At 64.1% G+C, this 44,438-nt stretch carries 47 protein-coding genes and 2 pseudogenes; 8 read left to right on the top strand and 41 right to left on the bottom strand.

Going from position 1 to position 44,438, the window contains the following annotated elements; all coding sequences use genetic code 11:
* Positions 1-69: 69 nt before the first annotated feature.
* The 19 genes and pseudogenes from M1617_05625 to M1617_05535 form a co-directional block, all read right to left on the bottom strand.
* A complete protein-coding gene (locus M1617_05625; GenBank protein MCL5887760.1) occupies positions 70-351 on the bottom strand; it encodes a type II toxin-antitoxin system RelE/ParE family toxin in 282 nt (93 codons plus the stop codon).
* Positions 352-405: 54 nt separating this feature from the next.
* Entirely contained in the window at positions 406-1,617 is a 1,212-nt protein-coding gene (locus M1617_05620; GenBank protein ID MCL5887759.1) for an anthranilate synthase component I family protein, read from the bottom strand.
* Positions 1,610-2,284, bottom strand: coding sequence for an aminotransferase class IV (locus M1617_05615; protein ID MCL5887758.1), 675 nt, complete (start codon positions 2,282-2,284; stop codon positions 1,610-1,612). The genes M1617_05620 and M1617_05615 overlap by 8 nt, the downstream gene beginning before the upstream one ends.
* 45 nt (positions 2,285-2,329) lie before the next feature.
* Positions 2,330-3,889, bottom strand: a complete 1,560-nt coding sequence (gene purH, locus M1617_05610) for a bifunctional phosphoribosylaminoimidazolecarboxamide formyltransferase/IMP cyclohydrolase (GenBank protein MCL5887757.1) — start codon at positions 3,887-3,889, stop codon at positions 2,330-2,332.
* Between the two features lie 42 nt (positions 3,890-3,931).
* On the bottom strand, positions 3,932-5,104 hold the full coding sequence (locus tag M1617_05605) for a branched-chain amino acid ABC transporter substrate-binding protein (GenBank protein MCL5887756.1): 1,173 nt from the start codon (positions 5,102-5,104) through the stop codon (positions 3,932-3,934).
* A 74-nt stretch (positions 5,105-5,178) separates the two neighbouring features.
* Positions 5,179-5,817: a phosphoribosylglycinamide formyltransferase gene (purN, locus tag M1617_05600; protein ID MCL5887755.1), complete on the bottom strand. Its 639-nt coding sequence runs from the start codon at positions 5,815-5,817 to the stop codon at positions 5,179-5,181.
* Positions 5,810-6,874, bottom strand: a complete 1,065-nt coding sequence (gene purM / locus M1617_05595) for a phosphoribosylformylglycinamidine cyclo-ligase (GenBank protein ID MCL5887754.1) — start codon at positions 6,872-6,874, stop codon at positions 5,810-5,812. Before purM ends, purN begins: the two co-directional genes overlap by 8 nt.
* A gap of 64 nt (positions 6,875-6,938) precedes the next feature.
* Positions 6,939-7,379, bottom strand: coding sequence for a hypothetical protein (locus M1617_05590; protein MCL5887753.1), 441 nt, complete (start codon positions 7,377-7,379; stop codon positions 6,939-6,941).
* A 5-nt stretch (positions 7,380-7,384) separates the two neighbouring features.
* Positions 7,385-8,065: pseudogene (locus M1617_05585) on the bottom strand (amidophosphoribosyltransferase).
* Between the two features lie 215 nt (positions 8,066-8,280).
* Entirely contained in the window at positions 8,281-9,735 is a 1,455-nt protein-coding gene (gene purF, locus M1617_05580) for an amidophosphoribosyltransferase (GenBank protein MCL5887752.1), read from the bottom strand.
* Positions 9,732-12,002 (bottom strand): phosphoribosylformylglycinamidine synthase subunit PurL, encoded by a 2,271-nt coding sequence (gene purL / locus M1617_05575; protein ID MCL5887751.1) that lies wholly within the window; start codon positions 12,000-12,002, stop codon positions 9,732-9,734. Before purL ends, purF begins: the two co-directional genes overlap by 4 nt.
* 42 nt (positions 12,003-12,044) lie before the next feature.
* Complete coding sequence (purQ, locus tag M1617_05570; GenBank protein MCL5887750.1) at positions 12,045-12,755, bottom strand: phosphoribosylformylglycinamidine synthase subunit PurQ; 711 nt, start codon at positions 12,753-12,755, stop codon at positions 12,045-12,047.
* A 2-nt stretch (positions 12,756-12,757) separates the two neighbouring features.
* On the bottom strand, positions 12,758-12,991 hold the full coding sequence (gene purS / locus M1617_05565) for a phosphoribosylformylglycinamidine synthase subunit PurS (GenBank protein ID MCL5887749.1): 234 nt from the start codon (positions 12,989-12,991) through the stop codon (positions 12,758-12,760).
* A 2-nt stretch (positions 12,992-12,993) separates the two neighbouring features.
* Positions 12,994-13,416 carry a hypothetical protein gene (locus M1617_05560; protein ID MCL5887748.1) on the bottom strand — a complete coding sequence of 141 codons (423 nt, stop codon included), beginning with the start codon at positions 13,414-13,416 and terminating at the stop codon, positions 12,994-12,996.
* Between the two features lie 3 nt (positions 13,417-13,419).
* Complete coding sequence (locus M1617_05555) at positions 13,420-14,292, bottom strand: phosphoribosylaminoimidazolesuccinocarboxamide synthase (GenBank protein MCL5887747.1); 873 nt, start codon at positions 14,290-14,292, stop codon at positions 13,420-13,422.
* Positions 14,293-14,314: 22 nt separating this feature from the next.
* Positions 14,315-14,524 (bottom strand): hypothetical protein, encoded by a 210-nt coding sequence (locus M1617_05550; protein ID MCL5887746.1) that lies wholly within the window; start codon positions 14,522-14,524, stop codon positions 14,315-14,317.
* 24 nt (positions 14,525-14,548) lie between these two features.
* The gene (locus M1617_05545) at positions 14,549-15,961 is read right to left on the bottom strand and encodes a HAMP domain-containing histidine kinase (protein MCL5887745.1); all 1,413 of its coding nucleotides are present in this window, start codon (positions 15,959-15,961) and stop codon (positions 14,549-14,551) included.
* A gap of 3 nt (positions 15,962-15,964) precedes the next feature.
* Positions 15,965-16,675, bottom strand: coding sequence for a response regulator transcription factor (locus tag M1617_05540; protein MCL5887744.1), 711 nt, complete (start codon positions 16,673-16,675; stop codon positions 15,965-15,967).
* Between the two features lie 201 nt (positions 16,676-16,876).
* Positions 16,877-17,449, bottom strand: a complete 573-nt coding sequence (locus tag M1617_05535; protein ID MCL5887743.1) for a rubrerythrin family protein — start codon at positions 17,447-17,449, stop codon at positions 16,877-16,879.
* 165 nt (positions 17,450-17,614) lie between these two features.
* On the opposite strand from M1617_05535, the gene M1617_05530 reads away from it, so the two are divergent.
* On the top strand, positions 17,615-18,136 hold the full coding sequence (locus M1617_05530) for a transcriptional regulator (GenBank protein MCL5887742.1): 522 nt from the start codon (positions 17,615-17,617) through the stop codon (positions 18,134-18,136).
* Positions 18,137-18,183: 47 nt separating this feature from the next.
* On the opposite strand, the gene cobA is transcribed toward M1617_05530, so the two are convergent.
* From cobA to M1617_05440, 18 genes and pseudogenes are all read right to left on the bottom strand, one after another.
* A complete protein-coding gene (cobA, locus tag M1617_05525) occupies positions 18,184-19,410 on the bottom strand; it encodes a uroporphyrinogen-III C-methyltransferase (GenBank protein ID MCL5887741.1) in 1,227 nt (408 codons plus the stop codon).
* A 40-nt stretch (positions 19,411-19,450) separates the two neighbouring features.
* Positions 19,451-20,263 carry a HesA/MoeB/ThiF family protein gene (locus tag M1617_05520; protein ID MCL5887740.1) on the bottom strand — a complete coding sequence of 271 codons (813 nt, stop codon included), beginning with the start codon at positions 20,261-20,263 and terminating at the stop codon, positions 19,451-19,453.
* Between the two features lie 43 nt (positions 20,264-20,306).
* Positions 20,307-21,191: a cysteine synthase A gene (gene cysK / locus M1617_05515; protein MCL5887739.1), complete on the bottom strand. Its 885-nt coding sequence runs from the start codon at positions 21,189-21,191 to the stop codon at positions 20,307-20,309.
* Between the two features lie 26 nt (positions 21,192-21,217).
* Positions 21,218-21,430 carry a sulfur carrier protein ThiS gene (gene thiS, locus M1617_05510; protein MCL5887738.1) on the bottom strand — a complete coding sequence of 71 codons (213 nt, stop codon included), beginning with the start codon at positions 21,428-21,430 and terminating at the stop codon, positions 21,218-21,220.
* Between the two features lie 5 nt (positions 21,431-21,435).
* The gene (locus tag M1617_05505; protein MCL5887737.1) at positions 21,436-21,870 is read right to left on the bottom strand and encodes a M67 family metallopeptidase; all 435 of its coding nucleotides are present in this window, start codon (positions 21,868-21,870) and stop codon (positions 21,436-21,438) included.
* The gene (locus tag M1617_05500) at positions 21,867-22,097 is read right to left on the bottom strand and encodes a sulfurtransferase TusA family protein (protein MCL5887736.1); all 231 of its coding nucleotides are present in this window, start codon (positions 22,095-22,097) and stop codon (positions 21,867-21,869) included. Before M1617_05500 ends, M1617_05505 begins: the two co-directional genes overlap by 4 nt.
* A complete protein-coding gene (locus M1617_05495) occupies positions 22,094-22,954 on the bottom strand; it encodes a 4Fe-4S binding protein (protein MCL5887735.1) in 861 nt (286 codons plus the stop codon). Before M1617_05495 ends, M1617_05500 begins: the two co-directional genes overlap by 4 nt.
* Positions 22,955-22,979: 25 nt before the next feature.
* On the bottom strand, positions 22,980-24,035 hold the full coding sequence (locus tag M1617_05490; protein MCL5887734.1) for a sulfate/molybdate ABC transporter ATP-binding protein: 1,056 nt from the start codon (positions 24,033-24,035) through the stop codon (positions 22,980-22,982).
* Between the two features lie 3 nt (positions 24,036-24,038).
* Positions 24,039-24,902: a sulfate ABC transporter permease subunit gene (locus M1617_05485; GenBank protein MCL5887733.1), complete on the bottom strand. Its 864-nt coding sequence runs from the start codon at positions 24,900-24,902 to the stop codon at positions 24,039-24,041.
* Positions 24,895-25,824: a sulfate ABC transporter permease subunit CysT gene (cysT, locus tag M1617_05480; GenBank protein MCL5887732.1), complete on the bottom strand. Its 930-nt coding sequence runs from the start codon at positions 25,822-25,824 to the stop codon at positions 24,895-24,897. The genes M1617_05485 and cysT overlap by 8 nt, the downstream gene beginning before the upstream one ends.
* A 2-nt stretch (positions 25,825-25,826) precedes the next feature.
* Positions 25,827-26,885 (bottom strand): sulfate ABC transporter substrate-binding protein, encoded by a 1,059-nt coding sequence (locus tag M1617_05475; protein ID MCL5887731.1) that lies wholly within the window; start codon positions 26,883-26,885, stop codon positions 25,827-25,829.
* 129 nt (positions 26,886-27,014) lie between these two features.
* Positions 27,015-28,832 (bottom strand): GTP-binding protein, encoded by a 1,818-nt coding sequence (locus tag M1617_05470; GenBank protein ID MCL5887730.1) that lies wholly within the window; start codon positions 28,830-28,832, stop codon positions 27,015-27,017.
* Positions 28,832-29,716 (bottom strand): sulfate adenylyltransferase subunit CysD, encoded by an 885-nt coding sequence (cysD, locus tag M1617_05465; GenBank protein ID MCL5887729.1) that lies wholly within the window; start codon positions 29,714-29,716, stop codon positions 28,832-28,834. The genes M1617_05470 and cysD overlap by 1 nt, the downstream gene beginning before the upstream one ends.
* Positions 29,713-30,456: a phosphoadenylyl-sulfate reductase gene (locus tag M1617_05460; GenBank protein MCL5887728.1), complete on the bottom strand. Its 744-nt coding sequence runs from the start codon at positions 30,454-30,456 to the stop codon at positions 29,713-29,715. The genes cysD and M1617_05460 overlap by 4 nt, the downstream gene beginning before the upstream one ends.
* A gap of 114 nt (positions 30,457-30,570) precedes the next feature.
* Positions 30,571-31,359: an imidazole glycerol phosphate synthase subunit HisF gene (hisF, locus tag M1617_05455; protein ID MCL5887727.1), complete on the bottom strand. Its 789-nt coding sequence runs from the start codon at positions 31,357-31,359 to the stop codon at positions 30,571-30,573.
* Between the two features lie 33 nt (positions 31,360-31,392).
* Entirely contained in the window at positions 31,393-32,736 is a 1,344-nt protein-coding gene (gene purB, locus M1617_05450; GenBank protein MCL5887726.1) for an adenylosuccinate lyase, read from the bottom strand.
* A gap of 234 nt (positions 32,737-32,970) precedes the next feature.
* Positions 32,971-33,489, bottom strand: a pseudogene (locus M1617_05445) (lyase family protein).
* 97 nt (positions 33,490-33,586) lie between these two features.
* The gene (locus tag M1617_05440; GenBank protein ID MCL5887725.1) at positions 33,587-34,627 is read right to left on the bottom strand and encodes an energy-coupling factor ABC transporter permease; all 1,041 of its coding nucleotides are present in this window, start codon (positions 34,625-34,627) and stop codon (positions 33,587-33,589) included.
* Positions 34,628-34,785: 158 nt separating this feature from the next.
* Here M1617_05440 and nikR point away from each other — a divergent pair, with 158 nt between their 5' ends.
* From nikR to M1617_05425, 3 genes are read left to right on the top strand one after another with little or no spacing between them, the layout of a single operon-like run.
* A complete protein-coding gene (gene nikR / locus M1617_05435) occupies positions 34,786-35,205 on the top strand; it encodes a nickel-responsive transcriptional regulator NikR (protein MCL5887724.1) in 420 nt (139 codons plus the stop codon).
* 16 nt (positions 35,206-35,221) lie between these two features.
* Complete coding sequence (gene cbiQ / locus M1617_05430; GenBank protein ID MCL5887723.1) at positions 35,222-36,034, top strand: cobalt ECF transporter T component CbiQ; 813 nt, start codon at positions 35,222-35,224, stop codon at positions 36,032-36,034.
* Entirely contained in the window at positions 36,031-36,783 is a 753-nt protein-coding gene (locus tag M1617_05425) for an energy-coupling factor ABC transporter ATP-binding protein (protein ID MCL5887722.1), read from the top strand. Before cbiQ ends, M1617_05425 begins: the two co-directional genes overlap by 4 nt.
* A gap of 11 nt (positions 36,784-36,794) precedes the next feature.
* Here M1617_05425 and M1617_05420 read toward each other — a convergent pair whose 3' ends face one another.
* The 3 genes from M1617_05420 to M1617_05410 form a co-directional block, all read right to left on the bottom strand.
* Complete coding sequence (locus tag M1617_05420; protein MCL5887721.1) at positions 36,795-37,799, bottom strand: 4Fe-4S binding protein; 1,005 nt, start codon at positions 37,797-37,799, stop codon at positions 36,795-36,797.
* A gap of 251 nt (positions 37,800-38,050) precedes the next feature.
* A complete protein-coding gene (locus tag M1617_05415) occupies positions 38,051-38,788 on the bottom strand; it encodes a hypothetical protein (GenBank protein ID MCL5887720.1) in 738 nt (245 codons plus the stop codon).
* Positions 38,789-38,927: 139 nt separating this feature from the next.
* Positions 38,928-39,683 (bottom strand): hypothetical protein, encoded by a 756-nt coding sequence (locus M1617_05410; protein ID MCL5887719.1) that lies wholly within the window; start codon positions 39,681-39,683, stop codon positions 38,928-38,930.
* 296 nt (positions 39,684-39,979) lie between these two features.
* On the opposite strand from M1617_05410, the gene M1617_05405 reads away from it, so the two are divergent.
* The 4 genes from M1617_05405 to M1617_05390 all read left to right on the top strand — a co-directional run bounded on the left by M1617_05405 (position 39,980) and on the right by M1617_05390 (position 42,895).
* Positions 39,980-40,963 carry a 4Fe-4S dicluster domain-containing protein gene (locus M1617_05405; GenBank protein MCL5887718.1) on the top strand — a complete coding sequence of 328 codons (984 nt, stop codon included), beginning with the start codon at positions 39,980-39,982 and terminating at the stop codon, positions 40,961-40,963.
* Positions 40,960-41,682 (top strand): cytochrome b/b6 domain-containing protein, encoded by a 723-nt coding sequence (locus tag M1617_05400; GenBank protein ID MCL5887717.1) that lies wholly within the window; start codon positions 40,960-40,962, stop codon positions 41,680-41,682. The genes M1617_05405 and M1617_05400 overlap by 4 nt, the downstream gene beginning before the upstream one ends.
* A 158-nt stretch (positions 41,683-41,840) precedes the next feature.
* The gene (locus M1617_05395; protein MCL5887716.1) at positions 41,841-42,377 is read left to right on the top strand and encodes a DUF6036 family nucleotidyltransferase; all 537 of its coding nucleotides are present in this window, start codon (positions 41,841-41,843) and stop codon (positions 42,375-42,377) included.
* The gene (locus M1617_05390) at positions 42,365-42,895 is read left to right on the top strand and encodes a transcriptional regulator (GenBank protein MCL5887715.1); all 531 of its coding nucleotides are present in this window, start codon (positions 42,365-42,367) and stop codon (positions 42,893-42,895) included. The genes M1617_05395 and M1617_05390 overlap by 13 nt, the downstream gene beginning before the upstream one ends.
* Before the next feature lie 77 nt (positions 42,896-42,972).
* On the opposite strand, the gene gdhA is transcribed toward M1617_05390, so the two are convergent.
* Positions 42,973-44,334: an NADP-specific glutamate dehydrogenase gene (gdhA, locus tag M1617_05385; protein ID MCL5887714.1), complete on the bottom strand. Its 1,362-nt coding sequence runs from the start codon at positions 44,332-44,334 to the stop codon at positions 42,973-42,975.
* Positions 44,335-44,438 lie beyond the last annotated feature (104 nt).

Genomic DNA, 44,438 nt, shown 5'->3' with positions numbered 1-44,438 from the left:
ATCTCTCCAGGGTGGACCGGCCGTATCGTGCGCTCTATGTTGTTGGGGATGGCCATGCTGCACCTCATCTCAGTGGTAGTCGCAGATCTCGACATCGTAGGCGTCTCCGTCTTGAAACACGAAGCAGATGCGCCACTGATCATTGATGGAGATCGAGTATTGTCCCTTGCGGTCGCCATCGAGGCTGTGAAGCCTATTGCTCGGTGGCTCCATCAGGTCCTCTAGCCGCGCCGCCAAGTCCAGGTACTCCAGCTTACGGCGCGCCCGCTTCATCACATCCGGGGGGAACCGCTTCGCTGTACCAGTGGTATATATCTGCTGCGTGCGCTTATCGCCGAAAGTCCGTATCATCTGATGATTGTAACTCGTCACGTGACACACGTCAACGCCGCTACTCCCGAGGGTTCAGCCGCCCAGGACGGGTCGCGCCTTCAGTAGGGCTTCGAGCCATTCGGCTTCGGGGTCCGAATCGATCGTGATCCCGCCGCCGGTCCCCCAGCGCGCGGTCGTGCCGTCGAGTTCGAGCGTGCGGATCAACACCGAGGAGTCCATCCGCCCAGGCATCGCCACAACCAGTGCGCCGGTATACGCGCCGCGGGGCGTGACCTCCAGCTCGCGTATCAGCCGCATCGCTGCGATCTTCGGCGCGCCGGTCACCGATCCGCACGGGAAGGCAGCCTCCAGCAGCTCGGCGATTGTGGCGTCAGGCCGAAGTCGCCCGCGCACGCCGCTCACGAGTTGATGGCAGTACGGCGTCGCGAACACCTCGAAGAGTGGCTCGACGATGACGCTGCCGGTCTCGCACACCCGGCCCAGGTCGTTGCGCTCCAAATCGACGATCATCAGGTGCTCGGCGCGCTCCTTGGCGCTGGCGGCAAGCTCGGCGGCGAGTCGCGCGTCGGTGACGGGGTCGGCACCGCGCGGCCGCGTGCCCTTGATCGGCTGGATCTCGGCGTGGCGCACGCCACCGGTCCGCGGGCTCTCGGCGGTCACGGCGAGGAATCGCTCGGGCGAGACGGAGACGATCGCGCTCTCCTCAGCAGCCCACATCGCCGACATCGGCCCTGCCGAGGAGCCCAGTAGCGCCTCGAAAGCCGCCGCGACGTCCGTTCGCAGAGTGCCCTGGAGGCGCATCGTGAGGTTGAGGACGTAGACGTCGCCGTCGCGGATCGCCGAGCGGACCGCTTCGACCCGCGCGAGGTAGTCGGCCTTCGCAAGGTCGAAGCGCGCGTCCGCGAGCAGCGGGGTCTCGGGGGCGGGGCTCGCGGCGGGCACCGGCGGCTCGCCGAGGTCGTCCGCGCGCAGGTCGCCGGGCTCACCCCACGGCTCCCAGCCGCCATCGGTCCGCATGAGCCCCCCGCGGTAGAGACGGATCCGGCACCCGGTGCCGTCGTAGGGCACGATTGCGGCCGCTAGCAGGGGCTCCTCGGCGTTCATGACGGCCTCTAGTGCGGAAGCGGCCTCCCGTAGGTCAGCGCCGTGCGTGTCGGCGACCGGATCCGCGCACACGAGCGACATCCCACCGAACCACCCGCTCGCACCCGACGGCTCCAGCACCAGCGGCTTGCGCGCAAGCCCGATCGCTCGCGCGATGGCGGCTGGCGAGCGCTCAGCCATCCCTGGCGCCATCCCCCGCACCGGCGAAAAGCCGAGCGAAGCGCGCCGCCAGCGCCTCTGCCGCAGGGCCGCCTCGGCCACGCACGGCGATCGCGCCTGCGACCGCGGTCGTGAGCACGACCTCGTCGGCGGCGTCGACATCGGCGGCCGTCAGCGGCGCCTCTTCGGCGGAGAAGCCCAGCTCAGGAGCGGCATCGAAGACCACCCGCCGAGACACTCCGGCCAGCGCGGGCGGGCTTGCGGGCGTGAGCAGCCTATCGCCGAAGCGCACCCACAAGGTCGCGTGCGAGGTGTCGAAGACGAGTCCCGCCGCCGAGACGAGCACGGCGACGTCGGCCCCTTGGGTGCGCGCCTGTTCGACCGCGCGGTCCCAGAAGGAGCGATCCTCGGGCTTCGCGCCGCCAGGAGGCAGAACCGGCTCGGGCGTCACCACGAAGGCGATGCTCGGCCCGCCGGGCACGTCGATCATCGACGCTGCCGAGGAGACCTCTGCACGCGCCCGGCCGTCCACCGCGACGTGCAGCGTCATGCGACCGTAGGGTTCGGGCCACTCCTCGGCGGCTCGCATGGCCTCGCGGCGCGCAGCGGCGACCATCGCGGCATCACAGCCGCCTGCGGCCAGGCGCGCCAGGTGCAGCTCGAGCAGCGGTATGAGCCCGCCCTGCACCCGGATGGTCTCTCGCAGCGCCTGCGACAGCATCCCCGCCTCCCGCTAGTGCCTGAAGTGGCGATGCCCGGTAAACACCATCGCCACACCGAGCTCGTCGGCTTTCGCGATGACCTCGTCATCGCGCATCGAGCCGCCGGGCTGGATCAGCGCGACGATGCCCGCAGCCGCGCACACCTCGAGCGTGTCGGCAAAGGGCAGGAACGCGTCGCTGGCGGCCACGGCTCCGCGGGCCTTCTCGGCAGCTTGCTCGACCGCGATGCGCGCCGAGTTCACGCGATTCATCTGCCCGGCACCCACCCCCACGGTCGCGAGATCAGCCGCGATCACCATCGCGTTGGACTTCACACTCTTGGCTACCTTCCATGCGAACAGCATCTGCTCCATTTGCTCGGCGGTCGGCTTGGCCTTGGTGGGCACCGTGAACGCCGAGGGGTCCTCGGCAACGCGGTCGCTCGTCTGCACTAGCATCCCGCCCTCGACCGCGCGCGACTCGTATCGGCCGCCGCCTGTGCGCACCCCGCCGGTGGCGAGCACGCGCACGTTGGGCTTGGAGGCGAGCAGCTCCAGCGCGTCATCGGCGAAGGAAGGCGCGATCATGACCTCCACGAACTGCCCGTTCGCCAAAATCGCCTCGATAACCGCCGAGGAGACCTCGCGGTTGAAGGCCATCACGCCACCGAAGGCGCTCACGGGGTCGACCTCGTGCGCCTTGCGGTACGCGGCAACCAGGTCATCTGCGACCGAGATGCCGCACGGGTTCGTGTGCTTGACGATGACGCACGCAGGCGCGTCGAACTCGCGCACGGCGCTCCAGGCGGCGTCGGTGTCGAGGATGTTGTTGTACGAGAGCTCCTTGCCCTGGAGCTGCGAAGCGCGCGCCAGGGTGTGCTCGGCGGCATCGAGGAAGCGGTAGAACGCCGCTTCCTGGTGAGGATTCTCGCCGTATCGCAGGTCCTGAATCTTCTCGAGGCGGAAGCGGGCCTCCTCGGGGAAGCGCGTCTGCCCGTAGCCTGAAAGGTGCATCCAGATCGCGCTGTCGTAAGCGCTCGTGGTGCGGAAGACCTCGAGGGCGAGTGCGCGCCTGGTGGGCAGCGTGGTCGCGCCGGAGTTCTCGCGCATCTCGGCGAGGATGGCGGAGTAGCTGGCCGGGTCGGTCACCACCGCGACGCTTTCGAAGTTCTTCGCGGCGCTGCGCAGCATCGAAGGACCGCCGATGTCGATGTTCTCGATTGCGTCTTCCTCGGACACGCCCGGGTGCGCCACCGTCTGCTCGAAGGCGTAGAGGTTGACGACGACCATATCGATCATGCCGATGCCGTGTTCCTCGGCGGCTGCCATGTGCGCGGGCACGTCCCGGCGCGCGAGCAACCCTCCGTGGACGCGCGGGTGCAGCGTCTTGACGCGGCCGTCCATCATCTCCGGAAAGCCGGTGAGGTCGTCGATGGGTCTGACCGCGATGCCTGCCTCGGCAAGCACGGTCGCCGTGCCGCCTGTCGAGACGATCTCGACTCCGAACTCCTCCGCCAACGCCCTACAGAACTCCACAACGCCCGTCTTGTCAGTCACCGACACCAGGGCACGCTTCACCTCGACCTTGTCCATCTACTCCCTTTCGAACTCATCCCGCCAGCTGGTGCTGCCGAGCTACTTGACTATCTGCTGCCACTCGCCGTTCACAACGCGATACGCCGAGATGACCTGGTTGGTTGTGTCGCCGTTCTCATCGAACTCGGTCACGCCGGTGACACCGTCGAAGGAGCCCCCACGGATCGCTCTTGCGATTGCCTCGCGATCGAGCCCGGCCTCAAGCACGGCCTCGACGAAGATCCATGCCTGGTCGTATGCGTAGCTGTCGAAGGCTTCCGGCGCCCTGCCGAACTCGGCCTCATAAGCTGCCTGGAAGTCCATGCCGCGAGGCTGCTGCTCTAGTGGCAGGCCCAGGCTGGTCGCCACATCCCCTTCGGCATTGGCAGCACCGGCCACAGCGATGTACTCAGCCGAGTAGATCATGTCGCCGCCGATCAGTGGTGCGGTAAGTCCGGCCTCGGACATCTGCTTGGAGATCAAGCCGCCTTCTGTGTGGGCACCTGCGTAGTAGACAGCCTCAGGTGCCAGTCCTCTGATCCGAGTCACCAACGCCGAGAAGTCCACCGTCTTGGGCTGGATCTGCTCGCGCAGGATCACGGTGCCACCCGCCTCTTCGAACGCCCGGATGAACTCGGTTGCCAGGCCAACGCCGTACTGCGTGGAATCGTCGAGGACCACGACCCTGTCGAAACCGAGCTCCTCGAGCACCAGGGTCGCCGCGTAGGCACCTTGCACGTCATCCTTTGCGACGATACGGTTGACCACGGTGTGACCGGCAGCTGTCAGCGCCGGGTTCGACGAGACAGTGATCATCGCCATGCGGGCCTGCTCGTATATCGGAGCGGCCGGGATCGAGCAACCGGAGTTGAAGTGGCCGATGACGCCTAGGACCGAGGTGTCGGACGCGAGGATGTTGGCCACATTGACGGCCTGCTTCGGGTCGCCCTGGTCGTCCTCGGCACGGATCACGAACTCAAGACCTGCCTCCCGCACCTCGGGCGAAGCGTTCGCTTCCTTGAAGGCGAGCTCGACTGCCCGTAGCATCCCCTGGCCGAAGACTGCGTTGTCACCGGTCAACGGGGCTGCGAATCCGATCCTTACTTGCGTGGGCTCTTCCTCAGTGGGACCCGGCCCAGCAGGCTGTTCTTGCTGACAGCCTGGCAGAACGGCCAGTGCCCCGATCAGCATCGCGGCAAAAGCCACCTTTGAAATCCTGTCGAAACTCTTCACTCTTGACCCCTTTCTCAACACGTGCGCTCGAAGGGTGATCCCTTCTTGCCGCACGTTTGCCCACTGTCATGTTATCAAACTCGGTTGGGGAGAATCACCGTCTTCCTGCCCTCGATGACGACGCGCCCCTCTACCAGGAGCTGGAGTGCTTCGGGATATAGCGTGTGCTCGACTTCGTGGACCCGGGCCTCAAGCGACTCAAGGGTGTCGTCGGGTTCGATGACGACCGTCCTTTGCGCGATGATCGGGCCCTCGTCGAAGTTCTCATTGGCGAGGTGGATCGTCACACCGGTCACCTTGACCCCGTGCTCGAACGCGTCCTCGATTCCAGACGCTCCCGGGAATGACGGCAGCAGCGAAGGGTGGATGTTGACCACGCGGTTCTCGAACCAATCGAGGACTTCCGATCCTAGCAGGCGCATGTAGCCGGCCATCACCACGATGTCGACCCCATGGGCGCAAAGCTCGTCCTTGATCGCCATGTTGTATTCGCTGAAGGTGGCGTATGCACTCTTGTCGATCCAAACTGCCGAGATGCTCGCACGCCGCGCACGCTCGAGCCCGTACGCGTCTGCGTTGTTGCTGATGACCACTGCTACCTGGGCGTCGAGCGTACCGGCCCGGGTCGCATCGATGATTGCCTGCAGGTTGGTTCCCGAGCCCGAGACCAGCACTCCGAGCCTCGTGACCCGCTGTTCGCTTTCCTCACTCATAGACGACCCTCCCGGTTCCCTCGGCGATCTCGCCAATCTCGAAGACGGTCTCGCCAGCCTCGCGCAGCGCGACAGCGATGTCGGCAGCCCGGCGTTTGTCGGCGATGATAGCCAGGCCGATGCCCATGTTGAAGGTGCGGCACATCTCGGCTGGTCCGAGTGCGGCTTCCTCGGCGATCAGATCGAAGATCCGCGGCGTCTTCCAAGCGGCCAGCGAGACGTGCGCATCGCAGTCGGCGGGTAGTGCGCGGTCGAGGTTCTCGGTGATTCCGCCGCCGGTGATGTGCGCGATCGAGCGAATCGCTCCGTGCGGTGCGGCCTCGAGTGCCCGGCGCACGGCGGGGACGTATATCCGCGTGGGTTCGAGCAGCACCTCTCCCAGGGTCCGCCCGCCAAAGTCGACGCGCGGGATGGCAAGCGCCTCCTCCCGGCCTTCGACGAGCACGCGCCGCACGAGCGAGAAGCCGTTGGAGTGCAGGCCGCTGGATGCGAGTCCTAGGATCACGTCGCCCGGGCGCACCGACGCGGTGTCGAGCATCCTATCGCGCTCGACCACGCCGACGCAGAAGCCCGAAAGGTCGTAGTCGTCGTCGGCCATCACGCCGGGGTGCTCGGCCATCTCGCCGCCGATCAGCGAGCACCCGGCCTGTCGGCAGCCATCGGCGATCCCGCCGACGATCTGCTCGACGGTCGCAGAGTCGAGCTTGCCGATCGCGATGTAGTCGAGGAAGAACAGTGGTTCCGCGCCGGAAACCGCGATGTCGTTCGCGCACATCGCCACAAGATCGATGCCGATGGTGTCGTGCTTGCCGAGCGCCTGGGCCACCCGGATCTTCGTGCCGACGCCGTCCGTGGCGCTCACGAGGACCGGATCGCGCATGTCGCGCAGTCCCGCCGCCGAGAAAAGCCCGCCGAAGCCACCGATATCGCCAATCACCTCGGGCCGGTATGTCGAGCGCACCGCGTCGCGGATCGCGTCGACCGCCCGCGCGCCGGCCTGCGTGTCGACTCCGGCATCGCTGTAAGTGACGGGTTTCCTGTCGCTTCGATCGCTCATCGGCTCACTGCCTCTTTCGCCCCTCGTGTTTCGGTGCGGACCCATGTTGTGCGTGCGTCGTATTCTACCCCACGGCGGTAAGCATCGACAGCGTGATGCTCGCGGAACCCGCGATCCAGCCCGCCGAGGCCCAACCTGTGCCGTGGATGACCCTTCGGCCGACGAAAACGCCGGCTGCAGCAGGAGCCAGATAGCCCAGCGCAAGGCTTCCCACACCCCAGATCGCAAGCGTGAGCAGGTGCGCCCATTCGGCGAAAAGCGGCACGGTCGAAGCTGCCGATGCGGCGATGGCGTCTTGCACCTGCGCGACCACCGCGAGTCCGTCGCCTGCGAGCCAGCCTGCGGCCAGGACGACCGCGAACCACACAGCGCGCGAGCGGGGGGCCCAGCGTTTACCTCCGTAGAGTGCAGCCGCGAGCGTTGCAGCCACAAGAGATGCCAGCGGGTTGAAGGTCAGAGCCAAAGGCGCACCTTCGAGGATCGCCGCTATCGCCTCTTGCAGCACGGATCTCAGCCGCAGGATTCGAGCGCGAGTTTTCCTCGGCGGACGGCGTCGGGAATCCCAACCGGGTAATCGCCGTTGAGGCAGGCCAGGCAGAAGCGATCGGCCGGAGCGCCGGTGGAAGCGACCATCGCTTCGAGGGAGAGGTACGCGAGCGAATCCGCGCCGATGTACTCGCGGATCGCCTCGATGTCGTGTTCGGAGGCGATGAGCTGCCCTTGGGTGTCAGTGTCGATGCCGTAGAAGCAGGGCCAGCGTACCGGCGGCGAGGTGATGCGCATGTGGACCTCGGCGGCGCCGGAGTCGCGAAGGAGCTGCACGAGCTTGCGGCTGGTGTTGCCGCGGACGATCGAGTCGTCGGTCACGATGAGACGCTTGCCTTCGATGACGTGGCGCAGAGGATTGAGCTTCAGGCGGATGCCCTGCTGCCGCAGCTCCTGCGAAGGCGAGATGAACGTCCGGCCGACGTAGCGGTTCTTCACGAGCCCTTCGCCGAAGGGGATCCCGCTTCCGAGCGCGTACCCGACGGCTGCCGGCACGCCGGAATCCGGCACGCCGATGACCAGGTCGGCGGCGGCGGGGGCCTCGGCGGCGAGCAACTCGCCCATGCGATGGCGGGCCTCGTAAAGAGTGCAGTCGTACATGACGCTGTCAGGGCGCGCGAAGTAGATGAACTCGAACATGCACAGGCTCACCTGCGCGACCACCGCGAGTCCGTCGCCTGCGAGCCAGCCTGCGGCCAGGACGACCGCGAACCACACAGCGCGCGAGCGGGGGGCCCAGCGTTTACCTCCGTAGAGTGCAGCCGCGAGCGTTGCAGCCACAAGAGATGCCAGCGGGTTGAAGGTCAGAGCCAAAGGCGCACCTTCGAGGATCGCCGCTATCGCCTCTTGCAGCACGGATCTCAGCCGCAGGATTCGAGCGCGAGTTTTCCTCGGCGGACGGCGTCGGGAATCCCAACCGGGTAATCGCCGTTGAGGCAGGCCAGGCAGAAGCGATCGGCCGGAGCGCCGGTGGAAGCGACCATCGCTTCGAGGGAGAGGTACGCGAGCGAATCCGCGCCGATGTACTCGCGGATCGCCTCGATGTCGTGTTCGGAGGCGATGAGCTGCCCTTGGGTGTCAGTGTCGATGCCGTAGAAGCAGGGCCAGCGTACCGGCGGCGAGGTGATGCGCATGTGGACCTCGGCGGCGCCGGAGTCGCGAAGGAGCTGCACGAGCTTGCGGCTGGTGTTGCCGCGGACGATCGAGTCGTCGGTCACGATGAGACGCTTGCCTTCGATGACGTGGCGCAGAGGATTGAGCTTCAGGCGGATGCCCTGCTGCCGCAGCTCCTGCGAAGGCGAGATGAACGTCCGGCCGACGTAGCGGTTCTTCACGAGCCCTTCGCCGAAGGGGATCCCGCTTCCGAGCGCGTACCCGACGGCTGCCGGCACGCCGGAATCCGGCACGCCGATGACCAGGTCGGCGGCGGCGGGGGCCTCGGCGGCGAGCAACTCGCCCATGCGATGGCGGGCCTCGTAAAGAGTGCAGTCGTACATGACGCTGTCAGGGCGCGCGAAGTAGATGAACTCGAACATGCACAGGCTGGGCTTCTCGGCAGGTACGGCCTGCTCGGATTCGAGGCCGGCCGCCGAGATCTTGATGACCTCGCCGGGTGCCACGTCGCGCTCGTACGTCGCGCCGATGATGTCCAGCCCGCAAGTCTCGCTGGCGACGCACCAGCCCTTGCCGTCGATGCGGCCCAGCGCCAGCGGCCTGATTCCGTACGGGTCGCGGAAGGCGTAGATCGCGTCCTCGGTCGCCAGCACGACCGCGTAGGCCCCGCGGATGAGCGACATCGTCTCGCGGATACCCTCGCGAATATGGCTGTGTATCTGCGTGTACTGACCGACCAGCGTCGCGATGACCTCGGAGTCGGTGGTCGAGCGGAAGCGGATGCGCTCAGGGCGCAGCAGGTCGCGGACCTCGGTGGTGTTCACGAGGTTGCCGTTGTGGGCAAGCGCGATGACCTGATTGCCTATCGCCGAGAGGTGCGGCTGCGCATTGTCCCAGGCGTCAGAGGCGCCGGTGGTCGAATAGCGCGTGTGGCCGATGGCCAGGTCGCCGGTCAGCGAGTCGAGGTCCGATGCCTTGAAGACGCTGGAGACAAGCCCCAGGTCCTTGATTACCGTGACCGTCTCGCCGTCACCCACAGCGATGCCTGCGCTCTCCTGCCCTCGGTGCTGCAACGCATGCAAGCCGAAGTAGGCGGCTCTGGCGACATCCTGTCCGGGCGCGTAGATCGCGATGACCCCGCAGGCTTCCTCCATGCGGTCGGGACGCTCGGGGGTCTCAGGGCTCTCGAGGTACTCGGTCATCTCGCGCCCTCGCCGCGCACCAGCGCCTCGAGCGTGGGCCCGTGCGCCGCGTGCATCTCGGCTAGCGACGCACTCGCAAGCGGGCCGTGCGGCCCTGCAATCTCGAGACGCTCCCCGCCGACCTCGCCGAGAACCGCGTAGGGAACCTCGCGCTCGAGCAGCAGTTCGATGAAGGCGCCCGAGTCCTCCTCGGCGACGCTGACGACGATGCGGCTTTGCGACTCGCTGAAGAGCGCGGCGACCGGGGCGAGCTCGTCGGGCAGGTGGATGTCGGCACCGATGTCGCCGGCCATGCAGCTCTCGGCGAGTGCGACGGCCAGGCCGCCCTCGGAGCAGTCGTGCGCCGAGCGCAGCAACCCGGTGCGGATCGCGTCGCGGACGGCGGCCTGCACGGCGACCTCGAGCTCGATGTCGAGCGATGGCGGCGAGCCTGCGACCGTGTCGAACTCGACCTTCAGGTACTCGGAGCCGCCAAGTTCAGGCAGCGTCTCGCCGACGAGTACGACCACGTCGCCGGCCTGCTTGAAGCCTGCGGTGCAGCGTGCGGACACGTCGTCGAGCAGCCCGACCACGCCGACGGTAGGCGTCGGATAGATCGGCTGGCCGAAGGATTCGTTGTAAAGGCTCACATTCCCGCTGATGACGGGGACGTTCCAGGCTTTGGCGGCATCGGACAGCCCTCGGATGGCCTCGAAGAAGGTCCAGTAGACCTCGGGCTTCTCAGGCGAGCCGAAGTTCAGGCAGTCTGTCAGCGCGGCCGACTCTGCGCCGACGCACGAGACGTTGCGGGTAGCCTCCGCCAGCGCGATCTGCGCACCGCGATACGGGTCGAGGTAGACGTAGCGGCCGTTGCAGTCGCTCGATGCGGCGATGCCGCGCTCGGTCATCTCGCCTCGGCCGGTGTCGCCGATTCTGATCACTGCGGCATCTCCGCCGGGAAGTACCACGGTGTTGAGCATCACCTGATGGTCGTACTGCTCCCAGATCCAGCGCCGCGAGCAGATATTGGGGCTCGCGAGCAGGCGCAGCAGCGTCTCGCTGAGCATCTGCGGGTCGGTGGCGTGATCCAACTCGCCGAGCGGGTCGAACGCCTGCAGCTCGTCGAGGTACGCCGGGCGGCGCTTCTCGGGCGAGTAGATGGGTGCGTCATGGGCGAGCGTGGCTGCGGGCATGTCGGCGACGATCTCGCCTGCTTCCCGCACGATGAAGCGGCCGGTGTCCGTCACCTCGCCGATCACGGTCGCGAGCAGGCCCCAGCGGTTGCAGACCGCGCGCGCCTCCTCGGCAAGCTCGGGCGTGACGACGGCGAGCATGCGCTCCTGCGATTCGGAGACCATGACCTCGAACGGCTTCATGTTCTTCTCGCGAAGCGGCACGTGCGTGACCTCGATGTCGAGTCCGACCCCACCGCGCGATGCCATCTCGCTCGCGCTGGAGGTCAGGCCGGCCGCGCCCAGGTCGCCCAGCGCGACCAGCAGCCCGCGGTCGAGCAGCTCCAGGCACGCCTCGATCAGCAGCTTCTCCTCGAAGGGGTCGCCCACCTGCACGCTGGGGCGCTTGTCCTCGGCTTTCTCGTCGAACTCCTGGCTGGCGAGCACGCTTGCCCCGCCGATGCCGTCGCGTCCCGTGGTCGAGCCGATCAGCAGCACCAGGTTGCCGGGCCCCGCCGCCACCGCGCGTGTGAGTTGTTCTTCGCGCATGAGTCCGATCGCCATCGCGTTGATCAGGCAGTTCCCATCGTAGGCTTCCTCGAAGTAGACCTCGCCGCCGACGGTCGGCACGCCGAGGCAGTTGCCGTAGCCGCCGATCCCAGCGACCGCGCCCTCGAAGAGGTAGCGCTGCCTGGGCTTATCGAGCGTTCCGAAGCGCAGCGAGTCGAGGATCGCGATCGGGCGGGCGCCCATCGTGAAGATGTCGCGGATGATGCCGCCCACGCCGGTGGCCGCACCCTGGTACGGCTCGATCGCGCTCGGGTGGTTGTGCGACTCCATCTTGAAGGCGACCGCCCAGCCGTCCCCGACGCTGATGACGCCGGCGTTCTCGCCGGGGCCCTGCAACACGTGCGGCCCCTCGGAGGAGAACATCCTAAGCGCCGTGCGCGAGTGCTTGTAGCTACAATGCTCCGACCACATCAGCGAGTACATGTATAGCTCGGTGATGGTCGGCGTCCGCCCTAGGATCTCGACGATCCGCTCGAACTCGGCGGGTTTGAGGCCCAGCTCCTCGGCTAGTTTGGGGGCCAGTTCGGCGGAAAGGTCATCGCGCATGGAATCTCGCTCCTCGCATCGAATGGATGTCGGTGCAGGGTGTCACTGGACGACCGACCCCGGGATTCCGGCTACGCGCCGCACGATCGCCGAGAAGACCGTCGCGCCATCGATGCCGCCGGACACCGGGTCGACCGCGCGCTCCGGATGCGGCATCAGCCCAAAGACGTTACCGGCCTCGTTGCAGATGCCCGCGATGTCCTCAAGCGCACCGTTAGGCGCCGAGCCTTCCGGCCTGCGGGAGCCGTCGGCGTCGCAGTAGCGGAGCACGATCTGCCCCTTGTCCTTCATACGCGCAAGTGTCTGCGGGTCGCAGATGTAGTTGCCCTCGTTGTGGTTCACCGGGATGCGGAGCACCGTGCCCGGATTGACGTCGAGCCAGTGGCACACGCTTTCCTCGGCGATCAAGTGCGTGGGCTTGCAGACGAACTTGAGGCCGACGTTGCGCAGTAGCGCGCCGGGCAGAAGGTGCGCCTCGGTCAGAATCTGGAATCCGTTGCAGATGCCGATGACCGGGTTACCGGAATCGGCGAAGCGCACGACCTCGTTCATGATCGGGCTGAACCTGGCCACGGCCCCGCAGCGCAGGTAGTCGCCGTATGAGAAGCCTCCCGGCAGCACCACCGCGTCGAATCCGGACAGGTCGGTATCCTGATGCCACACGTACTCTGCATCGCAGCCCAGCAGACGCACCGCATGCACCACGTCCTGCTCACAGTTGGAGCCGGGGAAGACGACGACGCCGAAGCGCATCTTCACGCCCCCTCGGCAGTCTCGATGCGGAAGTCCTCGATCACGGGATTGGCCAGGAGCTTCTCGCACATCTCGCGAACGGCCTCGGGTCCCGCTTCGGTCTCAAGCTGGATGTACTTGCCGATGCGGACTTCCTCGACCGGGTAGCCCAGGTTCTCAAGCGCCCCCTTAGCAGTCGCTCCCGGAGGGTCGAATATGCCCTCGCGATAGGTGACGAAGATCTCGTAGTGCGCCATGCTCACCCCTTGCTCTTCGAGGATTTATCCGCCGCTTTCTGTTCGGCCAGCCACTTCTTACGCATCTTGCGGATCTTGGTGAGATCCACGAAGAACGCGCCGAACAGACAGACGTATGCTACCACCAAAGCGATCGTTCCCCACGGAGCCATCTCGCGCAGCAGGAAGGCACCTCCCGAGGAGATCATCGCGGAAATCAGCAGGATGATCCACACCTTGCGCCACAGCTTGAACTCCGGCGTATCCGGGTTCCACCGCATCTTCGCACGAGCCTTGCGCCCCTTGCGACCCAGGCGTCGGCGCTCGGCTTCCTCGGCGGATTGGCCGACTCCCCGCTTGGGCTTGGCGCTGGCCGCACTTCGGCGGCTCACACCTGTCTCGGCACCTTTCTGGTACCGCGGGTTCGATGCACTTCTTCGGGCCATCGGCTATCCGTCTCCTTCGGGGACGAAACTTCGTCCCGTGATTGCCTCGTACGCTTGTATATACTTGCGCGAGGTGGCCTCCACCACATCGACTGGAAGCGATGGCGGTGCGCCAACCTTGTCCCAGTCGCTGGCTTCAAGCCAGTCCCGTACGAACTGCTTGTCGAAACTCGCCTGCGCTTGACCTGGTGCGTAAAGATCCGCGGGCCAGAATCGGCTGGAGTCCGGTGTCAGGGCTTCATCGACCAGAATCACCCGCCCGTCGACAGTGCCGAATTCGAACTTGGTGTCGGCGATGATGACTCCGCGAGAACAAGCATGTTCGTGTGCCGTCGAATAAATGTCAAGGGACAGGCTACGTATCGTCTCGGCATGTTGCTGGCCTATGGTCTGAACCACCTGCTCAAAGTCGATGTATTCGTCGTGCCCGCCGTCGAAAGCCTTGGTGCTCGGCGTGAAGATCGGCGCTTCGAGCCGCTGCGACTCAACGAGTCCCTCGGGCAGGGGCACCCCGCAGATCGCCCCCATGCGCAAGTACTCCTTCCAGCCCGAACCGGTGATGTAGCCACGAACGATGCACTCCACCGGGAAGACCTCGGCTTTGCGGACGATCATCGAACGCCCACGCAGGTAATCGCGATGCGGTGCGAAGCGCTCTGGGAGCTTGGATACGTCGGTCGAGATCAGGTGCGTCTCCACGATGTCCTGGAGCAACTCGAACCAATGGAGGGTGAGCTTGGTCAGGACCTCACCCTTGAACGGAATGGCCTCCGGCAGCACCACATCGAAAGCGCTGATCCGGTCACTCGCCACCAATAGCAACCGGTCACCCAGGTCATATATATCCCGCACCTTGCCTTGGAAATCTGGCCGCATCTCTGTTTGCACGGTGCGTACTCTACCCCATCAAGACATAAGCGCCGAGGACACCATGACCGATGGCTCCTGCCAGTAGCAGGTAACCGCCAATCCTATGCACTTTCATGTGCGTAGCGCCCTTGAACTTGATCTTTCTCTTGCCGACGAGAATCTGGAAGAGCACCAGTACGAACAGGCCGATTCCACCTACAACCGACGCCATGCCCAACAACCGGAAATCAAGCTCCACTGTTCGCCCTCCCTTAGGTTCGAATCACTTGATGAGCGGGATCTCGATTCTAAAGACCGTCCCGCCACCTTCACGCCTGATAGCGCACACCCTGCCTCCGTGACGCTTCACAATCTCCTTCACGATCGCAAGCCCTATGCCGAGCCCACCGCTCTCGCGGTCTCGAGCTTCATCGGCGCGCCAGAACCTAGAGAATACCTTGTTGATGTCCTTCTCGGCGATACCGATGCCGGTATCCGCTACCTCGATCACTGCGCTTCCGCCTTCTCGGCGTACCGCCACGTTCACCTGTCCGCCATCAGGGGAGTAACGGATCGCATTGGAGAGCAGGTTGCTCACCGCTTGCGTCAGACGATCGCTGTCCGCCTGCACGAAAACTCCGGTCTCGACTTGCTCGGCAAGTCCGATTCCTGCCGCCTCGAACAGGAACCTGTGGAAGTCCACAGCGGCACCTACCGGCCCGGCGGCGTCGATGCGCTCGAACCTGAGGGCTACGCTGCCACGCTCTAGCTTAGTCAGCTCAAGGATGCCGTCGGTCAGTCGGGAGAGTCTCACAGTCTCGTTACGCACGATCTGCAGGTGCTCCTCGTCAGCTGGGTAGATTCCATCCTGCATGGCCTCGACGGTCGCCTGTATCGCCTGCAGTGGCGTTCTCAACTCGTGGGCCACGTCGGCCGTGAGTCGGCGTTCGAGGTTGCGGTCCGCTTCAATCGCATCAGCCATCTCATCGAGGGTCTTGCCCAGCGCTCCAATCGCATCATCGCCGGTGAAGCCCGTCCTGGCACTTTGGTTGCCCGCGCGAAGAGCCTCGGCGGTCTCGGTGATCTTGTCGATGGGACGAAGGAAGGTGATCGCAAAGCCAGCCCCTGCTATCGAGGCAGCTATCACGGCGATCACTGCAGCCAGACCCAGCGCTTCGAAGCTTGATTCCCGAAAGCGGATGTCCACATCGGCGAAACGCCCTTCCTCCACCAGTGGCCATACCCGCACAACGCCGATAGGGACTCCATCGACGACAATAGGCGCTAGATGAACCTGCCCTTCAGGCCCTGCGACTCCTGAAGGTGGGCCGGCCACGTGATTCGCCTGTCCAGTTGCGAAAGAGTCGTCATACAAGACACGGCCGCCCGACTCCATCACCTGCAATCCCAATCCGGACATGATTCCGTAGCGCGGTAGGCCCAGGAACACATGTTGATTCCACTCTCCATGGGCCTGGACATTGATGGCCACCAGCGAAGCTGCTCCTTTGGCGGTGCTTCGAAGGCGCTCGTTGACATACTCGTCGAACTGCTCGGCCCAGGTGACGAAGAGGATGCTCGACGCCAAAGCCATGGTGAAAGCCGCCACTGCGGCTGCGGCCAGAGCGAAGCGTAGGCTCAACTTGGATTGCTTAACCCGCATCCCCCCGAAGAGTCGTGAAGCCCGATCACTCATGGACTACTCCTCGGTTTGCGGGGGGTCGAATCTATAGCCGACCCCATGTACTGTATATATGTAGCTCGGATTCTTGGGGTCGTCGTTGAGCTTCGAGCGAAGGTTCTTCACGTGACTGTCCACCGCACGTTCGTACCGGTCGAAATCCCAGCCGAGCACCTTCTCCACCAATTCGAGACGGGTGTAGACCTTGCCCGGATACCTCGCTAGCGTAATCAGCAGCTTGAACTCGGTTGCCGTCAGGTCGACATCCACCCCATCGATGGCGGCCTTGTGTCCTGCGACATCGATCGATAGCGAGCCGAACACCATGGAGTCTCTCTGTGGGGCCTCACTGACTCGTGCCCGCCGAAGGAGTGCTCTGACCCTGGCCACGAGCTCCCTTGGAGAGAACGGCTTCACTAGGTAGTCGTCTGCGCCCATCGCAAGTCCGGTGACCCGGTCCTCTTCGTCGCCTTTGGCGGTGAGCATGATGATTGGCACGTCGGACACGTCCCGGATGGCACGGCAGACATCTTCACCGCTGACCTTGGGAAGCATCAAGTCCAGCACGACGAGATCGAAGCTGCGCTTCCTGACTGCAGCGATGGCCTTCTCGCCATCCGCTACAGGGGTGACCCAGTGGCCGTCCTTTTCGAGATAGGCCGTGACCGTCTCGCGGATGACCTTCTCGTCTTCGACCACGAGAATGCGTCGGCTCACACTCATCAACATCTCCGATCGGTACTCGACACCGTTGACTCTTCAGGTTCGATTTGGAACATCGGAACCCATAGATTCTAACTCCTGTTGCAATTGTAGGCGCAAAATCCACAGATAACACACGCCCCGGCGATGTCATCGGGGTGACTGGCCGGGGCGTGTGCGCGTTCTATCCTTTATGTCCGCAGCGACAGTGCCGAGCGGTGGTAGCGCCTAGTAGTTCTCGGCGAGTACCTCGAAGTGCTTCTGAGCGTGCGCACACGCAGGGCATAGCTCGGGAGCGGATGCACCCTCGACCACGTACCCGCAGTTGCGACAGTGCCACGTGAGTGGAGCAGGCTTGGTGAACGCTGCGCCGCTGTTCACGTTGTCCAGCAGCTTGCGGTAGCGGGCCTCGTGGAACGCTTCGACCTTCGCAATCTCGCGGAACGACTTGGCGACCTCGGGAAAGCCCTCTTCGTCGGCGATGTCCGCGAAGTCAGGGTAGAGGGTGCCCCACTCCATGAGCTCGCCGTCGGCGGCGTGAAGGAGGTTCTCGGCGGTGGTGCTGAGTGTGCCGGCCGGGTACGATGCGGTGATCTCTACCTCGCCGCCTTCGAGATACTTGTAGAAGATCTTGGCGTGCTCACGCTCGTTGTCAGCGGTCTCGACGAAGAATGCGGCGATTTGCTCGAATCCTTCCTTCTTCGCGATCGACGCGTAGTAGGTGTAGCGGTTGCGCGCTTGCGATTCCCCTGCGAACGCCTTGAGCAGATTCTGCTCGGTACGGGTTCCCTTGATACTCATATTCACGACCTCTCTTTCGAATCGGGGGCAGGACACGGAGACTGTAGCATATAGGGATGACACGAGAGCAATAGCGATGCCAGCACACGCTATGGCGATTGGACTGCACTCGATCGCCGATTGCGGTATCGTAGGTGCGCACATCCACTTCGAAGCGGAGGCTGTATGCGGGAGAACGTCGTGTTGACGATAACCGGGCCGGACCGGGTAGGGCTGGTCGAAGAGGTCACCGGACGCTTGCTCGGACTTGGCTGCAATGTCGAGGCCAGCCACATGGCGCGCCTAGGTGGCGAGTTCGCGATGCTCATGCTCGTGAGTATACCCGCCGAACAAGCCGAGGATCTGCGGGTCGCCAACGACCGGCTAGCCGCAGAGGGCTTCCAGGTCACGATGACGATGACCACACCTCCAGGTGTCGTACCAGCCACCTCGGCGTTTCAGGTCACGGTCGAAGGTGCCGACCATGAAGGGATCGTGCACGACATCGCGGCTGGGCTCGCACTCCACGGCATCAACATCGAGACGATGGACACGTTCGTGACCCCTGCGGCCGTCAGCGGCGTCCCGCTGTTCACGATGATCGCCACGGTCACGGCTCCCGCCGGGCTCGCCGAGTCCTCTTGGACCGATGCGCTCCACGATGCGGCTGCCGAGGCCAACGTCAGCGTGACTGTGTCCCGAGCGTGACCCCTTAGAGGACCGGGATGCCTGGCGAAAGAGGCACCATACCACGACTAAGCGCGCCTGTTGACCGCCTCACCGATCACAAGCAGTACGGGGCTGACGAGCCCCGCCTGTTCGACCGCCGCGGGCAGTTTCCCGACAGGTGCCTCCACCAGACGTTGTTGCGGTGTGCAGCCCCGCGATATCGCGACAGCGGGGGTTGTGGGTGCCATACCGCCCGATATCAGCTCCTGTGCGATGTCATGCAGCCGCGCCAACCCCATGAAGACGCAGATCGTTCCGCCGGTAGCCCCGAGTGCGCGCCAATCAACCTCGCGCGAACCTGCGGCCGCACGATGCCCCGTGACGAAAGTGACCGAAGGGGCCGTACCCCGTGCTGTGATAGGGATGCCCGCACATGCGGGCACCGCTGTCCCCGCCGTCACGCCGGGCACTACCTCTACGTCGATTCCGGCCGCGCCGAGGGCTTCTACCTCCTCGCTTCCTCGACCGAAGACGAAAGGGTCGCCGCCCTTGAGCCGCACGATGCGGCGGGCGGGATCCTCGATCGCGAGTCGAACGAGCAGTGCGTCGATCCCTGCTTGCGAGAAGTGATGCGAACCCGCGCGCTTGCCGACGTAGACTAGATCGGCTGTCTCTGGGGCTTCGGCGAGCAGGCGGGGGTCGACAAGGTGGTCGTGCACCACGACATCGGCGGCGCGCAGCAGCTCAAGTCCCCGTGCAGTGACGAGTCCGGGATCGCCAGGACCGGCACCGACGAGAGCGACACGAGGGCCGGGAGCGCCAAAGCCGGGTCTGCGGCGGCGAGAGCTTGCCGCACTCACGCGCTCGACACTCTCGCCGGTGAGGGCCGCGGCGAGTTCATCGCGGATGCGCGAGGATTCGGCTGGCGCGGCACCGAGCGTGGTGACCGCGAGCCGCACAGGACCGAGCCTCGCCTCGGCACCGAAGACGACGTCGCCGGAGTTGTGGTGGTCCGCTGCGTTAACGAGCGCCCCGGCTTGACGAGCGGCCTCTCGCACGCGTTCGTTGACTGCGGCGTTATCGGTAGCCGTGACTACGAGGAACCCGCCCTCGACGTCGGCATCCTCGAACTCGCGCTGCCGAAGTTCGATCTCGTCCCGATAGGCGAGACTCGCGAGCAGAGGCGTGATCCCGGGTGCGGTCACGCGTACGGTAGCGCCGGCCGCGAGGAGCCGCACGACGCGCCGCTCGGCCACTAAGCCCCCGCCAACGACCACCGCGAGCCTTCCGCCTAACTCGACGAACAGCGGCAAGTGGGAAGCGGCTCGTTTGTATCTCGGTTCGTCCACGGCTCTAGCTTGCCCCAGCTCCGGGCAGACCGCAACCTAGCTCCTCGTAGAGCGCCTCCGTGATGACAGGGTCGTCGCCGCAGACCGGACAGCCCGGGTCACGCGGCATCTCGAACGTGCGCATGTCCATCGATAGCACATCGACGAAGAGCGCCCGGCCTACAAGGGTGTCAGCTCCGATCAGCAGCTTGAGCGCTTCGGCCGCCTGAAGCGATCCCATCACGCCCGCCACCGGACCCAATATCCCCGCTTGCGAGCAGCTCGGCACGGATCCGGGTTCCGGTTGAGCCGGGAAGAGACAGCGATAGCAGGGGCCACTGCCTGGCAACACGGTCAGGAGCTGTCCATGGAACCGCAGGATCGCAGCCTCCACGAGCGACTTTCTCGCCAGCACGCACGCATCGTTGACGAGGTAACGCGTCGCGAAGTTGTCGCTGCCGTCAAGCACGACATCCGCGTCGGCGATAAGCGAGCCGATGTTCTCGGCGTTGACGCGCTCGGGAATGGCGGTGACATCGATGCCGGGGTTGATCGCCAGCATCGTCTCTGCTGCGGAGACCGCCTTGTTCACGCCCAGGTCAGCCGTCGTGTGCGCGATCTGACGCTGGAGGTTCGTCTCGTCGACCACGTCACCGTCGATGACTGTGATGTGGCCGACACCGGCAGCCGCAAGGTAGAGCAACGACGGCGAGCCGAGGCCGCCAGCGCCGATCACGACCGCGTGCGAGGCGAGCAGCTTCTCCTGTCCGGCCCCACCGACCTCGGGTACTATGATCTGCCGACCGTATCGGATGATGTCAGCTTCTGTGAGTGCCACTGATAGCGCCTTCCCGTTCGTGCGCCTGACGAGGCGCGGCGTTCTAAAGGTCGAAGTAGGAGGCGAGGCTCACGTAGCGCTCGCCAGTGTCCGGAAACAGGGTCACGACGTTGGAACCTTCGCCGAGGCGGTCCGCCACCGAGAAGGCCGCGAGCGAGGCGGCTCCAGAGCTCACGCCGACGAAAAGACCGTCTGTCCGCGCGAGGCGCCCGGCCTCGTTCCATGCTTCGAGGTCGTCGACAGTGATGATCTCGTCGAGCAGATCGCGATCCAAGACAGCGGGCACGAATCCTGCCCCGATGCCCTGTATCCGGTGAGGTCCCGCGTGGCCGCCGGACAGTACGGGCGAGGTCGTCGGCTCGACAGCGACGATGAGTGCTCGGGCCTGTGCGGTTCGGAACGCTCGTGCGACGCCGGTGATCGTCCCGCCGGTACCTACGCCCGCGACGAACGCGTCCGGTGCCGGTATCTCGGCGAGGATCTCAGGGCCGGTGGTGGCCTCGTGGATCGCCGGGTTCGCGGGATTATCGAACTGCCGCGGTATGAAGCCGTCCACGCTCTCCGCCACGGCTTCGGCCATGTGGATGGAGCCTGCCATCCCGCCGTCCGCAGGGGATAGCATCACCTCGGCACCGAGTCCCTGGATATAGGCGATACGCTCCGCGCTCATGCTCTCTGGTAAGACGAGTATGAGCCTGTAGCCGCGCACGGCGCATGCGATCGCCAGCCCGATGCCGGTGTTGCCCGATGTCGCCTCGACCACTGCGCCTCCAGCCGCGAGCACACCGCGCTTCTCGGCATCCTCGATGAGCGCAAGGGCGAGACGGTCCTTCACGCTGCCCCCGGGATTCGCAGACTCGATCTTCGCGAATACCGCCGCCTGTCCGGACCGAGTCGGTTTGAGGCGGACGAGCGGCGTGCGGCCCACCGTTGATAGTATGTCGGGCAGCGGGCTCAGAGCCGACCCCCAGCCAGATGCAGCATGATCTCGAGTTCGTCGCCGTCATCGAGCGTCAGGCCCTCGAGATCAGCCCTGCCAACCATCGACTTGTTGACCGCGACCGAGATGACCTCGGGCCGGATCTTGAGTTCGGCGAGTAGATCTAGCAGCGCCACCGGCGCAGCGGCCTCGCTCGGTTTTCCGTTGATGAATACCTTGATCGCCATGTCCATCATCCTTTCGTCGATTCGATATCGAACTCGGTCGCCACGCCCTCGGCGATGCGCCATGCGCGGACAGCCGGTGTTGCTTCAAGCGAGACGATCACGTAGAGACCGTCCGGGTCGTAGGCCTCGGCGATGTCGGTTGCCGAGGGACGGGCCGGTGAGGCCGGATGCGAGTGATAGGCGCCGATCGCCTCGAGTCCTGCGTCGCGGAAGTGCTGATAAGCGGCGAGCTGCTCGCCCGGGTCGATCGAGTAGTAGGTCTCGGACGCTGCTACGTTGGTGAGGGGGTAGGCCGCGACGACGATTCCATCCACGTCCGCAGCCAGGATGCCGCAAATCTCGAACGGCGCTCCGGCGCGGGCCTCGGTCATGAGCTGTTCAAGTACCGACACCCGGAACCGCACCGTCCCAGTCGCACCTGTGTCCGCCGCGCTGATCACGGCTGCCCCTTGCGCACCCGCAGCTCGAAGTGGCCCTCCTCGGCCTGCTTGAGCGAGACGACTTCGTTGCCGTCGTCAGCCAGGGAGCGCGGCACGTTCGCGACCGGCTCGCCACTGTCGAGCAACAGGCCGATCTCGGCGCCGGACTCGAGCGGCTCGATCGCGAGCTTCGCTTTGACGTAGTTGAGCGGGCACGCCACGCCCCGCAAGTCGATGGTCTCACTCATCTTGTCACCTCTCGTATGAACTCGTCGTGTCCGATGCGGTCCATGACATCGCGCAGGCGCTCGCCGCGGTTCCCGAGTCGCTGGTAAACATCGAGAGCGGCATATGCGAGGTCGACCGCACGGTCGTCATCTATGAAGCTCTCGGCGAGCACCCCTAGCCGCGGGCGGGAGCCGAAGCATCCTCCGATGTAGACCTGCCAGCCCAAGCGTTGAGCGCGGATCGCTCGCGTCGGGCACGAGGAGACGCACTTCCCGTCGAAGTCGCACCTCGTCGGATCGATGACCGGACGGCCATCGGCGTCAAGGGTGATGGCGCCGGGCCAACACACGGCCGCACAGACGCCGCAGGCGATGCAGTCGCCGTCGCGCTCGTCGAAAACCGGCTGGACCGAGCCCCGGAACCCAAGGTCGTTCTCTTGCGGCTTGGCGCACTGCGCCGAGCAGCCGGTCACTCCGATCTTGAACTTGTGTGGTAGGATCGAGGATCCGGCGAGCGCCTCGTCAAGCCGTTTGGCCAACCCGACGGTCTCGCTCAACCCGCGCTTGCACGTCGCCGAGCCCGGGCACACAACCGGCGCACGCACGCGGGGGCCACAGGCGGCAGTACTGAGACCGGCCTCACGCAGGGCTGCATGGATCGCGTCGAAGTCCTCGACACTCACTCCGCGGATCTCGACGCTCTGGCGCACGGTGAAGTGCACCTCGCCGTCGCCGAACTTCTCGGCGATCCCGGCTATCGCACGCAGCTGCTCGGGATCCGTGTCGCCAGCAAGGACCTTCACCCGCAGCGCAAAGCGGTCCGGTTGCTTCAGTTTGATGAACCCACCGCCCTTGAGTGTGGCTTCATCGATCTCCATGTCACTCTCCTTGCCATGTCGTTCATCAGATGGAGTAGTCCTCGAAAAAGACCCGCGTCTCGCGGGGACTTGCATACAATCGATCACCTGGCGAGACACCGAGGGCGTCATATGTCTCCCAGTCGATCTCAGCGAAGACCTGCCGCTTCTCGGTATCCTCGAGTTCTATCTTCACGCGAGGTCCTGCCGGGTTCACGTGTACGACCACTGCCGGGAAATGGGGGCGCTCCGGCCGCTCTATGTGAAGGTCGACGTCGTACGGCCTGAAGTATACGCGAGCGTTGGCCGAGGTGCCCGGGGCCACACCCGGCGCCTCCACCACAAGCGGACCCGCATTCGCAACACCGCCATGCACCCGACCATGGAAGACGTTCACATTGCCGAGAAACTCCATCACGAACTCATTCGCTGGATTCTTGAAGACCTCCTCGGGCGAACCGATCTGCTCGATACGCCCCGCGTTCATGACGACGATCCTGTCGGCCACCTCGAGAGCCTCCTCCTGGTCGTGAGTGACGAAGACGGTGGTGACGCCGATCTGGTCGTGAAGGCGACGCAACCAGCGGCGAAGCTCGAGGCGCACCTTTGCATCGAGTGCGCCGAACGGCTCGTCGAGCAAAAGCACCTCGGGTTGGGCAGCGAGCGCACGGGCCAGGGCAACCCGCTGGCGCTGACCTCCTGAAAGCTGCTCGGGCAAGCGCCCGGCGAGCCCCTCGAGACGGAAAAGCGCGATAAGCTCATCTACGCGCTCACGGACCTCGGCCTTCGGACACCGCTTGATGCGAAGCGCGAAGCCGATGTTGTCGGCGACCGTCATGTGCTTGAAGAGGGCGTAATGCTGGAACACGAAGCCGATTCCCCGGTCGCGCACGTCGATGGAGGTCATGTCGGCGCCATCGATGAGCACCGTTCCCGTGTCCGGCGCCTCAAGGCCGGCGATGGTGCGCAACAGCGTCGTCTTGCCGCTGCCCGAAGGCCCTAACAGTGCGAGAAGCGAGCCGTGCGGGACCTCGACTGACACATCCCTCAATGCTTGGAACGCCCCGAAGCGCTTGCTGACGCCTATCGCCTCGATGCTCATCGGTCACCTCCTTCCCTCTGAAGGGATCGCCGAGTCCTCCGCCAACCGGCGCTCCACCGCAGCCACAACGCCTTTCACGAACAGCGTGAGGGCGGCGGCCACCGCGAGCGGCACTGCAGCGGCGAAAGCCGCGACCGTCTCGTAGTTCGTATAGGCATGCTCTATGAAGAGCGGGAGCGTCTGCGTCTTGCCGATCAGGTTGCCCGAGACCACCAAGACCCCTCCGAACTCACCGAGTGCCCGCGCGACCGTGAGCACGATGCCGTAGAAGAGCGCCCATTTGAGGTTAGGCAGCACGACAAGGAAGAAGGTCTGCATGCGCGACGCACCGAGGGTGGCCGCAGCGTTCTCCTCGTTCTCGCCTGTCTCTTCGAGCACGGAGATCACTTCCTTGGCGACGAACGGCAACGTCACGAAGATGGTGGCGAGTACTATCGCAGGCAACGCGAAAACCACCTTGATGTCGGCGGATTCGAGCAGCGTGCCGAACCACCCGCGCCGCCCGTACAGTAACAGGATCATGAGACCGGCGATGACAGGCGGAACTACGATCGACAGATCGAGCAGCATCGACACGAGGCGACGACCCGGCAGCTTGGTGCGCGCGACCGTCCAGCCCGCGGTCAGTCCGAAGAGCAGATTCACCACGAGAGCGCCCAGCACAGCGAGAAGCGTGAGCCACTTCGCGTGCAGCAGGTCCGGGCGGCCGAACGTCTCGACGAATGCCTGCCATCCTTCCGAGAAGGCCGTGGTGAACAAGATCGCGATCGGCAGGGCCAGCGCGGCGAGGAGCCACGTGATCGCAAGCCCGATGAGCACTCGGCGGACCAGCGAAGGCGATCCGCGAACGGTTTGCGCGTCAGCCATGAGAGCCAGCCTTCCTCGACTGCAGGAACGCGACGACTGCAAGCGTCACGAGCGAGCCGACGAGCATCACCAGTGCGACCGCGGCGGCACCAGACTCGTCGTACTGTTCAAGCTTCTGGAAGATGAGCACGGGTCCGGTGAGCGTCTCGAAAGGGATGTTGCCGCTGATGACGATCACGGACCCGAACTCCCCAAGGGAGCGGGCAAAGCTGAGTGCGAACCCCGCAAGCAACGCGGGGCGTAGTGCGGGAAGGATGACGTGCGCAAAAGTCTGCAGCCGGGAGGCTCCGAGCGAAAGCGACGCCTCCTCGACCTCGGTGTCGAGGGCGAGGAGCACCGGTTGAACGCTGCGCACGACCAGGGGAATGGTCACGAACGTCATCGCTATGAGCACACCCCAGACCGTGAAAGACGCCTGCAGGTTCAGCCAAGCGAGCGATCCGGCCGCAAGCCCAAGCTTTCCCTCGAGCGTCGTCCCGAGCGTGCCGAGCCACCCGGTCGGCCCGAACTGATGCGCCAGTGTCACACCGGCCACAGCGGTTGGGAGCGCGAACGGAAGGTCGACCGCGGCGTCGGCGATGCCGCGTCCCCAGAAGCTGTAGCGCACGAGCACCCAAGCAAGCAGCAGCCCCATCACCGTGTTGATGCCCGCGGTCAGCAGCGAGCCGCCGAACGATAGGCCGAGCGCGGCTAGCGCCACAGGCTCGCTTACTTCTGCGATGATGCCGGAGAGCCCGAGCCCGCTGCTCGTCGCCATAAGTGCGGCGAACGGCAAGACCACAAGCACCCCGATCATCGCCGCAGTCACACCCCACGCCAGGGACCCGTCGGGCAACATGCGCCTACGACGGACCGGCATGACGGACGCTATGTCCGCGCTGTCGGCCACCTTGGCGCCCTCGGGTGTGAGGCCGAGCTTCAACGTTACCTATCCCCCCGGATCCTCTGCTGGATCTGGTCGTAAAGCGCACCGTCGACGAAGAACTTCGTGTCCGCCTCGGCCCAGCCGCCGAAGTCGTCGATGGTGTACTGCTTCCCACTCGGTGCGAAGTACACATCCGCATATTCGGCGAGCACTCCTTCGTCGACCGGGCGCAATCCTGCCTCGGCGAACGCCCTCTGCGCCTCGGGTGTGAAGAGGAAGTCGACGAAAGCCCTGGCGACCTCCTCGTTGCCCTTCGCCTTGGCATTGGCGTCAACGACGGCTACGGCTGTCTCGGCAAGGACAGTGTTCGCCGGGTACACGATGTCGAGCTCCTCGCCCTCGGCTTTGGCCAAGAGGGCTTCGCTCTCCCACATGATCACGGCGTCGCCGATCCTCTGCTGCAGGAAGGTGTTCGTGGCATCGCGGGCGTTAGGAGCGAGCACCTTGGTGTTGCCGAAGATCCCGGCGAGAAGATCCATGGCGGCCTCTTCCGTGCCGCCAGTCTGTGTGATCGAGCCCCATGCGCCGAGCACGTTCCAGCGCGCGCCGCCGCTCGTCTTCGGATCCGGCGTCACGATTGCGACACCTTCGCCCGCTAATGCGTTCCAGTCATCAAGACCCTCTGGATTGCCGGGACGCACACCGAGCACTATGAGACTGGTTGACGGGATCGCGTCGCGGGGCGCCCTGTCCTGCCAACCGGCCTCAATGAGCCCGGCTTCTTCGATCCTGCGAACATCCGGCTCCATCGCCAGGTGCACCACATCGGCCTCAAGCCCGTCGATGACCGCGCGGGCCTGGCTAGCCGAACCGCCGAAGGACTCTACGAATTGCACGTCCTCTCCGGTCTTGTCCTTCCAGTAGCTCTGGAACAGCGGGATGACCTCGGCGTACGCCTCCTCTGTGACCGCGAACGACACGATCGTCAGCTCTCGCGTCGTCACCTGCTCCTCAGTCTGCCTCGAGCAACCCGCCATGAGCCCCGCCACTATCGCGAGAGCCGCCACGAGAGTGGCGGCCACAACCCTTCTCGTGCCGGTTGGATCGCCGTTCTTCATCTGACCCTCCTGTCTGATGTCTTCCACATCCACGTTCCCGTGTCCGGGTGACCACATCATACGACGACGACAGGCGATTTTTGCGCACTAAACCCATGCGTTTTGTGGGAATCAGTGACGCTTGTCGGCTTAGATCCAATATTCGGGCGCCGCGCCGACAGCGGCGAGGCCACGCAGGATCGCTGTGACCGCGGCGCCGAGATCGGCGCCTGGAGCCAGCGTGATGTCCGCATCGAGCGAGTCGGCGTTCGGGAGGGTCGAAACGACGAGCAGCGAGCTAGGTGCGTTCAGCACTCTGAGCCGCTCGAGATCCTCTGCATCCATGCCATCGAGCGCAGTGACGAAGATCGTCCCCGCATCCGTCATCAAGCGCGACAGTTCGCCGAGGCGCCGCAGGTGTTCCTCTCGCTCGATGACATCGCCATGGAGTGGGTCGAACCCCGCGAGCTTCTCGGAGAGCAGCAGCATGTACACATGGGCGCCGGCCTCGAACAGCCTGCGCTCGAGTGCACGGGCGACTGGTCTGGCGGGTGCCTCGGGCGAGCCGACGATGACGACTGCCTTGCCCTCGTGGCCGTAACGCTCCTCGCGCTCCTCGCGGGCGACCTCTCCGCGTTCCCACGCTGCCTCACGCTCTCTCGCGTGGCGCTCGAGCATCGACTCGTCTCCAGTCAATCCTTCGAGCACCGTGCCGAAGCCCGCGATGTCGTAGTTGTCGACGATCACGAAACGCGACGTGGGCTCGAGCAGGCCAGCTGGATCGAACGCAACGGGTCGCGCGAACTCGAGGACGACCTCTCCTATCGCATGACGCTCCAGTGTCGTCGTCGCCTGACTCTCGACCAGGTCTGATGCGTCGATGGAACAACGCAATTCGACGAGCTCGGCAGGAACCTTTGCCGCTCCGAGCTTGAACAAATAGTTCTTGCCGGGAACGAGGGGCGCGTGCCCGAGCCAGAGTACGTTCGCACGGACACGCCGCGCAACAGACGGTGCCGGATCGTCGGCACGAGTCATCAGCTCCCCGCGGCGAACGTAGACTTGTGTCTCCAGCGTGATTCCGGAGGCTAGATCCGGGGTCAGCCTGGCTGGAGGTGCCGTCAGTGCCTCGATGGTGGCGACCCGCGAGCGCTTGGCCGACGGCCAGAAGACGACCTCCTCTCCCAGTGCGAGCCTGCCGGTCTCAACGGTGCCCGCCACGATCCGCCGGTCATCTCCGGCCGCGGTGAACTTGTAGACATCCTGAACCGGCATGCGGAACGGCAATTCGCTGCGCTCGTCTGCCGTCTGGAACGCATCGATCTGCTCGAGCACCGTCGGACCCTCGTACCATGGCATCTCAGTCCCCTTCTCGGCGATGTTCACGCCAGCGCGGGCTGCCACAGGGATGAAGCCGATCGGGGTCACGTTGAACCTGCCGAGAAACTCGCGGTACTCCGCGACGATACGCTCGAACACCGTTTCGTCATAGGCGACCAGATCCATCTTGTTCACGACGACTGCGATCTGGCCGATACCGAGCATCGAGAGGATGTAGCCGTGGCGGCGCGAGTTCTCCTGGATGCCCTCTTGGGCGTCGATGAGGAGCAGCGCGGCTTGAGCACGCGCGGCCCCGGTCACCATGTTCTTGACAAACTCGATATGACCGGGCGCATCATGGATGACGAAGTCACGAGCAGGCGTGCGGAAGAAGCAGCGAGCTGTGTCTATCGTGATGCCCTGGGCGCGCTCGTCCTTGAGCGCGTCGAGCAGGAATGCGTACTCGAACGGCCGCGCGTTACGCTCGCACATCGCGCGCACCTGCTCGAGCTTGCCCTCTGGCAGCGATCCCGTGTCTGCCATAAGGCGGCCGATAAGGGTGGACTTACCGTGGTCGACATGACCGACGACCACCATGTCGAGGCGATCGCGAGAAGGCGGCGTAGGCGTCACGCGGCGGTCGAGCATCACATGTACCCCTCTCGGCGCAACGTCTCGAGTCCGCCTTCGTCGTCGGCGTCCTGGGCACGCCCGCTTCTCTCGGCTATGTTGCTGAACTTGCCGGTACGCAGTTCCGTGACGATGTCGCTTACCGTCGCCGCCGTGGACTCGACGGGGCTCGTGCATGGCCAGCACCCGAGCGAGCGGTGACGGACCCCCGTGCCCTGGTCGAAGTAGAGGCTGGTGACCAGGATATCCTCGCGCTCGATGTACTCCCAGATGTTGAGCTCGGTCCAGTCGAGCAGCGGGTGGACGCGCACATGCGTGCCCGGTGCGAACTCCGTCTTGTAGTAACGCCAGAGCTCGGGCGGCTGGTCGTCGACGTTCCAGTCGTTCTCGGCGTCACGAGGCGAGAAATAGCGCTCCTTCGATCTGCTGCCCTCCTCGTCCGCCCGCGCACCGACTATGACGCCAGTGTAGGGCTCACGGTCTGAATCGACCACGAACTCGCCGGTGACGAGGTCGAGCCGCTCACGGTCCCACTCACCGGACAACGTGCGGTGCAGGGCCTCGGTCTTGAGCTTGCGGCAGCAGGCGATGCGGTCGATGGTGCCGTCCGGGAACGTCTGCTTGGCGGCGAGCGCCTCGCGGTTCTGTCCCACCACCAGCGTGAGACCCAACTCCAACACGAGTCGATTCCGGTACTCGATCAGCTCCGGGATCTCGTAATGCGTGTCGATATGGACGAGCGGGAAGGGAACGTGCCCGAAGAAAGCCTTGCGGGCTAGGTGTAGCAGAACGGTGCTGTCCTTGCCGATCGACCAGAGGAAGCAGAGTTTGCCGAGCTCGACGTAGGCCTCGCGCAACAGGTGGATGCTCTTGGATTCGAGAAGATCGAGGTGGTCGTTCACGATGCCCCCTCGCTCGCATCATGGGCCTCCTTTGCTCCGCACGCATGCAGACCGCACTCTTTGTGCTCGGGCGACTCCCACCACCACCGGCCGTCACGCACGTCTTCGCCGGGGAACGTCGCTCGCGTACAGGGCGCGCAGCCGATGCTTCGGAAACCGCGGGCATGGAGCGCACTGACAGGAACATCGTGCGCGCGGATGTAGGTCCACACGTCTTCCTCGGTCCACGAGGCAAGCGGAGCGATGCGCAGCAGGCCGTTCGTTTCATCCCAAGAGAGGACTTCGAGGGCCTCTCTGGTTGGCGACTGACCCGCTCTAAGCCCGGTGATCCATGCATCCATGTCGGCGAGGGCGCGCTTGAGTGGCCGTACCTTGCGGACATCGCAGCAGAGTTTGCGAGCGGCAACGCTGTCGCGGAACAGATCGACACCGTGCGCTCGGACCATCTCCTCGACATCGGAAGTGTCTGGGAACATGACCTCGATAGGCATACCGTAACGCTCGACGGACTCGCGGATGACATCGTAGGTCTCAGGGAAGAGGCGTCCCGTGTCGAGCGTGAACACCCTGGGTCCAGGCTCGATGGAAGCCGCCATATGGAGCAAGACCTGGTCTTCAGGGCCCAGGGAGGACGCTATAGCGACCCTGTCGCCATACCGGTCCTGCGCCCACTGGAGTACTTCGGCAGGAGGCAGTGAGCGTACCTGGCTGCCGAGTTCCGTGATGTCTGTCGCGGGCATGCGCTGCTCCGTCTTGTCGAATACGCACTATCACAGTGCGTATTCTCAGTCGTCATTCGTGCAGATAAGCAAGCCTAAAACAGACATCAAGATAAATCAAGGGATGATTCGGCACTAATACGATGCGCAAGCGGGTCCATGCATCACCGGGATGCCCCTCTCGGCGAGGTACTCCTTGACTTGCCCGACCGAGAACGTCCTGAAGTGGAAGACCGAGGCCGCCAGAAGCGCGGTCGCCTTGCCTTCGGTCACGCCCTCGTAGAAGTGCTCGAGCGTCCCCGCGCCACCTGAGGCGATCACGGGCAGCGCCACTGTCTCGGCGATCGAGCGCGTGAACGGGAGGTCATAGCCGGCCAGCGTCCCGTCGCCGTCCATGCTCGTCGGCAGGATCCCGCCCGCGCCCAACTCCTCGCATCTGCGCGCCCACTGCACGCAGTCGATGCCGGTCGGCTTCTGCCCGCCGCTCACGACGACCTCGAAGCCCGAGGGCATCTCGGCGTTGCGCCTTCCGTCGATCGCGACGATCACCCGCGCGCTTCCGAACCGCTCGGCGGCCTCGCTCACGAACTCAGGCCGGGCAACCGCGGCGCTGTTCATCGAGACCTTCGCTGCTCCTGCCGAGAAGAGCGCGTCGATGTCGGCGATCTCGTTGATGCCGCCGCCCACGATGAGCGGCGTGTCGCCCAGTACCTCGGCGACTGCGCGTACCCATGCGATCCGCGTCTTGCGGCCCTCCAGCGTGGCGGCGATGTCGAGCATCGCGACCTCGTCGGCGCCGGCCTCGCGGTAGAAGGCTGCGTTCTCGACGGGGTCGCCCGCGTCACGTAGCTCCACGAAGTGCACGCCCTTGACGACGCGCCCGTCCTTCATGTCCAGACACGGGATGATCTTCACTGGTTCCATCGAAAACCTTTCTCGTTTTAGGATCTGCCGGGATCAGAACTCGCAAGCGGCAAGCCGCTCGAAAAGCACATCTGTGCGTGTCAGGAACGCGCGTGGGTCGAATATCATGTCCAAGTGGCTGGCACTAAGTCCGCACGCCGGGTCAGCCTCAAGCGCCTGACGCAGGTCAGGTCCAGTGCGCGCCTGCTGGATGTCCTCCCAGACGAGCATCGTATTGCGCTGGACGACATCGTAAGCGTCCTCGCGCGAAAGTCCCGAGTCGACCAGCCCCAGAAGCACACGGCTCGAGTAGATGAGCCCGCGCGTCGCCTCAAGGTTGGCCCGCATGCGCTCCGGATAGAGCACGAGCCCGTCGAGGACCCACTCCAGCTTCGCCAGCAGGTAGTCCAAGGCGATCGTCGAATCCGCCAGCACCACCCGCTCGGCGCTCGAATGCGAGATATCGCGCTCGTGCCACAGCGCCACGTTGTCGAAGCCGACCTGCGCGTTGGCCTTCACGACGCGCGCGAGGCCGCAGATCCGCTCGGCGGTTATGGGGTTACGCTTGTGCGGCATCGCCGAGGAGCCCTTCTGGCCTCTCGCGAACGGCTCCTCCGCCTCCAGCGTGTCGGTGCGCTGGAGTGCACGGACCTCGGTCGCGATCTCCTCGGCGGTGGCGGCCACGGTGGCGAGCACCGCGAGCAGCTGCGCATGACGGTCGCGCGGGATGACCTGCGTCGATAGCGGCTCCGGCGTCAGGCCGAGTCGCTCGCACACGTAGGCCTCGACGAACGGGTCGATGTTGCTGTAGCTGCCGACCGCGCCTGAGATCGCGCCGCTGGCCACGACCTCGCGGGTGCGGACCAGCCGCTCTTCGGCGCGCTTCATCGCCCACGCCCAGCGGCCGAACTTCATCCCCATGGTCATGGGCTCGGCGTGTATGCCATGCGTGCGGCCGGCGCAGAGCATCTCTCGGGTCTCGAAAGCGCGGCGCTTGCAGACCGCGCCGATACGCCGAACGTCGTCGATGAGGATGTCGACCGCCTGCGTCATCTGGTAGCACAGCGCGGTATCCCCCAGATCCGAGGAGGTCATGCCGTAATGCACCCACCGGCTGGGCTTCGGGCTCGCTTCGGGGATGCCCGCGTCGATGTTCTCGGCGAGGTTGGTGAGGAAGGCGATGACGTCGTGGTTGGTCTCGCGCTCGATCTCGTCGATGCGAGCGATGTCGAATGCCGAAGTGGCGCGGATGTGGGCGGCCTCCTCGGCGGTGATGCCGATCTGCCCGAGTTCGGCTTGCGCCTCGCAGGCGAGGAGCTCGATCTCCTGCCATATCTTGAACTTGTTCTCCGGCGCCCATATCCCGGCCATCTGCGGGCGTGAATAACGAGGGATCATGCGTGTGTCACCTTCCGGGTCTCGCGTCGGTCCGCTGGCGGCTAACCGCCTGCCGCGTCCCCATTATGGCGCAGCTCGGCCCGCGGGTCACGCGCGGCTACCGCCCCCGTCTGCTCGCGCGCCACTTGAACAGCAGCCCCATCGCGAGGAGGACCCCAAGCGTCATCGCGACACCCGCTGCACCGGCGACACTGGTCTCCTCGCTGACGGCGGGCCACTGCGCGGCGCCGACCGCCTCCGCAGGGCCCACGCCCAGCGGCCGAACTTCATCCCCATGGTCATGGGCTCGGCGTGTATGCCATGCGTGCGGCCGGCGCAGAGCATCTCTCGGGTCTCGAAAGCGCGGCGCTTGCAGACCGCGCCGATACGCCGAACGTCGTCGATGAGGATGTCGACCGCCTGCGTCATCTGGTAGCACAGCGCGGTATCCCCCAGATCCGAGGAGGTCATGCCGTAATGCACCCACCGGCTGGGCTTCGGGCTCGCTTCGGGGATGCCCGCGTCGATGTTCTCGGCGAGGTTGGTGAGGAAGGCGATGACGTCGTGGTTGGTCTCGCGCTCGATCTCGTCGATGCGAGCGATGTCGAATGCCGAAGTGGCGCGGATGTGGGCGGCCTCCTCGGCGGTGATGCCGATCTGCCCGAGTTCGGCTTGCGCCTCGCAGGCGAGGAGCTCGATCTCCTGCCATATCTTGAACTTGTTCTCCGGCGCCCATATCCCGGCCATCTGCGGGCGTGAATAACGAGGGATCATGCGTGTGTCACCTTCCGGGTCTCGCGTCGGTCCGCTGGCGGCTAACCGCCTGCCGCGTCCCCATTATGGCGCAGCTCGGCCCGCGGGTCACGCGCGGCTACCGCCCCCGTCTGCTCGCGCGCCACTTGAACAGCAGCCCCATCGCGAGGAGGACCCCAAGCGTCATCGCGACACCCGCTGCACCGGCGACACTGGTCTCCTCGCTGACGGCGGGCCACTGCGCGGCGCCGACCGCCTCCGCAGGCGCGTCAGGCGAGGGACGGAAGCCGTAGCCGGGAAGGAACGCCAGCCGCTCCTGCACCTCGCCGACCGCCTCGTGTAGTGGGGTCGATGCGCCGCGTATCTCGGCGGTTCCGGCTACGCGCTCCATCGACCAGTCGAGCCCGTCCGGACTTGCCGAGGCGAACCACGCCACCATCGACGCCCCGAGAACCGCCGCGGTCAGGAGTCCGACGGCAACGCGCCTCGTCCTCGGCGGTTCGATCCCGGCGCGTCTGGCGCCCGAAGCGATCAGCTCGGGTTGCGCCTTGAGGATGAACGCCAGTATCCCAGCGGTCACAAGCCCTTCGATGATCCCGATGGGCAGGTGGATCGGCAGCATCATCGCGAGGAATGCGGTAAAGGGCAGCTCTGTGACGCCGGAAAGCGCCGTCTGCGCCACCACGCCGAACGCGCCTAGCTGCAATCCGACGACCGCGCCCAGCAAGCCGCCGATGAAGAGCCTTCGGACCGTCGGGTCATCCCCCACAATGCGGCGATAGATGAGTGCGTAACCGATGAAAGCGGGGAAGAACCCGAGGTTGAAGATGTTCGCGCCTAAGGCGAGCAGCCCGCCATCGGCGAAGAAGAGCCCCTGGATCACGAGTATCGAGACCATGACGAGGAACGCCGCGTGCGGTCCGAGCAGGGCTGCAAGCAGCAAACCGCCGCCCAGGTGCCCGCTCGACCCGGTTCCCGGGATCGTGAAGTTCAGCATCTGCGCCGAGAAGACCAGCGCACCCGCGACGCCCATGAGCGGTACGATCCGCTCGTCCATGTCCTCCCGCACGCGTTTTATGCACCAGGCCGCCGTGCCCGCAGTCGCCGCGAGCATCACCCCGGCCACCGGTGGTGAGAGTAGAGCGTCCGCCATGTGCATATCGTGCCTCCTTGATCGACTGCCGGATCGACCGGTCCGAATGTGACGCGCCATCCGATTTGTGCTACTGTTCCCAAAAACGTGTTACCCTGCATCAGCCAGATTATTCGCCCGGGCGCGCACCGTCAAGCGTCAAATGCGTCAGAAGGAGGTAGGCCGTGTCACAGATCGTCAGATTCGGCATCTCGGCAGATGAGAGCCTGCTCGCCCGGTTCGACACACTGATCGCTGAGAAGGGCTACTCGAACCGCTCCGAGGCGATCCGCGACCTCATCCGCAACGCCTTGGTCGAAGAGGAGTGGCGCGATGACCAGGCGCTGGCCGTGGGTACGGTCACCTTGGTCTACGACCATCATTCGGCAGACCTCGCCGAGAAGCTCACCGAGCACCAGCACGACCACCACGACGCGATCATCTCCTCGCTGCACGTCCACCTCGATGCCCACCACTGCCTCGAGGTCGTGATCTTGCGCGGCAAGGTCGAGAAGATTGGGCGTATCGCAAGCGAGCTTATCGGCACTAAAGGCGTGAAGCACGGCAAATTCGTCGCAACAACCACCGGCGAAGGAATCTCGTAAGGGGAACTCGCAGCACATGCCATCGATTCAGGAAGGAATCTACGACCTCGGGCGGCTCGATCAGCTCGCTTACCGGGACACGGCAGTGCATCGCCTCGATCCGCGTGCGAAAGTGGTGACCACGTTTGTTTTCCTAGTGTGCGTGATCTCCTTCCCGCCGCACGCCGTGGCACCGATGCTTCCGTTCCTGATCTACCCGATGTACCTGACGCTCGAGGGCGGCCTGCCCGTGCGCTTCCTGATGCGGAAGCTCGTCGCGGTCGCGCCGTTTGCGCTCCTGGTCGGCATCTTCAACCCGTTCTTCGACCGCGAGATCGTGCTTTTCCTGGGCGAGATCGGCATCTCGGGCGGGTGGGTCTCGTTCACCTCGATCATGCTGCGCTTCTTCCTGACGACCTTCGCGGCGCTGGCGCTGATCGCCACGACGAGCTTCCACAGCGTGTGCATGGCGCTCGAGCGGCTCGGCGTCCCTGACGTGCTCGCGACGCAGATGCTGCTTCTGTACCGCTACATCTTCGTCCTCGGCGACCAGGTCATGCGCATGGCGCGCGCTCGCTCGCTGCGCTCCCACGGAGCTCGCGGGATGGGCCTCGCGGTCTACGTGAACATGCTCGGCCACCTGCTGCTCCGCACACACGCCCGTGCGCAGCGGATCTACCAGGCGATGCTGGCCCGCGGGTTCGACGGGCACGTGCGGGCCAACGTCGACCTGCGCCTCTCGATCCGCGATGTCGGCCATGTGCTCGGCTGGTCGGCCGCTTTTCTCACCTTCAGGCTGATCGACGTGCCGCTCTACATCGGCCGTCTGATGACGGGAGCACTATCATGAGCCACCACAGCATCGAAGCGACCGGTCTGTCCTTCGTCTACCCCGACGGCACGCGCGCGCTCGACGACGTCTCGTTCCGACTGGGCCACGGCGAGTCGGTGGCGATCGTAGGAGCCAACGGCGCCGGCAAGTCCACACTGCTCCTGCAGCTCACCGGCTTCCTGCGCCCCACGGGGGGCCAGGTGCGCATCGGCGAAGTGCCCATCATGCGCGAGACGCTCGCCGACATCCGCAAAGCGATCGGAGTCGTCTTCCAGGACCCCGACGACCAGCTCTTCATGCCCACGGTCTACGAGGACGTCGCGTTCGGCCCCGTGAACCACCGCTTACCTGCCGAGGAGGTCGCATCGCGTGTCACCGAAGCGCTCGCGAGAGTCGGCGCGACGCACCTCGCCGACAGGCCGCCCTACAGGCTCTCCGGCGGCGAGAAGCGAGCGGTGGCGATCGCCTCGGCGTTGGCGCTTTGCCCCAACATCCTGATCATGGACGAGCCCTCCTCCAACCTCGACCCCAAGGCGCGTCGCAGGCTCATTGAGCTTTTGGCCGGATTCGAGCACACCAAGATCGTGGCGACGCACGACCTCGACCTGGCGCTGGAGCTATGCGAGCGGACGATCGTCATGAGTGCAGGCACAGTCACCGCCGATGGGCCGACCCGGACGATCTTCGGCGATGACGCTCTGCTGGAAGCGAGCGGTCTCGAGAAGCCGCTGGGCATGCAGGGCTGTCCTGTGTGCGGGGGCGCGTGAGGCTGCCTCAATCAGAAGATTCCGCCAGGCGTTCTCTGTTCGAGTAGCCCGGACTGTATGACCTCGCGGAAGGTATCGACCGGGATAGTGGTGTCCCAGTTGCCTGTCAGCTCGGCAGTCGCCCAGATCGCGAACCAGACGCCGGCCACCGCAAGCGGCCATATCCACACAGGGAAGCGCCAGCGCCGCGCAACGCGTGGTGTGATGCAGTCGTCAACCGGGCAGACCCTCACGCAATCCATGCACCCGTCGCACTCGACAGCGCGCACATCGCGGGCGGTATGGACGTCGACGAACGCGTGACATGCGCGGGAGCACTTTCGGCAGTCCACGCACTTGGTCTCATCGCGCACCACGGTACACACCGAAGCGAGGCCGAATACGCTGTACAGCCCGCCGAGCGGACAGAGCCAGCGGCACCACACCGGCCCGAGCAACATCGAGACGGTAAACGCCAGCAGTGCGATCACGATGAAGGCTGGTTCGAAGAAGCCTTCGACGATTTTGATGTCAGCGACCCACATGTACGGCAGCTCGCGAAACCAGAGCGCTTCTTCCACAGAGACCATCGTCAGCCAACCGAAGAACAGCGCTGTGAGCAAGTACCGAAAGCCGATCGCCGAACGGTCGGCCCAGCGAGGGGGACGAAAGTTGCCTCGTCCCATGACTTTGCGCCCCAGCGCCGAGGCGAACTCCCAGAGAGTCCCGACGGGGCACACCCAGCCACAGAACCCGCGCTTGAGCAGGATTGAAAGGACGATGGCTCCGATGATGATCACGAGTCCGGCGGGCAGAAGCGTGTCCCATCCACCGCCTTTAAGCCACGCGATGAAGCTGGTGAAGTGCCCGATGGGTAGGATTCCCGCAACCGCTTCCGGCCGAGGCACGAACTCACCATATCCGCGAGCCCACTGGGTGAAGCGCAGCAATTGCCAACAGAGCCACACGAAGATGAAGAAGAATATCCCTTTGATGAACCATCGACTGGACACTACCTGGCGAGCATAGGCGAGCACGTTCAAGTGGCAGGACCTTTCAGTGAATAAGGGCTGGCGGAATCAGTGAGGCGGCGCGAGTCACACGCCGAAACCTACGAGGGATGGTACCACACTTCTCGGTGGTTGGAGCGGAGGAATGATGGGTGGCCAACTGGGCTTTGCTACGGCACTCCTGCTGTCGTTCTGGCAGCGCTTACCACCGCAGGGGATACCACGCGGACGCCGAAACTACGGGGTTTCGGCTGAACAATGCTGCTTTCGGGATGAAGTTACTGGTCTGACCGTCCCTTCAGATGCTTCGTGAGGTCATGGAATACGATATCGTGTGGCAAAGATGTGTCGGTGAACCAAACCACATCTACTCCGTCCGGCAGGCGATTCGAGAACGCATGCCGTATCGAATCCAGCATCAAGTCCTTGCACATGAGTGCCAGGTCAGAGCTCTCAATCAGCAGCAAGGTCTTGAAGCCCTTCCCTCTATATGGCTCTAGCTTGGCCAACTTCTGGCTCAGTTGAGCTTGAAGCCTGCTAGGTAGCTTGTCGTCATCCGGCGGGGATCGCAAAAATATGAGCCTTGGGGGTCTATCGCTTTCCTTGTTTATATGAAGTCTAAACGGGATTCCCGGAATCGATTGGACAGTTGATTTCCCATCCGGCAATGCTTCCGCTTCCTTGAGAATCCACTCTCGAAGCATCCGATTGATCGCCCGCCAATCTTGGCCCTTGTCAACAGCTTCCCATTCAAAAGTGATTCGGAGTCTGGCTGTAAGCAACGGCGATAGCTCTGACTCCAGCTCTCCGACGACTTGCATGAACTGTGCCGAACGCATCCGCTGGTCTGGGACGGTGTCGATACTCGTATGCTCGATTGCAAATTGCCCGGCAATCGCATCGATATCCGGAGAGCGGCGGTTCTCCTTATCAGGCCAACGATTGACCACGAGGCCAGGATGAGTGCTCGACGCCAGGTGCTCAACAAATTGCTCGATGATATTTTGGTCAGTCACCAAGAGTCCTTTGCGGCCCGCCCAACGTTGATACGCATGTCCACGATACGCTACCCCCACACACTTCTCTGCTCAGACTACCCCGTCAACCGAGGGAGATGTAGTCGAAGAACCGTCTAAGGGGCCGAAAGAGTGACCCCTAATCGCCGTTCAATCCACCCACTCGAACTCGATTTGGACCGATCAGAATGTCATATCTGGGCATCCCGTCATCGTAGAAGAGACTTGTTACAGCAAAATCGCTGACGCTCTCGCCATACGTATTAGCAATGGTGCCCCTCCGGTACCAAAGAAGAGCCGACGAACCGGGGTCATTGACTAACATGGCCTCATTTAACGGACTGGGGTATTCCTCGGCCATGAACGGCGCATCCCCGAGCGTTTGGAAGAAGTGTCCCGCGTCGCTGGATGCCATGTGGACGCCAACGAAATTGTCGCTATGTGGGAGATGCAGTGTCTCCACGTACAGGGCCCAGTTCGCTCCGAACCATCCATTAAGCTGGTCAGGGCGGCCCCATTCATAGAAACGCGTCACACCAAGTTGCACCGGCGCCGTGAAGCCATTGTCTACGCCCGGCGTCTCGAAGCGCGGACGAAACTCGGCGTTCCTTACTGTCACTGCGAAAAAGAGTACCCTATCGTTAGAGTCGGTTATGGCCTGAACGTAACAGTTATCCCTAACAAAGATATGTTCGACAAAGGGGCCTTCGGCCGTCTTGTAAGTCGATCGTCCTAGCCGCGACTCGAAGTGAGTGATATCGACCCCTGGACGCAAATCACTAACAGCATGATTGTCCACGAGTCGAGAGATTGCCGGTGAATACGGCGATAGCCAGCCAATGATCACTGTGAACGACTGAGCAAGCACTACAAGACCGGTGATTATTGCGAACATAATCCCGACAATCCTGGCTATTCGCTGCCTCGGTCGGCCTCCGTTATTGGAAAAAGTCTGAGGCGAATCTGTCTTCATTAGGTGATTCCTCGGCCCGCTACATCAAATCAGTAATCATGCCCTCTGCCGTTGAACACTATCGGTGCAGATTCAGGCTGTCAATTGTCCTGCAGGACAAAACCACCCTGACGACACACCCCTCCTTGACATACCCCCGGGGGTATCGTAAAATGCGATGCAACAACCCGCACGCCGCCGAAGCAACCGCCTCGGCGAATCGAGAAAGCAGACTCCGAATGAACGACCAGATGAGCCGACGCGAGTTCCTTGCCCGCTTCGCAGCGGCTGGAGCGGCTGGCACCGCGACGCTGGCACTGCCAAAGGAAGCGTTCGCCATCGACGCTCCCCCCGTCGACGAAATCGGCACCTTCATCGACCTGAGCAAGTGTATCGGCTGCGGCCTGTGCACCAGCGCGTGCACGACCAAGAACTCCCCCCGCTTCCCCGAACCGGTCGAGAACATCCCCGACAACTGGCCCACCGGCACTCACGAGGACTGGTCCGACAAGCGCGATCTGACCGACCGGCTCACCCCGTACAACTGGTCGTTCATCGAGACCGTCGAAGTGGACGGCGAGCTCATTCACATCCCCCGCCGCTGCCTGCATTGCGACAACCCGCCCTGTGCGAACCTGTGTCCGTTCAGCGTAAAGAAGAAGCAGCCCAACGGCGCGGTCGTCATCAACGAGAACGGCTGCATGGGCGGCGCGAAATGCCGCGACGTCTGCCCATGGTCGATTCCGCAACGCCAAGCCGGCGTCGGCCTCTACATGAAGCTCGTACCAGGCCTGATGGGCGGCGGCGTGATGTACAAGTGCGACCTGTGCACCGATCTGCTCGAGCAGGGCGAGCCACCAGCGTGTGTCTCGGCATGTCAGACCGGAGCCCTGCAGTCCGGCCCCAAAGAGGAGATGCTCCGACTCGCCGAAGAACGCGCTGCCGAGATCAACGGATACACCTACGGGATTGCCGAGAACGGCGGGACCTCGACCTTCTACGTCTCGCCGGTGTCCTTCGAGCGCATCGACGAGGCGATCTCACAGCGCAAGGAGGCGCTCCCCGAAGCCATGCGCATCACGGTGCCCGGAATGGGGCCGAACGTCGAGAACTTCCTCGATACCGCTAACGGCATGGCTGCGGGCTACATCATCGCACCGATCGCAGGAGTGGCCGCCGCGGCTTGGGCCGCTTCGAAGGCCTGGAAAGGAGGCGCCGAATGAGCGCCCGCACAGTAACGTCCACTGCTCGCGCAGTAGCCTCCAGGGGCGACCGCATCGTGCGGCAGTCGGTTGAGAACCGGCTGGTGCACTGGCTTGTGGCGCTATCTACCTTCGCGCTGATCTTCTCGGGCTTCGGTCAGATGCCGATGTACGAGAGATACGGCCTCGCCGACCTCCCAGGCATGGCCTGGGCCGCCGACTACCACCTCACACTCTCGATCCACTACGTGGCCGGTATGGTGCTTGTCTTCGCAATGGTGCTGCACATCGTTTCGGCGATAGCCACGCGCAGATTCACCATCCTGCCCAGACGGGGCGACTTCAAGGAGTCCGCAAAAATCATCGCCGCGATGCTCGGCAGGGGCAAGGAGCCCGAGTCGCACAAGTACCTTGCCGAGCAGCGCCTCGCATACGCTTTCATCGGCGGGAATCTGCTGCTGGTCACCATCACCGGTGTGGTGAAGGTCATCAAGAACCTGCCCGCAGTCGACCTCGATCCGACGCTCATCTTCTGGACAACGATGCTGCACAATGTCTCGGCGATGCTCATAGTGATGGGAGTGATCGGTCACTTCGCGGCGTTCGCCATCAAGGCGAACCGCAAACTGCTGCCTGCGATGTTCAGCGGGACGGTGGATCGCAAGTATGCCGAGGAGCGGCATGGGCTCTGGTACCGCGAGGTGTATGGAGATGAGGGCCGGGGCTCGCAAGCGGAGTAGGCTTGGAGACTAGAAGCCAATCAAGGCAACAAAAAAGGGCGGCCCATGATGGCGCCGCCCTTTCGCATTCTCGTAACCTGCGGCAATTTGACTGATCCTTGACAAGTGATATTTTACAGAATACTATTCTTCAAAGATTGGGAGAAAGGCAGGCCCGCATGCCAGGCTCACTTGAACTTGGAAAAGAGGAACTCGAGAACAGACTGCGCGAATTCGATCGTACCGTCTATCTGCTATATCCGGGCCGAACCTTCAGGCTTGTTCTTGTAGGCGGCGGGGCGATGGTCCTGCTGGGATGCTTGAACCGCTCGACAGCTGATCTCGATGCACTCTCCTTTCCGCGCGAACTGGGAAGCTTGATGGCACAGTACGACATCAACTTTCGCGTCGCTGCCTACCTCGACCATTTCGCATACAACCTTGAAGACAGGCTCGTTGCACTGGATCTTGGGACGACGACCGTTGAATGTTACTCGGCCTCACTCGAGGACGTAGTAGCCTCTAAGCTTCATTCGCAACGAGATTCTGATGCGCAAGACGTCCGACGTCCTGAAGTCTTGAAGATGCTTGATTGGGGCCGCCTCGCCCAAATCGCCGACGAAATGCAAGACAGCACGATGAGTGATCGTCGCTACAAGGAGTTTCTCCAGAACTACCAGGAATTCCGGCAGGAGTGCGGGCCATGCGACCACTGACCTTCGAGGGATTCCTTCAGTCATATGTAAGGGCTCTTTCTGGCGAGAATACGCTCTCGCTGGACAGACTCGCTGCACTATCTCAGATCGAGTCTCGACTCGTCGAACCTCTGCTCCTGTGGGCTGCGGTCACGGGTCGTGCCGTGCGGCTCGGCAACAGGCTTGAGGGGCGACCGGAGCTGCAGCTGGAGCTCCAAGCACTCGCGCAGCTTCAGTCCGCAGGCCGCTTGATGGACGAACTCACCGCTCCTAGCTCCGCTTTGCGCCCTGAGTACACCAAGGTCTGGCATAGCTATGTGGTGAGGCGCGATGCTTCAGGTCGCGATAAGGATCTCCGCATGCAAGTCCGATGGAGGATCTTGGAGCTGGAATCGAAGAAGGGTGTGACCAGATACAGGATGGCGAAGGATCTTGGGTTGAACCCCGGGAACCTGCATGCATACCTGTCCCAAGGCGACCCTACGAAAATCTCGCTCGCCCGAGTTGCGGAACTGGTCAAGTACCTGGAAGTCGCCTAACCGCTACGTGGCACCGCCTGCTCACAAAAAAGGGCGGCCCATGATGGGGCCGCCCTTTCGCATTCTCCCTGCAGGACTTAGACGAGTCCCTGGTCCTTCATCGCCCCGGCCACCTTCAGGAAGCCGGCAATGTTCGCGCCGTTGACGTAGTTGCCCGGCGTCCCGTACTCCTCGGCGGCGTTGACGCACGACGAGTGGATGTTCTTCATGATGGTGTGCAGGCGAGCGTCGACCTCATCGCGCTCCCAGCTCATCCGCAGGCTGTTCTGGCTCATCTCCAGACCCGAGGTCGAAACACCGCCGGCATTGGCGGCCTTACCTGGCCCGTAAAGGATCCCCGCATCGACGAACTGCGCGACCGCCGAGGCATCGGAGGGCATGTTCGCGCCCTCGGCGACCACGAAGACTCCGTTGGCCAGCAGGTTGGCGGCGTCCTTACCGTTGACCTCGTTCTGCGTCGCGCACGGGAAGGCGCAGTCGGCCTTCACCGCCCACAGCGGGTTGTAGTCGAGCGCGGGATCGACCGGCGTGTAGACCGCGCCGGGGTACTTCTCGGCGTATTCGCTGATGCGGCCGCGGCGGACCTCCTTGAGGTCGGTGATGTATGCGAGCTTCTCGCGATCGATGCCGTCCTCGTCGTAGATGAACCCGCCCGAGTCCGACGCCGTGACGGCCTTACCGCCCAGGTCGAGGATCTTCTCGATGGCGAACTGCGCGACGTTGCCGCTGCCGGACACGAGGCAAGTCTTGCCCTCGAAGCTGTCTCCGCGGGTGGCGAGCATCTCCGCCGAGAAGTAGATGAGTCCGTAGCCGGTGGCCTCCGGACGGATTAGCGAGCCACCCCACGCCAGCTTCTTGCCGGTCAGCACACCGGTGAACTCGTTGCGCAAGCGCTTGTACTGTCCGAACATGTACCCGATCTCGCGGCCGCCCACGCCGATGTCGCCCGCCGGCACATCCGTGTCAGGGCCGACGTGGCGCGAAAGCTCGGTCATGAGGCTCTGGCAGAAGCGCATGACTTCGCCGTCGCTCTTGCCCTTGGGATCGAAATTCGCACCACCCTTGCCGCCGCCCATCGGCAGTGTGGTCAGCGCGTTCTTGAACACCTGCTCGAAGCCGAGGAACTTCAGGATCGAGAGGTTCACCGACGGATGGAAGCGCAGTCCGCCCTTGTACGGGCCGATGGCGCTGTTGAACTGCACCCTGTACCCGCGATTGACTTGGAAGTCGCCATTATCGTCCTGCCACGGTATCCGGAAGATGATGACCCGCTCCGGCTCGGCCATGCGCTCGATCATGCGCATCTTGCGGTACTCCGGGTGACGCTCGAGAACCATCGAGCACGACTCGACGACCTCCGTCACGGCCTGCATGAACTCAGGTTCACCTGGATTCTTGCTAGCTATCTCATCGATGATCTCGCGTGCGATGGCTGACATGCGATGCCTCCGTTTTCTGCCCGATTGCCCATGACCGGACTGTCCGTAGAGCGTCCTTGAAGATTCCGGAATGATACGGCAACGCTCTGCCGATGTGAAGGGAG

The organism is Actinomycetota bacterium, from assembly GCA_023488435.1.
In the GTDB taxonomy this organism is placed as follows: domain Bacteria; phylum Actinomycetota; class Coriobacteriia; order Anaerosomatales; family UBA912; genus UBA912.
The sequence above is the reverse complement of the archived record's forward strand: the minus strand, read 5'-3'. Positions and strand labels throughout refer to the sequence as shown.

Bases quoted from the DNA above. Each gene is read 5' to 3' on its own strand.
- M1617_05425 (MCL5887722.1), top strand. From the start codon at position 36,031: ATGAGCCACCACAGCATCGAAGCGACCGGTCTGTCCTTCGTCTACCCC.
- M1617_05535 (MCL5887743.1), bottom strand. From the start codon at position 17,449: ATGAGTATCAAGGGAACCCGTACCGAGCAGAATCTGCTCAAGGCGTTC.
- M1617_05490 (MCL5887734.1), bottom strand. From the start codon at position 24,035: ATGAGCATCGAGGCGATAGGCGTCAGCAAGCGCTTCGGGGCGTTCCAA.
- gdhA (MCL5887714.1), bottom strand. From the start codon at position 44,334: ATGTCAGCCATCGCACGCGAGATCATCGATGAGATAGCTAGCAAGAAT.
- purF (MCL5887752.1), bottom strand. From the start codon at position 9,735: ATGACCGAGTACCTCGAGAGCCCTGAGACCCCCGAGCGTCCCGACCGC.
- hisF (MCL5887727.1), bottom strand. From the start codon at position 31,359: ATGGAACCAGTGAAGATCATCCCGTGTCTGGACATGAAGGACGGGCGC.
- M1617_05405 (MCL5887718.1), top strand. From the start codon at position 39,980: ATGAACGACCAGATGAGCCGACGCGAGTTCCTTGCCCGCTTCGCAGCG.
- M1617_05410 (MCL5887719.1), bottom strand. From the start codon at position 39,683: ATGTTCGCAATAATCACCGGTCTTGTAGTGCTTGCTCAGTCGTTCACA.
- purQ (MCL5887750.1), bottom strand. From the start codon at position 12,755: ATGCGCTTCGGCGTCGTCGTCTTCCCCGGCTCCAACTGTGAGCAGGAC.
- M1617_05620 (MCL5887759.1), bottom strand. From the start codon at position 1,617: ATGGCTGAGCGCTCGCCAGCCGCCATCGCGCGAGCGATCGGGCTTGCG.
- purS (MCL5887749.1), bottom strand. From the start codon at position 12,991: ATGGCGCACTACGAGATCTTCGTCACCTATCGCGAGGGCATATTCGAC.
- cbiQ (MCL5887723.1), top strand. From the start codon at position 35,222: ATGCCATCGATTCAGGAAGGAATCTACGACCTCGGGCGGCTCGATCAG.
- M1617_05540 (MCL5887744.1), bottom strand. From the start codon at position 16,675: ATGTTGATGAGTGTGAGCCGACGCATTCTCGTGGTCGAAGACGAGAAG.
- thiS (MCL5887738.1), bottom strand. From the start codon at position 21,430: ATGGCGATCAAGGTATTCATCAACGGAAAACCGAGCGAGGCCGCTGCG.
- purL (MCL5887751.1), bottom strand. From the start codon at position 12,002: ATGCGCGATGACCTTTCCGCCGAACTGGCCCCCAAACTAGCCGAGGAG.
- M1617_05625 (MCL5887760.1), bottom strand. From the start codon at position 351: ATGATACGGACTTTCGGCGATAAGCGCACGCAGCAGATATATACCACT.
- purH (MCL5887757.1), bottom strand. From the start codon at position 3,889: ATGGACAAGGTCGAGGTGAAGCGTGCCCTGGTGTCGGTGACTGACAAG.
- M1617_05390 (MCL5887715.1), top strand. From the start codon at position 42,365: ATGCGACCACTGACCTTCGAGGGATTCCTTCAGTCATATGTAAGGGCT.
- M1617_05485 (MCL5887733.1), bottom strand. From the start codon at position 24,902: ATGGCTGACGCGCAAACCGTTCGCGGATCGCCTTCGCTGGTCCGCCGA.
- M1617_05400 (MCL5887717.1), top strand. From the start codon at position 40,960: ATGAGCGCCCGCACAGTAACGTCCACTGCTCGCGCAGTAGCCTCCAGG.
- M1617_05530 (MCL5887742.1), top strand. From the start codon at position 17,615: ATGCGGGAGAACGTCGTGTTGACGATAACCGGGCCGGACCGGGTAGGG.
- M1617_05395 (MCL5887716.1), top strand. From the start codon at position 41,841: ATGCCAGGCTCACTTGAACTTGGAAAAGAGGAACTCGAGAACAGACTG.
- M1617_05545 (MCL5887745.1), bottom strand. From the start codon at position 15,961: ATGAGTGATCGGGCTTCACGACTCTTCGGGGGGATGCGGGTTAAGCAA.
- purB (MCL5887726.1), bottom strand. From the start codon at position 32,736: ATGATCCCTCGTTATTCACGCCCGCAGATGGCCGGGATATGGGCGCCG.
- M1617_05495 (MCL5887735.1), bottom strand. From the start codon at position 22,954: ATGGAGATCGATGAAGCCACACTCAAGGGCGGTGGGTTCATCAAACTG.
- M1617_05470 (MCL5887730.1), bottom strand. From the start codon at position 28,832: ATGCTCGACCGCCGCGTGACGCCTACGCCGCCTTCTCGCGATCGCCTC.
- M1617_05555 (MCL5887747.1), bottom strand. From the start codon at position 14,292: ATGCGGCCAGATTTCCAAGGCAAGGTGCGGGATATATATGACCTGGGT.
- M1617_05560 (MCL5887748.1), bottom strand. From the start codon at position 13,416: ATGGCCCGAAGAAGTGCATCGAACCCGCGGTACCAGAAAGGTGCCGAG.
- M1617_05440 (MCL5887725.1), bottom strand. From the start codon at position 34,627: ATGCACATGGCGGACGCTCTACTCTCACCACCGGTGGCCGGGGTGATG.
- M1617_05500 (MCL5887736.1), bottom strand. From the start codon at position 22,097: ATGAGTGAGACCATCGACTTGCGGGGCGTGGCGTGCCCGCTCAACTAC.
- purM (MCL5887754.1), bottom strand. From the start codon at position 6,874: ATGAGCGATCGAAGCGACAGGAAACCCGTCACTTACAGCGATGCCGGA.
- M1617_05460 (MCL5887728.1), bottom strand. From the start codon at position 30,456: ATGCCCGCGACAGACATCACGGAACTCGGCAGCCAGGTACGCTCACTG.
- purN (MCL5887755.1), bottom strand. From the start codon at position 5,817: ATGAGTGAGGAAAGCGAACAGCGGGTCACGAGGCTCGGAGTGCTGGTC.
- M1617_05475 (MCL5887731.1), bottom strand. From the start codon at position 26,885: ATGAAGAACGGCGATCCAACCGGCACGAGAAGGGTTGTGGCCGCCACT.